At 69.5% G+C, this 56005-nt stretch carries 56 protein-coding genes (2 of these 56 running past the window's edge); 30 read left to right on the top strand and 26 right to left on the bottom strand.

What is annotated here, in order from left to right:
* The 6 genes in view from V4F39_RS16165 to V4F39_RS16140 are tightly spaced (at most 46 nt apart) and all read left to right on the top strand, a layout consistent with a single transcriptional unit that may run on beyond the window.
* Positions 1–167, top strand: partial view of a type IV pilin protein gene (locus V4F39_RS16165; protein WP_332290720.1) — the final stretch only. The gene continues 262 nt to the left of window position 1, outside the view; only the last 167 of its 429 coding nucleotides appear in the window; the start codon falls outside the window, past its left edge; its stop codon occupies positions 165–167.
* The gene (locus tag V4F39_RS16160) at positions 155–652 is read left to right on the top strand and encodes a GspH/FimT family pseudopilin (RefSeq protein ID WP_332290719.1); all 498 of its coding nucleotides are present in this window, start codon (positions 155–157) and stop codon (positions 650–652) included. Before V4F39_RS16165 ends, V4F39_RS16160 begins: the two co-directional genes overlap by 13 nt.
* Complete coding sequence (locus V4F39_RS16155) at positions 625–1092, top strand: type IV pilus modification PilV family protein (RefSeq protein ID WP_465251526.1); 468 nt, start codon at positions 625–627, stop codon at positions 1090–1092. The genes V4F39_RS16160 and V4F39_RS16155 overlap by 28 nt, the downstream gene beginning before the upstream one ends.
* Positions 1079–2158, top strand: a complete 1080-nt coding sequence (locus tag V4F39_RS16150; RefSeq protein WP_332290716.1) for a PilW family protein — start codon at positions 1079–1081, stop codon at positions 2156–2158. Before V4F39_RS16155 ends, V4F39_RS16150 begins: the two co-directional genes overlap by 14 nt.
* Before the next feature lie 2 nt (positions 2159–2160).
* Complete coding sequence (locus tag V4F39_RS16145) at positions 2161–2733, top strand: PilX N-terminal domain-containing pilus assembly protein (protein WP_332290714.1); 573 nt, start codon at positions 2161–2163, stop codon at positions 2731–2733.
* 46 nt (positions 2734–2779) lie between these two features.
* On the top strand, positions 2780–6031 hold the full coding sequence (locus tag V4F39_RS16140; protein WP_332290712.1) for a pilus assembly protein: 3252 nt from the start codon (positions 2780–2782) through the stop codon (positions 6029–6031).
* Positions 6032–6042: 11 nt separating this feature from the next.
* On the opposite strand, the gene V4F39_RS16135 is transcribed toward V4F39_RS16140, so the two are convergent.
* The 7 genes from V4F39_RS16135 to V4F39_RS16105 all read right to left on the bottom strand — a co-directional run bounded on the left by V4F39_RS16135 (position 6043) and on the right by V4F39_RS16105 (position 12985).
* A complete protein-coding gene (locus V4F39_RS16135) occupies positions 6043–6693 on the bottom strand; it encodes a histidine phosphatase family protein (protein WP_332290711.1) in 651 nt (216 codons plus the stop codon).
* Positions 6690–7322 (bottom strand): YbhB/YbcL family Raf kinase inhibitor-like protein, encoded by a 633-nt coding sequence (locus V4F39_RS16130; protein ID WP_332290710.1) that lies wholly within the window; start codon positions 7320–7322, stop codon positions 6690–6692. The genes V4F39_RS16135 and V4F39_RS16130 overlap by 4 nt, the downstream gene beginning before the upstream one ends.
* A gap of 26 nt (positions 7323–7348) precedes the next feature.
* Entirely contained in the window at positions 7349–7693 is a 345-nt protein-coding gene (locus V4F39_RS16125) for a DUF1840 domain-containing protein (protein ID WP_332290709.1), read from the bottom strand.
* Positions 7690–8946 carry a class I SAM-dependent methyltransferase gene (locus V4F39_RS16120; RefSeq protein ID WP_332290708.1) on the bottom strand — a complete coding sequence of 419 codons (1257 nt, stop codon included), beginning with the start codon at positions 8944–8946 and terminating at the stop codon, positions 7690–7692. The genes V4F39_RS16125 and V4F39_RS16120 overlap by 4 nt, the downstream gene beginning before the upstream one ends.
* Positions 8947–9052: 106 nt before the next feature.
* Complete coding sequence (locus tag V4F39_RS16115) at positions 9053–11152, bottom strand: putative bifunctional diguanylate cyclase/phosphodiesterase (RefSeq protein ID WP_332290707.1); 2100 nt, start codon at positions 11150–11152, stop codon at positions 9053–9055.
* On the bottom strand, positions 11149–12465 hold the full coding sequence (locus tag V4F39_RS16110; RefSeq protein WP_332290706.1) for a cyclic di-GMP phosphodiesterase: 1317 nt from the start codon (positions 12463–12465) through the stop codon (positions 11149–11151). Before V4F39_RS16110 ends, V4F39_RS16115 begins: the two co-directional genes overlap by 4 nt.
* A 76-nt stretch (positions 12466–12541) precedes the next feature.
* Positions 12542–12985 (bottom strand): Lrp/AsnC family transcriptional regulator, encoded by a 444-nt coding sequence (locus tag V4F39_RS16105; protein ID WP_332290705.1) that lies wholly within the window; start codon positions 12983–12985, stop codon positions 12542–12544.
* Positions 12986–13101: 116 nt separating this feature from the next.
* On the opposite strand from V4F39_RS16105, the gene V4F39_RS16100 reads away from it, so the two are divergent.
* The 8 genes from V4F39_RS16100 to V4F39_RS16065 all read left to right on the top strand — a co-directional run bounded on the left by V4F39_RS16100 (position 13102) and on the right by V4F39_RS16065 (position 20672).
* Positions 13102–14217: a saccharopine dehydrogenase family protein gene (locus V4F39_RS16100; RefSeq protein ID WP_332290704.1), complete on the top strand. Its 1116-nt coding sequence runs from the start codon at positions 13102–13104 to the stop codon at positions 14215–14217.
* Between the two features lie 128 nt (positions 14218–14345).
* Positions 14346–15047 carry a 3-oxoacid CoA-transferase subunit A gene (locus tag V4F39_RS16095; RefSeq protein WP_332290703.1) on the top strand — a complete coding sequence of 234 codons (702 nt, stop codon included), beginning with the start codon at positions 14346–14348 and terminating at the stop codon, positions 15045–15047.
* A gap of 11 nt (positions 15048–15058) precedes the next feature.
* Entirely contained in the window at positions 15059–16048 is a 990-nt protein-coding gene (locus V4F39_RS16090; protein WP_332290701.1) for a Bug family tripartite tricarboxylate transporter substrate binding protein, read from the top strand.
* A 23-nt stretch (positions 16049–16071) separates the two neighbouring features.
* Positions 16072–16716, top strand: a complete 645-nt coding sequence (locus tag V4F39_RS16085; protein ID WP_332290700.1) for a 3-oxoacid CoA-transferase subunit B — start codon at positions 16072–16074, stop codon at positions 16714–16716.
* 133 nt (positions 16717–16849) lie between these two features.
* Positions 16850–18055 carry a 3-oxoadipyl-CoA thiolase gene (gene pcaF / locus V4F39_RS16080; RefSeq protein ID WP_332290699.1) on the top strand — a complete coding sequence of 402 codons (1206 nt, stop codon included), beginning with the start codon at positions 16850–16852 and terminating at the stop codon, positions 18053–18055.
* A gap of 185 nt (positions 18056–18240) precedes the next feature.
* A complete protein-coding gene (locus tag V4F39_RS16075; protein WP_332290698.1) occupies positions 18241–19074 on the top strand; it encodes an IclR family transcriptional regulator domain-containing protein in 834 nt (277 codons plus the stop codon).
* Positions 19075–19116: 42 nt separating this feature from the next.
* Positions 19117–20298 (top strand): 4-hydroxybenzoate 3-monooxygenase, encoded by a 1182-nt coding sequence (gene pobA / locus V4F39_RS16070; RefSeq protein WP_332290697.1) that lies wholly within the window; start codon positions 19117–19119, stop codon positions 20296–20298.
* A 65-nt stretch (positions 20299–20363) separates the two neighbouring features.
* On the top strand, positions 20364–20672 hold the full coding sequence (locus V4F39_RS16065; RefSeq protein WP_332290696.1) for an antibiotic biosynthesis monooxygenase family protein: 309 nt from the start codon (positions 20364–20366) through the stop codon (positions 20670–20672).
* Between the two features lie 16 nt (positions 20673–20688).
* On the opposite strand, the gene V4F39_RS16060 is transcribed toward V4F39_RS16065, so the two are convergent.
* On the bottom strand, positions 20689–21555 hold the full coding sequence (locus tag V4F39_RS16060) for a ferritin family protein (protein WP_332290695.1): 867 nt from the start codon (positions 21553–21555) through the stop codon (positions 20689–20691).
* A 127-nt stretch (positions 21556–21682) separates the two neighbouring features.
* Here V4F39_RS16060 and V4F39_RS16055 point away from each other — a divergent pair, with 127 nt between their 5' ends.
* On the top strand, positions 21683–22264 hold the full coding sequence (locus tag V4F39_RS16055) for a glutathione peroxidase (RefSeq protein ID WP_332290694.1): 582 nt from the start codon (positions 21683–21685) through the stop codon (positions 22262–22264).
* 264 nt (positions 22265–22528) lie between these two features.
* Here the strand turns inward: V4F39_RS16055 and corA are convergent, their stop codons facing one another.
* Positions 22529–23491, bottom strand: coding sequence for a magnesium/cobalt transporter CorA (corA, locus tag V4F39_RS16050; protein WP_332290692.1), 963 nt, complete (start codon positions 23489–23491; stop codon positions 22529–22531).
* A gap of 426 nt (positions 23492–23917) precedes the next feature.
* Between corA and hpf the strand changes: the two genes are divergently transcribed.
* The 3 genes from hpf to hprK all read left to right on the top strand — a co-directional run bounded on the left by hpf (position 23918) and on the right by hprK (position 25887).
* Positions 23918–24256, top strand: coding sequence for a ribosome hibernation-promoting factor, HPF/YfiA family (gene hpf, locus V4F39_RS16045; protein ID WP_332290691.1), 339 nt, complete (start codon positions 23918–23920; stop codon positions 24254–24256).
* A 199-nt stretch (positions 24257–24455) separates the two neighbouring features.
* Entirely contained in the window at positions 24456–24926 is a 471-nt protein-coding gene (locus tag V4F39_RS16040; protein ID WP_332290689.1) for a PTS sugar transporter subunit IIA, read from the top strand.
* A gap of 4 nt (positions 24927–24930) precedes the next feature.
* Positions 24931–25887 carry an HPr(Ser) kinase/phosphatase gene (hprK, locus tag V4F39_RS16035; RefSeq protein WP_332290687.1) on the top strand — a complete coding sequence of 319 codons (957 nt, stop codon included), beginning with the start codon at positions 24931–24933 and terminating at the stop codon, positions 25885–25887.
* Between the two features lie 27 nt (positions 25888–25914).
* On the opposite strand, the gene fur is transcribed toward hprK, so the two are convergent.
* Positions 25915–26343, bottom strand: a complete 429-nt coding sequence (fur, locus tag V4F39_RS16030) for a ferric iron uptake transcriptional regulator (protein ID WP_332290686.1) — start codon at positions 26341–26343, stop codon at positions 25915–25917.
* Between the two features lie 65 nt (positions 26344–26408).
* Here fur and V4F39_RS16025 point away from each other — a divergent pair, with 65 nt between their 5' ends.
* From V4F39_RS16025 to holA, 7 genes are read left to right on the top strand one after another with little or no spacing between them, the layout of a single operon-like run.
* Entirely contained in the window at positions 26409–26948 is a 540-nt protein-coding gene (locus V4F39_RS16025; RefSeq protein WP_332290685.1) for an outer membrane protein assembly factor BamE, read from the top strand.
* Positions 26945–27760 (top strand): 4-hydroxy-tetrahydrodipicolinate reductase, encoded by an 816-nt coding sequence (gene dapB / locus V4F39_RS16020; RefSeq protein WP_332290684.1) that lies wholly within the window; start codon positions 26945–26947, stop codon positions 27758–27760. The genes V4F39_RS16025 and dapB overlap by 4 nt, the downstream gene beginning before the upstream one ends.
* Positions 27761–27770: 10 nt before the next feature.
* Positions 27771–28430: a MotA/TolQ/ExbB proton channel family protein gene (locus V4F39_RS16015; protein WP_332290683.1), complete on the top strand. Its 660-nt coding sequence runs from the start codon at positions 27771–27773 to the stop codon at positions 28428–28430.
* 11 nt (positions 28431–28441) lie between these two features.
* Positions 28442–28861 carry an ExbD/TolR family protein gene (locus V4F39_RS16010; RefSeq protein ID WP_332290682.1) on the top strand — a complete coding sequence of 140 codons (420 nt, stop codon included), beginning with the start codon at positions 28442–28444 and terminating at the stop codon, positions 28859–28861.
* A 25-nt stretch (positions 28862–28886) separates the two neighbouring features.
* Positions 28887–31514, top strand: coding sequence for a leucine--tRNA ligase (gene leuS, locus V4F39_RS16005; RefSeq protein WP_332290681.1), 2628 nt, complete (start codon positions 28887–28889; stop codon positions 31512–31514).
* A complete protein-coding gene (locus tag V4F39_RS16000; protein ID WP_332290680.1) occupies positions 31514–32017 on the top strand; it encodes an LPS-assembly lipoprotein LptE in 504 nt (167 codons plus the stop codon). Before leuS ends, V4F39_RS16000 begins: the two co-directional genes overlap by 1 nt.
* On the top strand, positions 32017–33102 hold the full coding sequence (holA, locus tag V4F39_RS15995) for a DNA polymerase III subunit delta (protein WP_332290679.1): 1086 nt from the start codon (positions 32017–32019) through the stop codon (positions 33100–33102). Before V4F39_RS16000 ends, holA begins: the two co-directional genes overlap by 1 nt.
* A 14-nt stretch (positions 33103–33116) precedes the next feature.
* Here holA and V4F39_RS15990 read toward each other — a convergent pair whose 3' ends face one another.
* The 6 genes from V4F39_RS15990 to V4F39_RS15965 are packed head-to-tail and all read right to left on the bottom strand — an operon-like array spanning position 33117 to position 38849.
* Entirely contained in the window at positions 33117–34040 is a 924-nt protein-coding gene (locus V4F39_RS15990) for a 2-hydroxyacid dehydrogenase (RefSeq protein WP_332290678.1), read from the bottom strand.
* Positions 34037–34531, bottom strand: a complete 495-nt coding sequence (locus V4F39_RS15985; RefSeq protein WP_332290677.1) for a CinA family protein — start codon at positions 34529–34531, stop codon at positions 34037–34039. Before V4F39_RS15985 ends, V4F39_RS15990 begins: the two co-directional genes overlap by 4 nt.
* Positions 34522–35088 (bottom strand): phosphatidylglycerophosphatase A family protein, encoded by a 567-nt coding sequence (locus V4F39_RS15980; RefSeq protein ID WP_332290676.1) that lies wholly within the window; start codon positions 35086–35088, stop codon positions 34522–34524. Before V4F39_RS15980 ends, V4F39_RS15985 begins: the two co-directional genes overlap by 10 nt.
* Entirely contained in the window at positions 35085–36038 is a 954-nt protein-coding gene (gene thiL / locus V4F39_RS15975) for a thiamine-phosphate kinase (protein ID WP_332290789.1), read from the bottom strand. Before thiL ends, V4F39_RS15980 begins: the two co-directional genes overlap by 4 nt.
* 14 nt (positions 36039–36052) lie before the next feature.
* Complete coding sequence (locus tag V4F39_RS15970; protein ID WP_332290675.1) at positions 36053–36733, bottom strand: response regulator transcription factor; 681 nt, start codon at positions 36731–36733, stop codon at positions 36053–36055.
* A 31-nt stretch (positions 36734–36764) separates the two neighbouring features.
* On the bottom strand, positions 36765–38849 hold the full coding sequence (locus tag V4F39_RS15965) for a two-component system sensor histidine kinase NtrB (RefSeq protein ID WP_332290674.1): 2085 nt from the start codon (positions 38847–38849) through the stop codon (positions 36765–36767).
* A 141-nt stretch (positions 38850–38990) separates the two neighbouring features.
* Between V4F39_RS15965 and V4F39_RS15960 the strand changes: the two genes are divergently transcribed.
* The 4 genes from V4F39_RS15960 to V4F39_RS15945 all read left to right on the top strand — a co-directional run bounded on the left by V4F39_RS15960 (position 38991) and on the right by V4F39_RS15945 (position 42502).
* Positions 38991–41285, top strand: a complete 2295-nt coding sequence (locus V4F39_RS15960) for an NADP-dependent malic enzyme (RefSeq protein WP_332290673.1) — start codon at positions 38991–38993, stop codon at positions 41283–41285.
* A gap of 208 nt (positions 41286–41493) precedes the next feature.
* The gene (locus V4F39_RS15955; protein WP_378235132.1) at positions 41494–41901 is read left to right on the top strand and encodes a guanyl-specific ribonuclease; all 408 of its coding nucleotides are present in this window, start codon (positions 41494–41496) and stop codon (positions 41899–41901) included.
* A 38-nt stretch (positions 41902–41939) separates the two neighbouring features.
* Positions 41940–42335 (top strand): barstar family protein, encoded by a 396-nt coding sequence (locus V4F39_RS15950; RefSeq protein WP_332290671.1) that lies wholly within the window; start codon positions 41940–41942, stop codon positions 42333–42335.
* Positions 42314–42502 (top strand): hypothetical protein, encoded by a 189-nt coding sequence (locus V4F39_RS15945; RefSeq protein ID WP_332290670.1) that lies wholly within the window; start codon positions 42314–42316, stop codon positions 42500–42502. Before V4F39_RS15950 ends, V4F39_RS15945 begins: the two co-directional genes overlap by 22 nt.
* 43 nt (positions 42503–42545) lie before the next feature.
* On the opposite strand, the gene rsmA is transcribed toward V4F39_RS15945, so the two are convergent.
* The 3 genes from rsmA to V4F39_RS15930 are packed head-to-tail and all read right to left on the bottom strand — an operon-like array spanning position 42546 to position 47011.
* Complete coding sequence (rsmA, locus tag V4F39_RS15940) at positions 42546–43304, bottom strand: 16S rRNA (adenine(1518)-N(6)/adenine(1519)-N(6))-dimethyltransferase RsmA (RefSeq protein WP_332290669.1); 759 nt, start codon at positions 43302–43304, stop codon at positions 42546–42548.
* Positions 43305–43317: 13 nt separating this feature from the next.
* Positions 43318–44628: a peptidylprolyl isomerase gene (locus tag V4F39_RS15935; protein ID WP_332290667.1), complete on the bottom strand. Its 1311-nt coding sequence runs from the start codon at positions 44626–44628 to the stop codon at positions 43318–43320.
* Positions 44629–44680: 52 nt separating this feature from the next.
* Entirely contained in the window at positions 44681–47011 is a 2331-nt protein-coding gene (locus tag V4F39_RS15930; RefSeq protein WP_332290666.1) for an LPS-assembly protein LptD, read from the bottom strand.
* A 184-nt stretch (positions 47012–47195) separates the two neighbouring features.
* On the opposite strand from V4F39_RS15930, the gene V4F39_RS15925 reads away from it, so the two are divergent.
* A complete protein-coding gene (locus V4F39_RS15925; protein ID WP_332290665.1) occupies positions 47196–48251 on the top strand; it encodes an aminoglycoside phosphotransferase family protein in 1056 nt (351 codons plus the stop codon).
* On the opposite strand, the gene V4F39_RS15920 is transcribed toward V4F39_RS15925, so the two are convergent.
* From V4F39_RS15920 to V4F39_RS15890, 7 genes are all read right to left on the bottom strand, one after another.
* On the bottom strand, positions 48213–49226 hold the full coding sequence (locus V4F39_RS15920; protein WP_332290664.1) for a LysR family transcriptional regulator: 1014 nt from the start codon (positions 49224–49226) through the stop codon (positions 48213–48215). The genes V4F39_RS15925 and V4F39_RS15920 overlap by 39 nt on opposite strands.
* Positions 49227–49297: 71 nt before the next feature.
* On the bottom strand, positions 49298–50338 hold the full coding sequence (locus V4F39_RS15915; protein ID WP_332290662.1) for a glycerophosphodiester phosphodiesterase family protein: 1041 nt from the start codon (positions 50336–50338) through the stop codon (positions 49298–49300).
* 98 nt (positions 50339–50436) lie between these two features.
* Complete coding sequence (locus V4F39_RS15910) at positions 50437–51462, bottom strand: DctP family TRAP transporter solute-binding subunit (RefSeq protein WP_332290661.1); 1026 nt, start codon at positions 51460–51462, stop codon at positions 50437–50439.
* Positions 51463–51507: 45 nt separating this feature from the next.
* The gene (locus tag V4F39_RS15905; protein WP_332290660.1) at positions 51508–52806 is read right to left on the bottom strand and encodes a TRAP transporter large permease; all 1299 of its coding nucleotides are present in this window, start codon (positions 52804–52806) and stop codon (positions 51508–51510) included.
* Positions 52803–53375 (bottom strand): TRAP transporter small permease, encoded by a 573-nt coding sequence (locus tag V4F39_RS15900; protein WP_332290657.1) that lies wholly within the window; start codon positions 53373–53375, stop codon positions 52803–52805. Before V4F39_RS15900 ends, V4F39_RS15905 begins: the two co-directional genes overlap by 4 nt.
* Positions 53376–53564: 189 nt before the next feature.
* Positions 53565–55040: a M20 family metallopeptidase gene (locus V4F39_RS15895; RefSeq protein ID WP_332290656.1), complete on the bottom strand. Its 1476-nt coding sequence runs from the start codon at positions 55038–55040 to the stop codon at positions 53565–53567.
* A 44-nt stretch (positions 55041–55084) separates the two neighbouring features.
* Positions 55085–56005, bottom strand: partial view of a diguanylate cyclase domain-containing protein gene (locus V4F39_RS15890; RefSeq protein WP_332290654.1) — the 3' portion only. 702 nt of this gene lie beyond the right edge of the window; the window shows 921 of its 1623 coding nt (coding positions 703–1623); its start codon lies beyond the right edge, outside the window; the stop codon is at positions 55085–55087.

Raw genomic sequence — 56005 nt, 5'->3', positions numbered from 1 at the left:
CCCTCACCACCGATCCCGCGGGCTTCGTCGCCACGGCCACTGGCAGCGGGGTGATGAAGGATTACGCCTACACGATCAACCAGAACGGCGACCGGGCCACCAAGTCACATCCGAAGGGCAGCAACAGCAGCTGCTGGACCACCAAGGGCTCGACATGCGACAGCTGAGCGCGGCCCCGCAGCGCGGCCTGACGCTGATCGAGCTGATGGTGACGATCACCATCGGTGGCATCCTGATGATGGCGGGCGCGCCGTACCTGGGCGACTACATCCAGAACTCGCGCCTGCGTGAGGCCGGCAACAGCGCCCTGTCGGCGGCGCTGTTCGCGCAGAGCGAAGCGATCAAGCGCAACGGCCGCGTGCGCATGTCGATCGAAGGCAGCAAGGTGGAGATCACCGACCGGGTGGGGTTGGCGTCCGATGCGGCCGGCACGGCGCTGCGCACGCTGACGCTGCCCGACGGGGTGAAGACCACGTCGAACGCCTCGGTCGATTTCGGCAGCGAAGGCCGCACCTGGCCGCTCGGCACCACGCTCACCTTCGGCTTCGCCAAGAGCGGCATCACCTGCTCCACGGAGATCCGCTGCCCCGCCCTCGTCATCGAGGCCGGCGGCGCGGTACGGCTATGCGTCGACAAGACCCACTGCAGCTGACCCGGACGCGGCGTCACGCGCGCGGCGTGACGATGCTGGAAGCGCTGGTCGCGATGGTCGTGCTCGTGTTCGGCCTGTTGGGCATGTCGCGCTTCCAGGCCAAGATCGTGCAGCAGGGCACCGACGCGCAACTGCGCATGGCGGCCATCCAGTTCGCCGACCGGCTGGCCAACTATGCGCTCGCCGGCGGCGTGGCCAACGCCGCCTGCTACACCGTACCGGCCGCCGGAACCTGCGCCAACGCGGCAGCGAAGAAGGTGGCCTCCGACTGGGCCGCCGAAGTCGCCGCGGCGCTGCCTGGCACGGTGACGGCCACGTCCGCCATCCTGAACGGCCGGCTGACCGTGACGATCGGCTGGACCGGCAAGGGCGTGGACGCCGCGGACGACAAGGAAGCACGCCAGCGGCGCGTGGAGGTGGTGACCGATGTGCGCTTCTGATCCACGGCGCCGGCAACGGGGGCTCTCGATCGTCGAGCTGATGATCGGGATCGTCATCTCGCTGCTCGTGGGGCTCGCCGCCAGCAACAGCGCGCTGGTCTTCTCGGCGATGCAACGCCAGGGGCTGAGCGCCGGCAGCGCCGTCGTCAGCGCCACCACGACGCTGTCCGCGCTCAAGGAAGACGCCGCGCAGGCCGGGCTGGGGTTCTTTGGCAACGGCCAGTACCTCTGCAACGCGCTGAACCTGCGGGTCGGCACCACCGACCACAGCCAGGCGCAGTTTTCGCCGCTGCGCGTGACGCGCAACAACGGCCAGGACCAGATCGACATCTTCTACGCCACCAACGTCGCCGGCGGCGCCAACGTGGCGCTGCAGACCCCCTCGGCCTTGAACTGGGCGGAGCTGCGCAGCTACCTGCCCGTCGACGCCGGCCAGGCCGTGCTGCTGGCGCCAGAGGCGCCGGGGGTGCCCTGCACGGTCCGCACCGTGACGGCGCAAGCCAGCTCGACCGAGACCACGCCGCAGCGGCTGACGTTCGATGCGGCCGGCGCGCACAACCAGGGCGCCGCCTTCGCGTCGCCGGCGCTGTTGCCCATCGGCTCGCGCGTGTCGCTGCTTGGCAGCATCGAATGGCACCGGTATGCGGTCGTCGACGGCAACCTGCAGTTGCAGCGGCCGATGGAAACCGGCGCCAACGCCAACGCGGTGCTGGTGCGCAATGTCGTGGCGCTGCGCGCGCAGCTGGGCGTGATGGCGACCGCCAACGGACCCACGACGGTCGATGCCTGGGTGCCCCCGACCACCAAGGCGCCCAGCGGCGCGGACTGGGGCAACCTCGCCGCCGCGGACATCGGCCAGGCGCGTGCGATTCGCATCACGCTGCTGACGCGCAGCCCGCAGCCAGAGAAACCCGAGCCGCGCGGCTGCACCGCCACGCCGACCGCGCCCCGCATCTGGGGCGAGGAGATCACCCCATCCAACGTGGGCAGCACGCCGTGGCAGTGCTACCGCTACCGCACCAGCGAGGTGGTGGTGCCGCTGCGCAACTGGATCATGGGGCTGTGACGATGAGGCACACCCTTCACCGCCGCCGCGCACCGCAGGCCGGCGTCACGCTGATCGTCGTGCTCGTGCTGCTCCTGGTCATGCTGCTGGGCGGGCTGTCGATGGCCCGCATGAGCGAGGTGAGCACCTTGGTCGCCGGCAACGTCACGTTCAAGGAGCGGGCGGTGCAGGCCTCGGAGGTCGGCATCAACACGGCCTTCGCAGCGATCGTCGCCCTGCCGAACGACAACGGCAACCAGGGCTCCTGGTACGCGGCGCGCCGCCAGGACGCCGACGAGGACGGCCTGCCGGCCGTGGACTGGGACAGCATGCCGCGCGTCACGGTGGGCAGCCACAACGAATTCGAAGTCCGCTACTTCGTCGACCGCCAATGCGACATCGAGAACGTGATTAACAGCAAGCGGGAGTGCCTGCTGCGCGAAGCGCCTCCCAACGGCAGCGCGAAGGTCTGCCAGGACGGCGACGGCGCGTGTGATCTGGACCCACCCGCCGGCCGGCAGTTCCGCATCACGGTGCGTGTCACCGGACCGAAGGACTTCCGGACCTTCGTGCAATCGCTGGTGACCAAGGGCTGACCGGCCGACGCACCGCCTGGCTTGCTCCTTGTGGAGTGCATTTCCCATGAAACACATCGTCCGCTTTGCCCTCTCCTGCCTGGCCTCGGCAGGCCTGCTCTTCGGGGCCGCGGCGTATGCGACCGACGTGTCCAAACGCCCGCTGAAGGTCGACATCAACGTGAAGCCGAACGTCATCTTCGGGATGGACGACTCGGGCTCGATGGACTGGGAGATCCTGCTGACGGCCTACAACGGCATCCTGAACTGGGACACCACGAACTACACGTACTGGAGCGGCGGCAAGTTCCTGACGAAGGGCTCGTACTACATGAGCTACCTGTTCCCCGTGGGCACCGGCACCGGGGGCGCGCAGTACGCCGACAGCAATTCGCTCGGCAAGGCGGTGCCGCCGTCGCCGCAGTTCGCGGCGCTGCGCTCGAGCAGCTACAACCCGCTTTACTACAACCCCAGCGTCACCTACGCCCCCTGGGCCGCCGCCTACCATGACGGCGCCACGCAGACCTATGGCGACGCCACGCCGACGGCCGCCAAGTCGCACCCGGCGCTGAGCGGCTCGCTGACGATGAACCTGACGGCGAACCAGACCGCCGACTTCTACTACCGGCCCGGCATGCGCAAGCCGGACGACAAGCTCGCCACCAGCTCCTCGTGGATCTCCACGACCTACTACCCGGCGACCTACTGGGTGGTCGATGCCGGCTGCACGGCGGTGGACAGCTGGTCGAGCAGTTGCATCAAGGCGCCCGACGGCACCAAGCTGCGCAAGATCGAGATCAAGTCGGGCAACACCTTTCCGTCGGGCCGCAGCTATGCCAATGAACTGCAGAACTTCGCCAACTGGTGGAGCTACTACCGCAAGCGCAAGCTGATGCTGGCCGGCGCCATGGGCACGGTGCTCGACGACCTGACGGGCATGCGGCTGGGCGTCGTCGGCTTCAACCGCCTGAACGACGTGACGATGTACGACGCCGATGCCGCCGACAGCGCCAGCAACCGGCGGCGCGTGGCGGGCGCGTTCTACACGAACGCCGCGGACGGCGGCACGCCGACCTCCGCGACGCTCAACCACATCGGCAAGCAGTACATGACGAACAACAACGTCATCCAGTACTCATGCCAGCGCAACAACGTCTTCCTGGTCACGGACGGTTTCGCCAACGACACCTACACGCCGCCGGCCTATGACGCGGCCAAGTTCGGCAGCGGCTTCCCGTACCAGACGACGACGGCCAGCTCGATCGCCGACGGCGCGCTCGCCTACTTCACGCTCAACCTGCGCAACGGCCGCACCACCTCGGGCGCGGGCAAGCCGCTGTCCGACGGACGCGTGCCGCTGACCAACCAGAACGTCAAGAACCCGGACACCAACACCAACCTGCACATGAACACCTACGCGATCACGCTGGGTGCGCGCGGGACGATCTGGCCGGGCATCACCGACCCCTTCGCGAACACCTTCAGCTGGCCGGCCCCGGTGGCCGAAACGGCCACGTCGATCGACGACATCTGGCACGCGACGATCAACGGGCGCGGCCAGATGTACGTGGCCGACAACCCGCAGCAGGCGGCGATCAACATCCGCAACGGGCTGACGGACATGATCAACCAGACCGGCGCGCAGTCGGCGATCGCGGTGAGCACGCTCAACCTGGCGCGCGGCGACCAGCGGGCCTACCTGGGCTCGTACACCACCGGCAGCTGGGGCGGCGACATCACGGCCAACATGCTCAACACCTCGACGGGTGCCGTGACCGACGTGATCTGGTCGGCATCGGCCCAGTTGGCGGCCCGCACCGAGGCACGGGTGATCAGCAGCTACAAGGCAGCCTTCACCGAAGCCGCCGTCGGGGCCCAGGTCAGCGCCACGTCGACGGGCCGTGCGGCGCTGTTCAACTACCTGCGCGGCGGCCGCACCGGCGAAGGCAGCACGTACCGCGCGCGCACCAGCGTCATCGGCGCGGTGACGGGCGCCAAGCCCTTGGTCTCGGCCTCCGACAAGGTCGTCTACGCCGCCACCGGCGAAGGCATGCTGCATGCGTTCGACACCGAAACCGGCAAGGAGCTCTGGGCCTACGTGCCCGGCCTGGTGCTTGGCGGCATGGCGCAGACGGCGGCGCGCAACTACTACTTCGAGACGCTGCTCGACGGCACGCCGAGCCTGGCCTCGTTGTCGTCGTCCCAGCGCATCCTGGTGGCGGGACGGGGTGCCGCAGGCGCCGGCTACTACGCACTCGATGTCAGCAACCCCCGCGAGGCGCTGAACGAGGACAGCCGGGGCAAGAAGGCGCTGTGGGAGATCGGCCACGGCGGCAGCTTCACGCTGGGCCAGTCGGTCGGCCGTCCGCTCGTCGTCAAGACCAAGACCTATGGCTGGGTCGTCCTGCTGACGCAGGGCTACAACGGCAGCAACGATGCCAGGGGCCGGCTCTATGTGGTGGATGCCCTGACGGGCGCGCTGCGCACGACGCTGACCGTGGCCGACGGCTCCTCGGGCGATCTCGGCCTGGCCCAGATCAGCGCGGCCAGCGAGGCGGACGGCACGGTCGCTCACGTGTACGGCGGCGACCTGCTGGGCAACCTGTGGCACTTCGACCTCGACAAGGGAACCGCCGTCCGGATGGCCAAGTTCACGCTCGGCGGCCAGGCGCAGCCCATCACGACGGCACCCGAGATCGTGATGATCAAGAAGCAGCGCGTGGTGCTCGTAGGCACCGGCAAGCTGCTCGGTGCCAGCGATTTCAACGCGACGTCGACGCAGAGTTTCTACGCCGTGAAGGACGACGGCGTCGAGATCGCGTCCGACAAGACACGTTCGACGCTGCTGGTGCGCACCATCACGACCGAAGGCAGCAAGCAGACGCTCACCGGCGCCGACCTCGACTGGGCGAAGCACAAGGGCTGGTATTTCGACCTGCCCAATGCCCTGCAGGTGACGGCGGACCCGACCGTCGCCTACGGTGCAGTGGCCTTCACCGGTAACAAGACCAACACGGCCGACTGCTGGGCCGCCTCGTCGCTCTTTGCCTTCGACTTCTCGACCGGCAAGAACGTCGGCAAGTCTGAATGGGCGATGGTGACGCTGAGCGAGCGCGACATCTCGTCGCAGGCGCTGATCTTCAACACTGACAAGGGCAGCGAGAGCGACGACGGGGACGACGGCGAGCCCAAGAAGGACAAGGACTGCATCAACACGCACCTGGGCAACAACGCGACGAACTGCCAGGAGTTCGAGCCCGACAGCGGCATCGCCAGCCGCAGGAACGCCTGGCGCCAGGTGCGCCAGGGCGATCGGTAGCCGTCGCCGCGTTACGGCGCGGCCGCGCCCGCGTCGCGGCCCGCCAGCTCCAGGTGGCCGGTATCGCTCCAGCCAATCAGCGTGAGCCCGCCTTCGCTATGCAGCAGCCGGTTCACGCTGGCGTTGCCGACCTGCCAGGTGCGGGGCGCGTCCAGCGCGATCCGCGTCGCTGCCCGGTACAGGCAATCCAGCGCGCCGCCATGCGACACGATGGCGATGCTCTGGCCGGCGTGGCGCAGCGCGATGCGCCGCACCGCCTCGACGATGCGCTGGTAGAAGGCTGAAAGCGTCTCGCCGCCCTCGGGGCCGAAGTCGGCGTCGCGCCGGCGCCAACGCAGCGCCTGGTCGGGCCAGCGCTGCTCGATCTCGTCGAAGCTGAGGCCCTCGAAACAGCCGAACTGGCGCTCACGCAGGGCGGCATCGCGCAGCACCGGGATCCCCCTGGGCCGTGCGAACGCCAGGGCGGTGTCGTAGGCGCGGCCGAGGTCGCTGGCGTAGACCGCATCGAGCGGCTCTTCGGCCAGGGCCACGGCGAGGCGCTCGGCCTGCCAGCGGCCGTTGGCGTTGAGGGCGATGTCGGTGTGGCCCTGGATGCGCGAGCCGACGTTCCAGTCGGTCTCGCCGTGGCGAATGGCGATCAGCCGGGTGGCTTGCTCGCTCACGCGCCGACCAGCCGACGGTTGAGGGTGTAGGTCCCCGAGTGCATCACTTCGCCCAGCACGTGCGGCGTCAGGGCCTGCCTGACCTGCGCGCCGGTGAACGCGCCCTCGACGCCGAGCCGCTCGACGGAAAGCGCATACAGCGTGAACACGTAGTGGTGCACGAGCGAATCGTTGAACGGCGGGAACGGGCCGTCGTAGCCGAAGTACTGTCCGGCCATGTCGGGATTGGCGGCGAACCAGCCGGTGTAGTCGTTCAGGCCGTGGCGGGCCCCGTGCAGCGTAGCGGGCCCGGGCTTGCCGCGCGGGGTGAAGCCATTGCTGAACTCCCCTTCGGCGATCTGGGTGAGCGAAGGCGGAAGGTCCACCAGCAGCCAATGGAAGAAATCGACACGCGGCAGGTCGGCGGGCACCTCGCGGTCGGCCTGGTTGACGTCATCGCCCCGGCTGGGCACGTCGAAGTCATGGCAGATCAGCACCAGCGAGCGGGTGCCGGTCGGCAGGTCGCTCCAGGCGAGGTGCGGGTTCACGTTGTCGGAAAAGCCCACGCCGCCGGCCGCGTCCAGGCGTCCGGCCGCGTACCGCGCGGGGATCCGGTCGCCATTGGCCCAGCTGTTACTCCACAGTTTCATGTCGCGCTCGCTCCCTTCGTTGCTTTTTAGACACCCCAGACCACGTCGGCGCCAGCGCGCTCGCTGCGCTCCAGCATGTCGATGAGCGGCCACACGCGCTGGCGCAGGGACACGGCGCCTTCGCGCCGCCCGGCGGCCGGTTCGTCGGCACCGTCCGCCTCCTCGCCCTCGGCAGCGGCAGCGGCGTCGCGCCGCTGCGCCTCTTCCTGCTCGACCGCCGCGCGCAAGGCCGCAATGGCAGGCTGCATCGCAGCCACCTCGATGATGCCCTTGGCAGCCGGCTCCCGGCCGAGCAGGCGCAGCACCTGGTCGCCGTTGGGGCCCATCATGATCACGTCGCTCGCCGCCTTCGACTTGAACTTGTAGATCATAGGTAGATGTACTCGCGGTTGAACGGAAATGCCGATTGTGCCCCGCGCATCACACCGGTCTCCATGTGCCCGTCGGGGCGCACCGCGAGCATCTGGTGCAGCGACAGCCAGCCGCGCTCGAAGCTCATCGCGCTGCCGGCCAGGTAGAGGCGGTACGCCCTGACGATGCGTTCCTCGGTGAGCCGGCGCGCCTGGGCCAGGTGCTCCTCCAGCCCGTCGGACCAAGCCCACAGCGTGCGGGCGTAGTGAGGGCGCAGGTTCTCTACGTCGACCATCTCCAGGCCGCTGTCCGCCAGCGCCCGCAGCACATGCGACACGTGCCGCAGCTCGCCGCCGGGGAAGATGTAGCGCTCGACAAAATCGCCGATGCCCGCACCGAGCTGGTGGTTGCGCGTGCCGCCCGCGGTGATGCCATGGTTCATCAGCAGGCCGCCCGGCCGCAGCAGCCGCCAGAGCTTGCTGAAATAGCCGGGCAGCTGCGCATGCCCCACGTGCTCGAACATGCCGACCGACGAAATCTTGTCGAACGGCTGGTCCTCGGGGAGCAGCCGGTAGTCCAGCAGCTGCATCTCCACCCGGCTGCCGAGCCCCCGTTCTTCGATCAGCCGGTTGACGTGCGCGTGCTGGTGGCGCGACAGCGTGATGCCGGTGGCCCTCACGCCGTAGTGCTCGGCGGCCCAGAGCAGCAAGCCGCCCCAACCCGCGCCGATGTCCAGGAAGCGCTCGCCGGGTTGCAGCATGAGCTTGCGGCAGATGTGGTCCAGCTTGGCTTCCTGCGCCTGCGCCAGCGTCAGGTCGGGCGTCCGGTAGTAGGCGCAGGAGTAGACGCGGCGCGGATCGAGCCACAGGCCGTAGAACTCGTCGGAGACGTCGTAGTGGAACTGGATCTGGCGCTCGTCGGCCTGCAGGCTATGGCGTGCGAGTGACTTGCCGCGTCGTACCACGCCGCGCCACCACGCCAGCGGCGCCGGCACCGACGACGCGCTGTGCGTGGGATCCGCGCTGAGCAGCTCGGCCGCGGCGGCCATCACATCGCGCGGCCGGCCCTCGATCTCGATGCGTCCGTTCACGTGGTCCTCGGCGACCAGGCCGATCTGCCCGGTGGCCAGATGGCGCAGCGGACCCAGCTCGTTGAGGCGCAGCGTGAGCGAGGCCTCGTCGGGGCCGAGGCGGCGGCCGCCGGGCAGGTGGACGGCCAGAGGCACGGGCAGACGGGCCAGCTTGGCTTCAACAACATTCTCAAGCGGGTTCATCGGAGTGCGGGTAATGGCTGCACGTCACCCGACTCTAAGAAAAATCCGCCCCTGGCGCAGCCAGCAGAGGTGGAAACCCGCATGGCGAGCCCCCCGCAGCCGAGCGTCAGGCGGCGGGCAGCGCCTTCTCGGGCTCGATGACCTCCCACAGCGCCTGGGCGTCGAGCGCCGGTGCGAACAGGAAGCCCTGGTAGGTATGGCAGCCGAGGCCGGCCAGGAAGCCGCGCTGCGCCTCCAGTTCGACGCCCTCGGCCACCACCCGCAAGCCCAGCGCATGCGCCATCTGCACGATGGCGCGCACGATGGCGGCGTCGCTTTCGTCGCCCGGCAGTCCGCGCACGAAGCGGCGGTCGATCTTCAGGGCGTCGAGCGGGAACCGCTTGAGGTAGGCGAGGCTGGAATAACCGGTGCCGAAGTCGTCGATCGCCAGTTGCACGCCGAGCGCTGCCAGGGCCTCGAGCCGCTCCAGCGCCTCGGCGGCATCGCGCACCAGGATCGACTCCGTCAGCTCCAGCTCCAGCAGCGCCGGTGGCAGGCGGTGCTCGGCCAGCAGGCGCGAGACCCGCGTGGCGAAGTCGGCCTGCTGGAACTGCAGCGCCGAGACGTTGACCGACACCGGCATCGCCCGCCCCGCGGCGTACCAGCTCGCGGCCTGCCGCACCGCCTGCGACAACACCCAGTCCCCGATCTGCACGATGAAACCGCTCGCCTCGGCGACGGGGATGAAGTCGGCCGGCGAGATGTCGCCATGGGTCGGGTCGCGCCAGCGGATGAGCGCCTCGGTGCCCACGACCCGGCCTGTCGACAGGTCCACCTGGGGCTGGTAGTGCAGCCGGAAGCCGTCGCGTGCCAGCACCTGCCGCATCGCGTGGTCCAGCCGCACGCGCTTGCGCACCTCGTCGTCCTGGGAGCCGGTGCGGTGGAAGCGGAAGCCCGCCCGGCCGTCCGCCTTCGCCGCCTGCATCGCAGTCTCCGCGCGGCGCAGCAGGTCGTGCGCCGTGTCGGCCGCCTCGGGGAAAAGCGCCACGCCGATGCTGCAGGTCAGCGTGAACTGCGCACCTTCGATCTCGTACGGCGCCTCGGTGGCCCGCAGGATGCGGCGCGCCGCATGCTCGGCGGCCTCGGCACCGGCATGGTGGATCAGCATCGCGAACTGGTCGCCGCCCACGCGCCCGACGACGTCGCCGTCGCGCAGGCAGGTGCGGATGCGGCTGCATACCTCGGCCAGCACGCGGTCGCCCATGCCCTGGCCGAGGCTGTCGTTGATCTGCTTGAACCGGTCGACGTCGAGCAGCAGCAAGGCAATGCGGCCGCGCTGCCGCTGCACTTCGATCAGCGCCGTGGCCACACGCTCGGTGAGCTGGCGCCGGTTCGGCACGCCGGTCAGCGGGTCGGTCGTCGCCAGCGTCTCGATGCGCTGGTCGGCCGCCAGCCGCTCGCTGAGGTCGCGGAACGACCAGACCCTGCCGAGTGGGCGGCCCCGGCTCCATTGCGTGAGCACCACGCGCTCGACGACCCGGCCGCTGCGCAGCTTGAAGCGGTCGGTGGCCGGGACCAGCACGCCGCGCTCGACGGCCTCGAGCTGGCGCAGGTAGGCCTCCGGCTCGGCGGCCGCGTCGAGCATCCAGGCGTAGATCGCCTCGTCGTCGCCGGTAGCGAGTGCTTCCGGCAGCTGCCACATCTGCGCGAAGCGCCGATTGAAGGCGCGGATCCGGCCCTGCAGGTCGGTGACGAGCAGGCCATCCGCGGTGGACTCCAGCGTGGCGCGCAGTTCAGCGATCAGCGTGTCGCGCTCCTCCAGTGCCTGCCGCTCGGGGGTCAGGTCGCGCAGCGACACGAGGTAGGCGTCCGGCGCGCCGGGGCCCTGCAGCCGGTGGATGCGGCGTTCCAGATGCAGGGTGCCGCCGCCGGGCCGCGGCACCAGCGTGCGGGACAGCAGCGCGGTATCGGCGCCCGGCTGCTGCGCGACGGCCCAGAAGGCCATGTCTTCGGGCGTGTCGAGCACGGCCTCGGCCGGTTGCTCCAGCACTTCGTCGCGGTGCCGCCCGAGCAGCGCCAACGCGGCATCGTTGACCGCCAGCACACGCAGCGAACGCCCATCGACCAGCCAGGTGGGCTCCCACAGCCCTTCGACCAGCGCCCGGCACTCGCCCGCGACGGCCGGCGCGGCGCTCTCGCGATGCCCGACGAGGGCCCGCAGGTTCACTCGGTCCGCCCCTCGTCGATCGCCCCATCCGCAGGCTCTGGAAACTCCTGCTCGGAGGGCGGCACGGGCTCGAAGTAGTAGGTGATGCGCTGGCGCGGCGACAGGTAGTCGAGTGCGGCCGGCGGCAGCTGGCTTGCCTTCAGGCTGCGCCGGATGCCCAGCGCCGGCTCGGCCTCCAGGTTGACCTGCATCGCCTCGTCGCGCGGCACCGCCTCGTCGTGGACGAGCACACGCGGCTTCAGCGGCCGCGAGGAGTTGACGGAGACGACGATCGCGTACCGCTCGTCGGTGAGCTGCACGATCGAGCCCGGGGGATAGATGCCCATCATGCGGATGAACGCATTGAGCATCGTGACGTCGAACTTGTGCTTGCCCTGGGCGAACATCAGTGAGAGCGCCTCGTGCGGCGTCAGCGCCTTGGCAGGCGACACGGGATTGCACAGGTTGTCGTAGCGGTTGACCAGCGAGACGATGCGCGCCGCCGTGGTCATGCGGTCGACGTTCAGCCGCTGCGGGAAGCCCGAGCCGTCCGCCTGCTCGTGGTGCTGGGCGATGACCAGCAGCGCGCCGGCTGACAAGCCCATCTTGCGGCCGAGCGTGACGCCGTGCGAGACGTGCTCGCGGTAGAGCTGCGTCTCGGCCATCGTGAAGTGCTCCTCCGCGTAGCGCACGCGTGACGGCAGTTCCACCTTGCCGATGTCGTGCAGCAGCGAACCGAGCCCCAGGTCGCGCATGTCGACCTCCGACAGGCCGAAGAGCTTGCCCATCAGCAGCGCGATCACGCTGACATTCAGCGAATGCGCAGTGGCGCGGTCCCCGGCGCTCTCGGTCAACAGGCGGATGCACAGCTCGCGGTTGCCCAGCATCTTGTCGACCAGCGCCTGGGCGAACGCCTCGCTGCGCTCGCGGGCGCCCTGCGGATCGGTCTGCACCATGGCGGTGGCCTGGCGCCAGGCCTTGCCGGCCTCGGCGTACTGGCGCTCGCACAGTTGCATCGCTTCGCGCTGCCTCGCCAGCGCGGCGCGGCGCAGGCGCCGCTGGGCCAGCTCAGGGGTGTCGGCGGCCGTTGCATCGGGCGCCGGAACCGCGGGATCCGGCGGCCGTTCGGCGGGCACGGCAGCGTCGCCGGCGATGTCGCTGCGCTCGGGGCTCCAGCGCACACGCGACAGGCCCAGCTGCCGGATGGTCGAGATCTGCTCGGTGTCGCTGATCCGGAAGCTGCTGAGCGGGAACGGGTGCGACATCCAGCCCAGGTCCAGGTGCACGAACATGCCAATGCGCAGTTCACTGACGTCGATGGTGGCTGCGGACATGGGACGACACACTTGACCTGATTGAAGGTCTTTTTCGGCCGCCCCCGTGACGACTTGATCGGGAAAGGTCTGCGGGTCATCGCTGGATGCGTGTCGAAAGCACGATCGCCGACGTCGTGCGCTCCACGCCGTCCAGGGCGCCAATGCGGTCGATCAGGGCGTCCAGTTCCCCGATGGACGACGCCGCGACGATCGCGATCAGGTCGTACGGGCCGCTCACCGACAGCAGCGTGCGCACCTCGGGGATGCGCCGCAGCGCCGCCGTGATCGCAGCGCCCTGCTTCGGCGCCGCGATCACCATCACATGCGCCCGCACCAGCGCGGACTCGGCCTCATCCGACACCACGACGGTGTAGCCGGCGATCACGCCCCGCCGCTCCATCCGCTGCAGGCGGCTCTGGACGGTGGTGCGGGCGACGCCCAGGCGCCGGGCCAGGTCGGCGGCCGGCAGCCGGGCGTTCTCGCGCAACAGCGACAGCAGCGCGCCGTCAATGTCGTCGAGTGGGTCGGGTCTTGTCATATCGTCCTCCATGGCTGGCGATTTGCCGCCGACGTGCTGGCATATCGTCATATCGGGGGCTGCATTTGGCAACGCCCTGGCGGACCATCGATCCATCGACCGCTCGGGAGACGACGATGAAGGACGTGCTTGTGATCGGCGCCGGCAAGATCGGCCAGACCATCGTGGACCTCCTTGCCCGCAGCGGCGACTACCGGGTCACGATCGCCGACCGCGCGCCGCCGGCGCTGGCCGCGCTGCCCCGCGACGCCGAAGTCCGGACGCTGACGCTTGATGCGACGGACGGTGCCGCGCTGCGATCCGCGCTGCAAGGGCGTTTCGCCGTGCTGAGCGCGGCGCCCTGGCAGCTGACCGTCCGGATCGCGGAGGCCGCCCGCGATGCGGGCGTGCACTACCTCGATCTCACCGAAGACGTGGCGAGCACGCGCCGGATCCGCGAACTTGCCGAAGGCGCCGCGCGCGCGTTCATTCCCCAATGCGGGCTGGCGCCGGGGTTCGTCTCGATCGCCGCCGCCGAACTGATGCGTCGGTTCGAGCGGCTCGACAGCGTGCGCCTGCGCGTGGGCGCGCTGCCGGCCTACCCGAGCAATGCGCTGAACTACAACCTGACCTGGAGCACCGACGGCGTCATCAACGAATACATCGAGCCGTGCGATGCCATCGTCGACGGCCGCCGCTGCACGGTGCCGGCGCTGGAGGAGCGCGAGGAGTTTTCGCTCGACGGCGTGCTCTACGAGGCGTTCAACACCTCGGGCGGGCTCGGCACGCTGTGCGAGACGCTGGCGGGCCGGGTGCGCACGCTCAACTACCGCACCATCCGATACCCGGGCCATGCCGCCATCATGAAGGCCTTGCTGCACGACCTGCGCCTGAAGGACCGGCGCGAAGTCCTCAAGGACATCCTCGAGAACGCGCTGCCCGCCACACTGCAGGATGTGGTGATCGTCTTCGTCACCGTCTCGGGCTGGCGCGGCGGCCGGCTGATGCAGGACACCTACGCCCGCAAGATCTACAGCGCCCCCTTCGGCGGCGAACAGCGCAGCGCCATCCAGATCACCACCGCTTCGAGCATCTGCGCGATGCTCGACCTGCTGGCGCAGGGCCGGCTGCCCATGGCGGGCTTCGTGCGGCAGGAAGACGTCGGGCTGGCGGATTTCCTGGCGAACCGCTTCGGCGGCGTCTACGCGGAACCGGCGGCCGCTGCCGCCCCTGCGCTGGCCCGGGCGGCCTGAAGAATCGACCGCCGGGCGCTTCATGATAGGGATGCCGCTCTTGCGCAGCGGCATTTGCCGCTTCTAAAATGTTCTTTAAAAGAACACACGTTCTTATATCGAACTTTTCTGCCCTAAGGAGACAACGCGTGATCAACAAGATTTCGCCCTCGGTGGAGGCTGCGCTGGCCGACGTACCCGATGGCGCCACGGTGATGATCGGCGGCTTCGGCACCGCCGGCCTGCCCAACGAACTGGTCGATGCGTTGATCGCGCAGGGCGCCAGGTACCTGACCATCGTCAACAACAACGCCGGCAACGGCGATACCGGCCTGGCGGCGCTGCTGGCCGCCAAGCGGGTGCGCAAGATCATCTGCTCGTTCCCGCGGCAGGCCGACAGCCACCACTTCGACGGCTTGTACCGTGCGGGGCAGATCGAGCTGGAACTGGTGCCGCAGGGCAACCTCGCCGAGCGCATCCGTGCCGCAGGCGCCGGCATCGGCGGCTTCTTCACGCCCACCGGCTACGGCACGCAGCTCGCCGAGGGCAAGGAAACCCGTGAGATCAACGGCCGCATGTACGTGCTGGAGTCCCCGATCCACGCCGACTTCGCCCTGATCAAGGCCGAGCGCGGCGACCGCTGGGGCAACCTCACCTACCGCATGACCGCACGCAACTTCGGGCCGGTGATGGCGATGGCCGCCAAGGTGACGGTGGCCACAGTGCACGAGATCGTCGAACTGGGCAGCCTCGACCCCGAGGCGGTGGTCACCCCCGGGATCTTCGTGCAGCGCGTGGTGAGGGTCGACCGCGTGGCCACCTCCGGCGGCGGCTTCAAGCAAGTGGCCTGAGGCACGGCACGATGAACACACGCCTCCTCCGACGCGATTGGCTCCAGGCCGCCGCAGGCGCCGCCGCCATGCTCGCCTGCCCCCTGGCCGCCCGAGCGCAGAACTTCCCCGCCAAGCCCGTGAAGATCATCGTGCCGTTCGCCCCCGGCGGCGGCAACGACGTGTTCGCCCGGCAACTGGCGACGCAGCTGGGCACGCTGCTGGGCGTGCAGGTGATCGTCGACAACCGCCCCGGCGCGGGCGGCACGGTCGGCACCGATGCGGCGGCCAAGTCGCCGGCCGACGGCTACACGCTGCTGCTCGGCCACACCGGCACCCTGGCGATCAACCCGGCGCTCTACCCCAAGCTGCCGTACGACGCCCGCAACAGCTTCGTGCCCGTCGCGCCGCTGTGCAGTGCGCCGCTGGTGCTGGTGGTGCCTGCGTCCAGCCCGATCAGGTCGCTGGCCGACCTGCTCGCGCGTGCCAAGGCCGAGCCCGGCAAGTTCGCCTTCGCCTCCAGCGGCAACGGCACCGGCGGCCATCTGGCAGGCGAACTGCTCGAGGAAGTGGCCGGCGTGAAGATGCTGCACGTGCCCTACAAGGGCACGGCGCCCGCATTGACCGACGTCCTGGGCGGCCAGGTCGACCTGATGTTCAGCGTGATCCCGCCGGCACTGCCGCACATCGACGCCGGCAAGCTGCGGGCGATCGGCATCACCGGCGCCAAGCGCAGCGCGCGGCTGCCCGACGTGCCGACCGTGGCCGAGAGCGGCCTGAAAGGCTATGAGAGTTCGCTGGCGTACGGCGTGATGGCGCCCAAGGGCACGCCCGAGCCGGTCCTGAGGGCGCTGGGCGCCGCGATCGCCAAGGCCGGCGAGACGACGGCGCTGCGCGATGCCTTCAAGGCCGAAGGCGCCGAGCCCCTGCCGGGCACCGCTGCCGAGTTCGCTGCGCTGATGCAGGCCGAATCCGCCAAGTGGGGCCAAATCATCAACAAAGCGGGCATCAAGCCCGAGTGATCAACGCGACAAGGAGACACCCCATGGCCAGCAAATGGACCCGCGACCAGATGGCGCGGCGCGTGGCGCAAGACATTCCCGACGGTGCCGTCGTCAACCTCGGCATCGGCCTGCCCACCGCGGTGGCCAACCACCTGCCCGAAGGGCGGGAGGTGGTGCTGCACAGCGAGAACGGCGTGATCGGCATGGGCCCGGCGCCCGCGGCGGGCGAAGAAGACTACGACCTGATCAACGCCGGCAAACAGCCGGTGACGCTGCTGCCCGGCGGCTGCTTCTTCCACCACGCCGACAGCTTCGCGATGATGCGCGGCGGCCACCTCGACGTCTGCGTGCTCGGTGCCTTCCAGGTGTCGGCGCGGGGCGACCTGGCGAACTGGCACACCGGCGCCAAGGACGCGATCCCGGCCGTCGGCGGCGCGATGGATCTGGCCATCGGCGCAAAGAAGACCTACGTGATGATGGAGCACACCACCAAGGCCGGCGACAGCAAGATCGTTCCGGAGTGCACCTATCCGCTGACCGGCATCGGATGCGTCAGCCGCATCTACACCGACCTTGCGGTGCTCGACATCACGCCCGACGGCGTCGCGGTGGTCGAGACGGTCGACGGCCTGTCGTTCGACGACCTGCAGAAGGTCACCGGCGTGCCGCTGTTGCGCGCAGGCTGAATAACGGCCCGCGGCGAGGCTCGCCCGCCGCCAATCGGCGAACAATCCGTACAGTTCATTGTTAGCAGATCGGCACGCGGCGTCGCCGCGGCCGGCGAGCGACCTACCAATCCTGCCCTTTTCCGGAGACGCCATGAGCACCCAAGCCTTCATCTGCGACGCCGTTCGCACCCCCTTCGGCCGCTACGGCGGCGCGCTGTCTTCCGTGCGCGCCGACGATCTCGGCGCCGTGCCGCTGCGCGCGCTGATCGCCCGCAACAAGGCCGTCGACTGGGCCCAGGTGGCCGACGTGCTCTACGGCTGCGCCAACCAGGCGGGCGAGGACAACCGCAACGTCGCGCGCATGAGCGCCCTGCTGGCAGGGCTGCCCCTCGACGTGCCGGGCGCCACCATCAACCGGCTGTGCGGCTCCGGCCTGGACGCGCTCGGTTCGGCGGCACGTGCGATCAAGGCGGGGGAGGCGGGCCTGATGATCGCCGGCGGCGTGGAAAGCATGAGCCGCGCGCCCTTCGTGATGCCCAAGGCGGAGAGCGCCTTCTCGCGCAGCAACGCCATCTACGACACGACCATCGGCTGGCGCTTCGTCAACAAGCTGATGAAGGAACAGTACGGCGTCGACTCGATGCCCGAGACCGCCGAGAACGTCGCCACCGACTACAAGATCGAGCGGGAGGCGCAGGACCGCATGGCGCTGGCCAGCCAGCTCAAGGCCGTTGCCGCGCAGAAGAGCGGCTTCTTCGACGCCGAGATCGTGCCGGTGACGATCCCGCAGAAGAAGGGCGATGCCGTCGTCGTCGGCAAGGACGAGCATCCGCGCGAGACCTCGCTCGAAGCGCTGGCCAAGCTGCGGGGCGTCGTGCGCCCGGACGGCACGGTGACCGCCGGCAATGCCTCGGGCGTCAACGACGGCGCGGTGGCGCTGCTGCTGGCCAGCGAGGCCGCGGCCGCCAAAAACGGGCTCACGCCGCGTGCGCGCATCGTGGGCATGGCGACAGCAGGCGTCCCGCCGCGCATCATGGGCATGGGCCCGGCGCCCGCCACGCGCAAGGTGCTCGAGCTCACGGGCCTGACGCTCGACCAGATCGACGTGATCGAACTGAACGAGGCCTTCGCCGCGCAAGGCCTCGCAGTGCTGCGCGACCTGGGCCTGAAGGACGACGACGCCCGCGTCAACCCCAACGGCGGCGCGATCGCGCTGGGCCACCCGCTCGGCGCCAGCGGGGCCCGCCTGGCCACCACGGCGGTGAACCAGCTGCACAGGAGCGGCGGCCGCTACGCGCTGTGCACGATGTGCATCGGCGTCGGCCAGGGCATCGCTGTGATCCTCGAACGCGTCTGATCCTTCGCGCTCTGCGACGAAGACCGGCCCGCGCGGCCGGTTTTTTTCGTCCAACGCGGCCAAGGTTGTGCGCACATCGCCCCGGTGCACCCCAAAGGCCTGGCCCGGCGGCATCCACCCTCCTAAAGTCGGAGCAAGAGGGACGAGACAACCCTTCCGGGCGATCAACGCACAGCCACTGCCCCATGAGCGACGACGACCTGCTGCCAGACGACGGGCCCGCCCGCGCGCACCTTGCGTCGCGGGCCAGCACCGCTGACGCGGCGCCCGCACAGCGCGACCTGGTCGCGGGGCTTGAAAAAGGCCTGCAGGTGATCGAAGCCTTCGACCAGGACCGGCCGCGCCTGACCATCGCCGAAGTAGCGCAACGCACCGGCCTCACCCGCGCGGCGGCCCGCCGTTACCTGATCACGCTGGCGCACTTGGGTTTTGTCAGCCAGGACCGCCGGCTGTTCGCCCTCACGCCCAAGGTGCTGCGCCTCGCGCAGAGCTACATGCATTCGGCCCGGCTGCCCCGCATCGTGCAGCCGGAACTGCACAAGCTGGCCTATGCGATGAAGGAGGCCTCGTCGGCCGGGACGCTGGACGGCAACGACGTGATCTGCATCGCCGCGACCAGCGCCGGGCGGGTGATCTCTTCCACGCTGCAGCCGGGCACCCGCGTGCCGGCGCACTGCACCTCCAACGGCCGCGTGCTGCTGGCGGCGTTGCCGCAGGCGGACGTCGACGCATGGATCGCACGACAGACGCTGCGCCCCTTCACGCCCCGCACCGTGGTGCTGGCCGAACGGCTGCGGATCGAGATCGCGCACGTGCGCGCGCAGGGTTATGCCTGCGTCGACCAGGAGCTCGAACTCGGCCTGCGCACGATCGCCGTGCCCTTGCGCAACTACCGCGGGGAAACCGTGGCCGCACTCAACATCAGCGTGCACGCCCAGCGCATGACGATGGACCAGCTCGTCGAGACCTGCCTGCCGCCGCTGCGCCAGTCGCAGGCGATGCTGCGGCAGCTGCTCTGACCGCCCCCTCTTTTTGACCCCTCACGAAAGACACTCCCCGCCATGGCCTCCACGCGCACCCAAGTCGCCATCGTCGGCGCCGGCCCCTCCGGCCTGCTGCTGGGTGCCCTGCTGGCGCGTGCCGGCGTCGATGCGGTGATCGTCGAGCAGCGCAGCGCCGACTACGTGCTCGGCCGCATCCGCGCAGGCGTGCTGGAGCAGGTGACGGTCGACCTGCTGGACGAAGCCGGCGTGAGCGGACGGCTGCACGCCGAGGGCCTGCCGCACGACGGCGTGAACCTCGCCTTCGACGGCGTCCTGCACCGCATCGACCTGAAGGCGTTGACCGGGAAGCATGTCGTCGTCTACGGACAGACCGAGGTCACGCGCGACCTGATGGAGGCGCGCGCGGCGGCCGGCCTGCGCACCGTGTACGAGGCGCAGGATGTCGCCGTCCACGGCTTCGACGGCGGGCAGCCGTTCGTCAGCTACACGCTGCGCGGGGAGCCGCATATGCTGCAGTGCGACTTCATCGCCGGCTGCGACGGCTACCACGGCGTGTGCCGCGCCAGCGTGCCGGCCGAGGCCCTGCAGACGCACGAGAAGGTCTACCCCTTCGGCTGGCTCGGCATCCTCGCCGACGTGCCGCCCGTGGCGCACGAGCTGATCTATGCACACAGCGAGCACGGCTTCGCCCTGTGCAGCATGCGCTCCGCCGCGCGCAGCCGCTACTACGTTCAGTGTGCGCTGGACGACCATGCCGAACGGTGGAGCGACGAGGCCTTCTGGGCGGAACTGAAGCGCCGCCTGCCTGCCGACGTGGCGGCACAGGTGCTGACCGGCCCTTCGATCGAGAAGAGCATCGCGCCGCTGCGCAGCTTCGTCGCCGAGCCGATGCGCTTCGGGCGCCTGTTCCTGGCAGGGGATGCCGCGCACATCGTGCCCCCCACCGGCGCCAAGGGCTTGAACCTCGCCGCCGGCGACGTGGGCCTGCTGTCGCGGGCACTGGCGGAGTTCTACGGTGGATCGAGCCGGGGTATCGACACCTACTCCGAACGGTGCCTGCAGCGGGTGTGGAAGGCCGAGCGCTTCTCGTGGTGGTTCACCTCGCTGATGCACCGCTTCCCCGACACCGGCAGCTTCGGCCAGCGCATGCAGCACGCCGAGCTCTCGTACCTGGTCTCGTCGGAAGCGGCGTCCAAGGCGCTCGCCGAGAACTATGTCGGCCTGCCGCTGGCATTCTGAGTGGCCGCGCCGCGTGCGGTATGGTCCGGGCTTCCCACCCTCTAGACCCTGTCAGGGCGCACACCATGATCCTGGAACATGCGGACATCACCATCCCACCCGGCCAGCAGGCCGCCTTCGACGAGGCGATCGTGCGCGGCGTCACGACCGTCATCAGCCAGGCCAAGGGCTTTCGCGGCTGGCGCGTGCAGCGCGGCATCGAATCGGCGGAGCGCTACGTGCTGACGATCTACTGGGACACGCTGGAGAACCACACGGTGGACTTCCGCGGGGGTCCGCTGTTTGCACAGTGGCGTGCGATCGTCGGCCCGTTCTTCGCGAAGCAGCCGGTGGTGGAGCACTTCTCGCTCGTCGGCGAAGCGCCGATGCACTGAAGCCGCTCGGCGGCCGTCAAACCGGCTGGGCGTCCGGGCCCTTGGCGGCCGCAGCCAGCGCCAACGTGAGGTCCTTGCGGTAGCGATTCAGCTCCTGGACGCTTGCAAAGCTGCGTTCGAACAGCAAGCTCAGGTTGTGCAGGATCCGTTCGCCGACCTTCTTTTCCCAGGTCGCGTCGAACTGGATCTGCTTGTCAAGCCACGCTTCGAGCCAGCTCGGGTCGGGCAGGCGGCTCTGCACCGTATCGCGCGGGAAGAGCTTCTCGTTGACGTGCAGGTTGGTCGGGTGCAGCGCCTGCGCCGTGCGCCGTGCGCTGGCCATCAGCACGCCCACCTTCGCAAAGGCCGCACGGGCCTCGTCGCCGAACTTGTGCAGCGCGCGCTTCATGTAGCGCAGGTAGGCCCCGCCGTGCCGGGCCTCGTCCCGGGCGAGCGTCTCGTAGATGGCGCGGATGACAGGCTCCGAATGCCATTCGGCCGCCCGGCGGTACCAGTGGTTCAGCCGCACCTCGCCGCAGAAATGGAGCATCAGCGTCTCCAGCGCCGGGGCCGGATCGAACTCGAATCGCACTTCGTGCAGTTCGGCCTCGGTCGGCACGAGGTCGGGACGGAAGCGGCGCAGGTACTCCATCAGCACCAGGGAATGCTTCTGCTCCTCGAAAAACCACACGCTCATGAACGCGGAGAAGTCGCTGTCGTCGCGGTTGTCGCGCAGGAACATCTCGGTGGCCGGCAGCGCCGCCCACTCGGTGATCGCGTTCATCTTGATCGTCTGCGCCTGCTCCTCGGTGAGCAAGTCGGGCTGGAACCGGTCCCAGGGGATGTCGGTGTCCATGTTCCAGCGCACGGCTTCCAGTTGTTTGAAGAGTTCAGGGTAGAGCATGGCAGTTCCTAGGGAGCCTTCGATTCTAGGCGGGCCCCTGTCCGCCCCCTGCGCCTGGCCCTTGCCAGCGAAGGGATTGGCGCATTGGACAGAATCGAAGCGCCTCCGACTGTTGCATCCGATTGACATGGCCTACCGAGATTTGTTCCATCGCCGGTTCCTGGCCCTGGCGTTCGCCGGCCTGCTGGCGCCTTCCGCCGCCCACGCCGGCTGCCCCGCCCTGCTCAACCACACCCTGCCCCGGCTCCAGGACGAGCGGCCGGTGGCGCTGTGCGCTTATGCCGGGCAGGTGGTGGTGGTGGTCAACACGGCGAGCTATTGCGGCTTCACGCCCCAGTACAAGTCGCTGGAGGCGCTGTACGACCGCTACAAGGCGCGCGGCCTGGTCGTGCTGGGCTTCCCGAGCAACGATTTCGGCGCCCAGGAGCCGGGCAGCAATGCCGATGTGGCGGCCTTCTGCGAGAACACCTTCGGCGTCAGGTTCCCGATGTTCGCGAAGTCCCAGGTCAGGCCAGGGCCTGCGGCGAACCCGCTCTATGTCCAACTGGCCGAGCGCAGCGGGAAGGCGCCGGGCTGGAACTTCCACAAGTACGTCATCGGCCGCGACGGGCAGTGGGCCTTCAGCGCCGACAGCAAGACCGATCCGCTCGACGCATCCTTCATCGCTGACATCGAACGCCTGCTGGCCAAGCCGGCGCCGCGTCCTTAGCGGCCCGGCGGCGACGGGGCGGGCGCCTTCGCAAAGCTTTGTTTCTATCGCGGCCATCGCGGAACTCGGCGGCGCGCAGGGCATCTGACCCAACAGATGCTGCATGCAGTGTCGAATGGTTTTCCTGCAGCGTGGCCTCCTGTCGAACAGGCTGCAATCCCGAAGCGTCTCTCCTCCTCCTCCCTCCCTCCCTCCTTCGCTTCGGGGCGCCACGCAGCAGTTTTGTCTACGCAACCGCGCCGGCCTCGTGCCGGCGCAGCTGTTTCAGCGCAGCCAGCCCTTGCGCCGGAAGTACAGGAAGGGTGCCGCCACGGACGCGGCCATCAAGCCCAGAGCGAACGGGTAGCCAAGCGCCCAGTCGATTTCGGGCATGAACTTGAAGTTCATCCCGTACACGCTGGCGATCAACGTGGGCGGCAGCAAGGCCACGCTCGCCACGGAAAAGATCTTGATGATCTTGTTCTGGTTGATGTTGATGAAGCCCACCGTGGCATCCATCAGGAAGTTGATCTTGTCGAACAGGAACGCCGTGTGCGAATCGAGCGAATCGATGTCGCGCAGGATCTGCCGCGCCTCCTCGAACTGCTCTGCATTGAGCATGCGGCTGCGCATCATGAAACTGAGCGCGCGGCGCGTGTCCATCACGTTGCGGCGGATGCGCCCGTTCAAGTCCTCCTCCTTCGCGACGGCCGCCAGCACCTCGCTCGCCGCGCGGTCGTCCACGTCCTGCTTGAGCACGCGGGAGCTGACCTTCTCCAACGCGTCGTAGATGCCCTCGAGCGCATCGGCGCTGTACTCGGCATCCGTGTCGTAGAGCTTCAGCAGGACGTCCTTCGCGTCCTCGATCAGCGCCGGCGTGCGGCGTGCGCGCAGGCGCAGGAGCCGGAACACCGGCAGGTCCTCGGCGTGCACCGAGAACAGCACGTTATCCTTGAGGATGAACGCCACCCGGACATTGCGCGGGGTGACGTCGTCGTCGATCAGGAAGTCGGAGCGGATGTGGAGTTCGCCGTTGTCTTCCTCGTAGAAGCGGGCCGACTCCTCCAGGTCGTCGTCCACGGCATCCTCGGGGATCGTCAAGCCGAAACGGCTGGCGATCCAGCCCTTCTCCTGCGGCGTGGGTGCATCGAGATCCACCCAGACCGGCCTCAAGTCGGCCAGCGCTTCGGCGCTCTCGATTTCTTCCTGGAACAGCCGCCCATTGGCGAGCCTGAAGACGTTCAGCATGCGTTGCTCCGGCGCTCCTGTGCGCCTTGCGGGGTGCGATGGGTCGGAAGCGTCCGCCTGCCCCGGCATGCCGGAGCGGCGGTCACCTAGGGTGACTCTGGTCCACGGATTTCTCCACGTCGGGTAAGCCAAAGATTATGGCCCAGCGCGACCTCACGTTCGGCAGCGAAGCGCTGCCCTCACGCACCACCGCCTGGGCGGCGTCACCGATCCGCGCTGCGCTTCACGCATCACGTCACAACTGCGTACGCCCACACCAGTTTCATCGGCTTGTCACGCTCCTGTTTCGGGGGCACACTGTTTTCGACCCTGCTACTGCCGCTTCCTTCCTGACGCACCCCACCTTCCTGCTCCGACCCCCGATCCGGGACCCGGATCGCCTTCTCTTTCCGCTTTCCCTCAACCCCTTCCCCAAAGGAGGATCTGATGAACCTGACGATCAGCGGACACCATCTCGAAGTCACGCCGGCTCTCCGTGAGTATGTGCTCACGAAGTTGGATCGGGTGACGCGTCATTTCGACCAGGTGGTCGACATCAACGTGCTGCTGACGGTGGAGAAGATGCGAGAGAAGGAGCGTCGCCAGAGGGCCGAGATCACGGTCCATGTGAAGGGACGCGACATCTTCGCGGAGCAGAGCCACGAAGATCTGTATGCGGCCATCGACCAGTTGGTCGACAAGCTGGACCGGCAGGTCTGCCGCCACAAGGACAAGGTGCAGGACCACCACCACGTGTCCGCGAAGCGGCTCGACGCAAACGTCTGATCTTGCGCGCGAGCGCCTCGGCGGAAGCGGCCTTCGGGCCGCTTTTCCGTTCACTCATGTGGCGGCGCAGCAAAAGAGCAACAGCGGCGGCAGGGGATGACTGCAACGGTAGCGTGGCAAGGACCGATTTCTATAATCAACGCCCTCTTTGCGAAAGTCCCTGCGGATGTCGCAGCCGCCGCAACGTCGGGGAAACACCATGAACCGTCTCGCCGCCATCCTGCCCGCCAGCAACGTTCTGGTGAATGTGGAAGCCACCAGCAAAAAGCGCGCGTTCGAGCAGGCTGGGTTGCTGTTCGAAAACCAGCACGCGATCGCGCGTGCCACGGTCAGCGACAACTTGTTCGCCAGGGAACGCCTGGGCTCCACCGGCCTGGGTCACGGGGTGGCCATTCCCCATGGACGCATCAAGGGCTTGAAGAATCCGTTGGCGGCAGTCATCCGCGTCCAGCACCCGATCCCGTTCGACGCACCCGACGACGAGCCCGTCGGCCTGCTGATCTTCCTGCTCGTGCCGGAGGCCGCCACGCAGCGCCACCTCGAAATCCTGTCGGAGATCGCGGAACTGCTCTCCGACCGGGAATTGCGCGAACGCCTGAAATCCGAGCCGGACGCCGCGGGCCTGCACAAGCTCATCGCCGACTGGGCCCCATTGAAGTCGGTCGCCTGACCGCGTGAAGCCCTCATCCATCAGCGCGGAGGCGCTGTTCGAGGAACACCGCGTCGCGCTGCATTGGGAATGGGTGGCGGGCCACGCCCACCCGGAACGCCGCTTCGACGACGCGGCCGTGCGCGATGCCCGGTCGGCGGCCGACCTGGTCGGCTACCTCAACTACATCCACCCGTACCGCGTCCAGATCGTCGGCCGGCGTGAAGTCGCCTACCTCAGCCAGAGCGCCGACGAGGTGCTGGAGCGGCGGATCTCCCGGATCGTGACGCTGGAACCGCCGGTGATCATCGTCGCCGACGACCAGGTGCCGCCCGACCGGCTGACGGCCATGTGCGACCGGGCGGAGATCCCGCTGTTCGTCACCGCGGAATCCGCCGGCCACGTGATCGACGTGGTGCGCGGCTACCTGGGGCAGCTCTTCGCCGAGCGCACCACGCGGCACGGCGTCTTCATGGACATCCTCGGCCTGGGCGTGCTGCTGACCGGTGAATCCGGCCTCGGCAAGAGCGAACTGGGCCTGGAACTCATCTCGCACGGGCACGGACTGGTGGCAGACGATGCCGTCGACCTCTACCGTGTGTCGCAAACCGCCATCGAAGGGCGTTGTCCCGAGCTGCTGATCAACCTGCTCGAGGTCCGCGGCATCGGCCTGCTCGACATCAAGGCGATCTTCGGCGAGACCGCGGTGCGGCGGAAGATGCGCCTGAAGCTCATCGTCCACCTGGTGCGCAAGGAAACGATGGAGCGCGAATTCGAGCGGCTGCCCTACGAACCGATGCACGAGGAGATCCTCGGCGTGCCGGTGCGCAAGGTGATCATCGCGGTGGATGCAGGGCGCAACCTGGCGGTGCTCGTCGAGGCGGCGGTGCGCAACACGATCCTGCAGCTGCGCGGCATCGACACCTACCAGGAATTCATCCAGCGCCACCAGAAGGCCATGGATCAAGGCGGCGAGCCCTGATCCCGGGCGCGGCGCGCCCGCAGCCTGTCAGGACGGACGGTGCGGGCACTGCGGCTTGACGCACGCCGCATAGAGCGCCAGCGAGTGGTCGTGCAACTCGAAGCCGCGGCTCTGGGCCACCGCGCGCTGCCGCTTCTCGATCTCGGGATCGTAGAACTCCTCCACGCGGCCACAGGTGAGGCACACGAGGTGGTCATGGTGCTGACCCTCGTTCAGCTCGAACACCGACTTGCCCGACTCGAAGTGGCTGCGCGACAGCAGCCCGGCCTGCTCGAACTGCATGAGCACGCGGTACACCGTGGCCAGCCCGATGTCCGCACCCTCCGCGAGCAGGGCCTTGAACACATCTTCGGCAGTCATGTGCCGATGCTCCCCGCGTTGGAACACCTCGAGGATCTTGATGCGCGGCAGCGTCGCCTTCAGGCCGCTGCTCTTGAGTTCGTCTACGTGGTTCATGGCCGACCCCTTGGTTTTGGGGACCTTAGAATCCGAGCATGATAGCCAGCCCGCACCGGCACAACATGTTTCGACTTGAATACCTCGGCCTCGCGGCAGCGCTGCTGGCCACTGCCGGCTGCAGTTCGTGGCAGGAATCGCTGCGCACCTCCGACAGTGTCCTGGGCGTCATCACGCCTTACCGGGTCGAGGTGGTGCAAGGCAACGTCGTGACCAAGGAGCAGATCGCCCTGGTCAAGCCCGGCATGAACCGCGCACAGGTGCGCAACGTGCTCGGCTCGCCGCTGCTGGCCGACATCTTCCACGCGGACCGCTGGGACTACATCTTCACCATCAAGCGCCAGGGCACGGAGCCCCAGCGGCGCAGCGTGGTGCTTCAGTTCGAGGGCGACCTGCTCAAGACCGTGGAGGCCCCCGACCTGCCGGGCGAACAGGAGTTCGTCGCCTCGATCAGCCCGATCAAGACCGGAAAGCAGCCCAAGCTGGAGTTGACGGAAGAGCAGCGCAAGGCGCTGCCGGCACCGTCCAGGCCCGAAGCGGCGCCCTCGGCACCCGAGCCCGCGGGCGCGACACGCAGCTATCCGCCGCTGGAGGCCGCCAAGTGAGCGGCTCGCCCACGTTGAAGGTGGCCATTGCGGGGGCGTCCGGCCGCATGGGCCGGATGCTGATCGAAGCCGTTCAGGCGGCTGACGATTGTGTGCTGGCGGGTGCGCTGGACGTGCCGGGCAGCCCCGCCCTCGGCCATGACGCCACGGCCTTCCTGGGCCGCGCGAGCGGTGTCGCCATCACGGCCGACCTCGGCGCAGGCCTCGCCGGCGCCGAGGTGCTGATCGACTTCACCCGGCCCGAAGGCACCTTGGCGCACCTGGCGGCCTGCCGCGATCACGGCGTGCGCGCCGTGATCGGCACCACCGGCTTCACCGACGAGCAGAAGGCCGAGATCGCCGAGCATGCGCGGCACATCCCGATCGTCCTGGCGCCCAACATGAGCGTCGGCGTCAACGTGGTGCTGAAGCTGCTGGACATGGCCGCCCGCGCGCTCAGCGAGGGGTACGACATCGAGATCATCGAGGCGCACCACCGCCACAAGGTCGACGCCCCCAGCGGCACCGCGCTCAAGATGGGCGAGGTGGTCGCGAACGCGCTGGGGCGCGACCTGAAGGCCTGCGCCGTGTACGGCCGCGAAGGTGTCACCGGCGAACGCGACCCCAGCACGATCGGCTTCGCCACGGTGCGGGGCGGCGACATCGTCGGCGATCACACGGTGCTGTTCGCGGGCACCGGCGAGCGCATCGAGATCACGCACAAAAGCGCCAGCCGGGTGACCTACGCACAGGGCAGCCTGCGCGCCGCCCGTTTCCTCGCCGACAAGCCGCACGGCCTGTTCGGCATGGACGACGTGCTCGGCCTGGCCTGACGCCGCCCGCATGGACAGCGGCTTCGGCGCGTTCTGGCACGCCAGCGATGGCGTGGGCCGCAGCGTGGCGGCCCTGCTGCTGCTGATGTCGGTCAGCGCCTGGGTGGTGATTCTGTGGAAAGGCTGGGTGTTGCGCCGCGCGGCGCGCGACATCGAGCGTGCCGTCTCGGCGTTCTGGGCCGCACCGGCACTCGATATCGGCCGCGAGCGCCTGGCCGCGCTCGACCGCGAAGGCCTGCTGGTGCCGCTCGTCGACGCCGCCACCGCCCCGTCGCAGCCCGGCACGCTGGCCACCGATGCGCACCTCGCCTCTCAACTGACGCGGCGCCTGCGCGACGCGCTGCACCGCGGCCTCGCCCACCTGCAGTTCGGCCAGGTGCTGCTGGCGTCCGTCGGCAGCACCGCCCCGTTCGTTGGCCTCTTCGGCACGGTCTGGGGGATCTACCACGCGCTGGCGGCCATCGCCGCGGAAGGCGGCATCACGATCGAGAAGATCGCCGGCCCGGTGGGCGAGGCCCTGGTAATGACGGCGGCGGGCCTGGCCGTGGCCATCCCCGCCGTGCTGGGCTACAACGTCTTCGGCAAACGGGTCAGCGCCTGCGAGGCCGAGCTCGAGGGCTTCGCCCACGACCTGCGCGAGATGATGCTCGCCCGCGCGTCCGAGTCCTGAGCCGCCACGCCATGGCATTCGGCCGCCTCGAACGCAACCCCGGCGCGCGGCCGATGAGCGACATCAACATGACACCGCTGATCGACGTGATGCTGGTGCTGCTGGTGATCTTCATGATCACCGCGCCGCTGATGACCAGCAGCCTTAAGCTCGAGCTGCCCAAGAGCGACGCCGGCACGCCAGGACAAGCGCCCGCCTTCGTGACGCTGGCCATCGACGAGCACGGCCGCCTGTTCCTCGACGAACAACCCCTGGCGAAGGACGAACTCGCCGCGCGCCTGGCCGCGGCGGCGCAGGGCAACCCGCAGCTCGAAGTGCAGTTGCGCGCCGATCGCCGCGTGCCCTACGGCGACGTGGCGACGCTGATCGGGCAGGTGCAGAAGGCCGGCCTGTCGCGCATCGGTTTCGTGACCGAGCCCGCCTCTCCCTGACGGGGGCCTCCCTACAATCGACGGCATGAACGACAAGTACATGCCCGCCGAGGTCGAGGGAGCCGCGCAAGCGCACTGGAACGCCCGCGACGCCTACCGCGTCACCGAAGACGCCAGCAAGCCCAAGTTCTACGCCTGCTCGATGCTGCCCTACCCCAGCGGCAAGCTGCACATGGGGCATGTGCGCAACTACACCATCAACGACATGCTCACCCGCCAGCTGCGGATGAAGGGCATGAACGTGCTGATGCCGATGGGCTGGGACGCCTTCGGCCTGCCGGCCGAGAACGCCGCGATCAAGAACCAGGTGCCGCCGGCGCAGTGGACCTATTCGAACATCGCCTACATGAAGAAGCAGATGCAGGCGATGGGGCTGGCCATCGACTGGAGCCGCGAAGTCGCGACCTGCTCGCCCGCGTACTACAAGTGGAACCAGTGGCTGTTCCTGAAGATGCTGGAGGCCGGCATCGCCGAACGCCGCACGCAGGTCGTCAACTGGGACCCGGTCGACCAGACCGTGCTGGCCAACGAGCAGGTGGTCGACGGCAAGGGCTGGCGCTCGGGCGCGCCGGTCGAGAAGCGCGAGATCCCCGGCTACTACCTGAACATCACCCAGTACGCGGCCGAACTGCTCGACCACGTGCAGCACCACCTGCCCGGCTGGCCCGAGCGCGTGAAGCTGATGCAGGAGAACTGGATCGGCAAGAGCGAAGGCGTGCGCTTCGCCTTCCCGCACGAGATCCGCGACGCGAACGGCGCGCTCATCCAGGACGGCCGCCTCTACGTGTTCACCACGCGCGCCGACACCATCATGGGCGTCACCTTCTGCGCCGTCGCGCCCGAGCACCCGCTCGCCACGCACGCCGCGCAAGGCAACCCGGCACTGGCCGCGTTCATCGAACAGGCCCAGCAGGGCGGCACCACCGAGGCGGAACTCGCCACCAAGGACAAGGAAGGCATGCCCACCGGCCTCTTCGTGCAGCACCCGCTGACGGGGGAACGGATCGAGGTGTGGGTCGGCAACTACGTGCTGATGAGCTACGGCGACGGCGCCGTGATGGGTGTGCCCGCGCACGATGAGCGGGACTTCGCGTTCGCCAAGAAGTACGGCCTGCCCATCATCCAGGTGGTGACGGTCGACGGCGAGCAGTATTCGTACGACGCCTGGGCCGAGTGGTACGGCGACAAGCAGCGCGGCGTCGTCATCAACTCCGGCAACTACAGCGGCCTGGGCTACCAGGACGCGGTGGACGCCATCGCGCACGACCTGGCCGCCAAGGGCCTGGGTGAGAAGAAGACCACCTGGCGCCTGCGCGACTGGGGCATCAGCCGCCAGCGCTACTGGGGCACGCCGATCCCGATCATCCACTGCGCCGACTGCGGCCCGGTGCCGGTGCCCGAGAAGGACCTGCCGGTCGTGCTGCCCGAGGAGCTGATCCCCGACGGCAGCGGCAACCCGCTGAACAAGTGCGAGGCTTTCCTGAACGTCGGCTGCCCCCGATGCGGCCAGCCCGCGCGGCGCGAGACCGACACGATGGACACCTTCGTCGATTCGTCGTGGTACTTCATGCGCTACTGCGACCCGTCCAACGACGAGAAGATGGTCGCCGAGGGCACGCAGTACTGGATGCCGATGGACCAGTACATCGGTGGCATCGAGCACGCCATCCTGCACCTGCTGTACGCCCGCTTCTGGACGAAGGTGATGCGCGATCTCGGCCTGGTGAAGGTCGACGAGCCGTTCAAGCGCCTGCTCACGCAGGGCATGGTGCTGAACCACATCTACAGCCGCCGCACCGACAAGGGCGGCATCGAATACTTCTGGCCGCACGAGGTCGAGAACGTGTTCGACGCGGGCGGCAAGATCGTCGGCGCCAAGCTGAAAAGCGATGGCTCGGCGGTGGAGTACGGCGGCGTCGGCACGATGTCGAAGTCGAAGAACAACGGGGTCGATCCGCAGGAGCTGATCGACCGCTACGGCGCCGACACCGCGCGGCTCTTCGTGATGTTCGCGTCGCCGCCCGAGCAGACGCTGGAATGGAACGATGCCGGCGTGGAAGGCGCGCACCGCTTCCTGAAGCGCGTGTGGGGCTTCGGCGCGAAGAACGCCGCCGCGATCGCCGCCGCGGGCGACGTGGCCGCCGGCACGCTGTCGGCGGGCGCCAAGGCGCTGCGCCGCGAGGTGCACACGGTGCTCAAGCAGATCAGCTACGACTACGAGCGCATGCAGTACAACACCGTCGTCTCCGGCGCGATGAAGCTGCTGAACGCGCTGGAAGACTTCAAGGCAGCGCCGGGCGACGAGCCCGTGCTGCGCGAAGGCTTTTCGGTGCTGCTGCGCGGCCTCTACCCCGCCTGCCCGCACATCACGCACGGCCTGTGGCAGCAGCTCGGCTACGCCGATCGCCTGGGCGAGTTGCTCGACGCGCCCTGGCCCGAGGTCGATGACGCCGCGCTGGTGCAGGACAGCATCGAGCTGATGCTGCAGGTCAACGGCAAGCTGCGCGGCTCGATCACCGTGCCGGCGGGCGCCGACAAGGCGGCGATCGAGGCCGCCGCGCTGGCCAGCCCTGATTTCGCCAAGTTCGCCGAGGGCAAGGGCGCAAAGAAGGTGATCGTGGTGCCGGGCCGTCTGGTCAACGTGGTCGTCTGATGCGCCGGCTCCATCGCCGTGCATGGCTGGCCGGGCTGGGCGCCTCGGCGCTGGCCGCGGGCTGCGGCTTCCAGCTGCAGCGCCCGCCGGTGCTGCCCTTCCGCAGCATCGCGTTCACGGGCTTCTCGGCCCGTTCGCCGCTGGCGGCCGAGCTGCGCAGCCGCGTCGGCGAGACCCGCATCAGCGAGATCCCGGCGCAGGCCGAGGTGATCCTGCATGCGCTGTCCGACCGGCGCGAACGCAGCGTGGTGGCCACCACCGCGGCCGGCCAGGTGCGCGAGGTGCAGCTGCGCGTGCGCCTGAACTTCCGCGTGACGGCGCCGGGCGGCCGCGTGCTGCTGCCGCCCTCCGAGCTGCTGCTCACGCGCGACATGACCTATAACGAAACCGCCGCCCTGGCCAAGGAGCAGGAAGAGGCCCAGCTCTACCGGGCGATGGAAAGCGACATCGCGCAGCAGATCATGCGGCGCCTGGCCGCCTTGCAGCCGGACGCGGGCCGCTGATGCAAGTCCGCCCCGACCAGCTCGCCGGCCACCTGGCCAAGGGCCTGAAGCGCCTCTACACCGTGCACGGCGACGAGCCGCTGCTGGCGCAGGAGGCGGCCGACGCCGTGCGCGCCGCCGCACGGGCCGCCGGCTACAGCGAACGCAAGGTCTTCACCGTCAGCGGTGCGCATTTCGACTGGAGCGGCCTGCTGGGCAGCGCGCAGGCGATGAGCCTGTTCGCGGACCGACAGCTGATCGAGATCCGCATTCCCGGCGGCAAGCCCGGCAAGGAGGGCTCGGAAGCGCTGCAGCGCTACTGCGAGGCCCTGTCGGACGACGTGCTCACGCTGGTGCACCTGCCGCGGCTGGACGGCACACAACTCAAGAGCGCCTGGTACACCGCGCTCGACGGCGCCGGCGTCACGCTGCGTGTCGACCCGGTGGAACGCCGCGACCTGCCGACCTGGATCGCCCGCCGCCTGGCCGCGCAGGGCCAGACGGTGGCGGACGGCGACGAAGGCCAGCGCACGCTGGCCTTCGTCGCCGATCGCGTGGAGGGCAACCTGCTCGCGGCGCACCAGGAGCTGCAGAAGCTCGGGCTGCTCTATCCGGCCGGCACGCTCAGCTATGCGGAGGTGGAAGCGGCCGTGCTCAACGTGGCGCGCTACGACGTCTTCAAGCTCGGCGAAGCGGTGCTCGCCGGCCACGTGCCGCGCGCGCTGCGCATGCTCGACGGCCTGCGCGCCGAGGGCGAGGCGGCCGTGCTCGTGCACTGGACGCTGGCCGAGGACATCCGAGCCCTCAAGCGCGTGCACGACGCGATGGCCGACGGCAAGCCGCTCCCCATGGCGCTGCGCGAGCAGCGGGTCTGGGGGGTCAAGGAGCGCCTCTTCGAGCGGGTGCTGCCCGCGCTGACCGGCAACGACCTCGCGCTGCTGGTGGAGGCCGCGAGCATCTGCGACGGCATCGTCAAGGGCCTCAAGCACCCCGACTGGCCCACCGATGCCTGGGACGCGCTGCGCCGCCTGGCGCTCATGCTGATGCAGCGTGTCATGCCGCTGCCGCGTGGCGCGTCGGCCTGCGGCCTGCGGCTGGTGCTGTAGCGGGCGGCGCCCGTTCAGTACCCGCGCGTGCGGTCCACCAGGTGCTGCAGCGGCAGGCCGTCGCGCAGCGCGCGCAGGTTGGCGGCGGCCACGCGTGCGGCGCTGCGCGGATCGGTCTGCGCCGCCACATGCGGCAGCACCGTGATGCGCGGGTGCGACCAGAACGGATGCACCGGCGGCAGCGGCTCAGCAGCGAAGACGTCGAGCACCGCGTGCCCGATGTGCCCCGAGTCCAGGGCCGCCAGCAGGTCGGCTTCCACGAGATGTCCGCCGCGCGCCAGGTTCACGATGCCCGCGCCGCGCGGCAAGGCCGCAAACAGCGGTGCGCCCAACATACCCGCCGTCTGCGGCGTCAACGGCAACAGGTTGATCACCACGTCGCTGCGCGCCAGCAGCGGGGCGAGCGCCTGCGGCCCGTCGGCCCGGCGCCAGCCGGCGGCGCGGTAGCCCTGCTGCTGCAGCCGGCGCAGCGTGGCCTGCCCCATCTGGCCCGTGCCGAGTACGGTGGCCCGGACCTCGTCGGCCCGGCGCTGCGGGTGCTGCTGCCACAGGCCGCCGGCCTGCTGGCGGGCATACGCGAAGAAGCCGCGGTGCAGCGACAGCGTGGCCCACAGCGCGGTCTCCGCCATCGCCTCGTTCATCGCCGGATCGACCATGCGCGCGACCGGCACGTCCTCGGGCAGCGTGGGGTCGCCCAGCAGCCGGTCGACCCCGGCCCACAGCGACTGGATCAGCCGCAGCCGGGGCAGCCCCTGCAGCCGGCCGGGCGCCGGGTTGGCGACCACGGCCGCCTCGATCATGGCGGCCGGGAACGGCGCATCGTCCCACCACCACCGCGCCTCGGGCAGCGCCGCGGACAGCGCGGCCGACCATGCCGCACGCTCGTCAGTGCCGAGGTTGCCCGCCAGCAGCACGTCCATCGGGGCGGCCCGTTTCATCCGGCCTGCGCGGCCTGCAGCAGCCGCTGCAGGGCCGCGTGGACCGTCTGCGCCCGCACGGAGCGGCGGTCGCCGCCCAGTTGCAGCAAGGTGGCCTCCACGCCGCCGCCGGCGCGCCCGACGGCCAGCCAAACCGTGCCGACGGGCTTGCCCGGCACGGCACCGCCCGGCCCGGCGATGCCGGTGACGGCCACTGACAGCTCGGCATGCGCATGCGCCAAGGCGCCGAGCGCCATCGCACAGGCCACCGGCTCGCTCACCGCACCGTGGGTGGCGATCAGGGCCGGCGCGACGCCGAGCATCTCGGCCTTGGCCTCGTTGCTGTAGGTGACGAACCCGCGCTCGAACCAATCGCTCGAGCCGGCCACCGCGGTGCACGCCGCGGCGATCAGCCCGCCGGTGCAGCTTTCCGCGGCAGCGATGCGCCAGCCGCGGCCGCGCAAGGCCTGCGCCAAAGACACCACCAGGGGCTCGACCTCGCTCACATCCATGACGACAGGACCTTCCACAAGGCGATGGTCAGCAGCGTGCACAGCGCCGCCACCAGGTCATCGAAGAGGATGCCGAAACCCGCGCGCCAGCCGGGCGCCGTGCCCGCTGCGGTCTTGAAGCGGCGGTCGGCCCAGCGCACCGGGCCGGGCTTGACGGCATCGAAGAACCTGAACAGCACGAAGGCCACCGCCTGGCCGGCGAGGCCCGTGGGCGTGATCAGCCACAGCACTGCCCAGAACGCCACCACCTCGTCCCACACGATGGCGCCGGGATCGGCCGTGCGCAGGTCGCGCGCCGTGCGGGTGCAGGCCCACCAGCCCACCAGAAGGCTGCCGGCCAGCACCCCCGCCCACTGCCGGTCGGTGAGCCAGAAGTCCAGCACGATGAACGCCAGCCACCCCCACAGCGTGCCCACCGTGCCGGGCGCCCAGGGCGACAGCCCGCTGCCGAAGCCGAGCGCGATCCACGCATGCGGGCGCGGCAGCATGAAGCGGGCGGTGGCCCGCTGCGGCGGGGCGGGTTCGCGCATCGCGACGTCGACGACGTCGTCGTTCATGACTTGAAATGATCGAAGGAAGCCCACTGCGGCACCACGGGCCCTCCCTCGGCGTCGACCACCCGCAGCCCCGGCTCGGCCTCCATGAGGCCGATGCGGGTGACCGCCACCCCCGCCGCGCGGCCCGCGGCCCGCACCGCGTCGTCGGCCCCGGCCGGTGCGGTGAAGACCAATTCATAGTCGTCGCCGCCCGCCAGCGTGCATTCGAGCTGCACCGAGGCCGGCTGCGCGCGCAGGATCTCGCTGCGCGGCACGTCATGCGCGGCGAGCCGGGCACCGACGCGGGAGCGGCGCAGGATGTGGCCCAGGTCGCCGAGCAGGCCGTCGCTGACGTCCGCCGCGCTGGTCGCCAGCCCACGCAGCGCCTCGCCCAGCGCCACGCGCGGCTGCGGCTGCTCCATCGCGCGCCGCACCGTGTCGAAGGCATCGCCGTCCAGCGACCGCTGGCCGCGGAACACCTCCAGCGCCAGCCGGGCGTCGCCCAGCGTGCCGCTCACCCACAAGGCGTCGCCCGGGCGCGCGCCGGAGCGCAGCAGCGCCTGGCCGGGCGGCACTTCGCCGAACACGGTGATGCCGATGTTGAGCGGGCCGGCCGTGGTGTCGCCGCCCACCAGTTCGATCCGGTGGGCGTCCGCCAGCGCGAACAGCCCGCGGGAGAAGCCGGCGAGGAAGGCCTCGTCGACCCGCGGCAGCGCCAGTGCCAGCGTGAACGCCAGCGGCGCCGCGCCACAGGCGGCGAGGTCGGACAGGTTCACCGCGAGCGCCTTGTGGCCCAGGCGTTCCGGCGGCACCGTGGACAGGAAGTGCCGGCCCTCGACCAGCGTGTCCGTCGAGATGGCGAGTTGCATCCCGGGCGACGGCGCGACGATCGCGCAATCGTCGCCGATGCCCAGCACCGCCCGCCCGCGCGGACGCTCGAAGTACTTCGCGATGAGGTCGAACTCGCCCAGCGCCATGCAATGCGTCAGCGTGCGGCCGGCGTGTCGAGGGAGGCGTCGCGCAGCAGGTTGGCGAGCTCGACGGCGGACTTCACGTCCATCTTCTCGAAGACCCGGGCACGGTGGACCTCCACGGTGCGCACGCTGATGTTCAGCGCGTCGGCGATCAGCTTGTTGGGGCGGCCGTCGATCACCAGCCGCATCACCTCGCGCTCGCGCTCGGTGAGGTCGGCCAGTGCCTTGCGCAGGCTGTCATGGGCCTGGCGCCGCAGGATGGCCGCGGCGCTGAGTTCGAGCGCCCGCTCGATCCGGTCGACCAGTGCGTTGTCGGAGAAGGGCTTCTCGACGAAGTCGTAGGCCCCCTGCTTGACGGCGGCCACCGCGGTGGGCACGTCGCCGTGGCCGGTCAGGAACACGACCGGGATCGCCGCCAGCCGGCCCGACTCCGTCAGGCGCTCGAACAAAGCCAGGCCGCTTTCCCCCGGCATGCGCACGTCCAGCAACAGGCAGGAGGGCGCCACCGGCCACGCCCCCCCGTGCTGCTGCCACTGCGCCTCCAGGAAGGCATCAAAAGCCTCCGCGCTGCCGAAGCCCTCGGACAACAGCCGCCGCGACCGCAGCAACCACGCGAGCGCATCGCGCACGACGTCTTCGTCGTCGACGAGGTAGACCATCGGCAAGCCGAGGGAGGCGGGCAGAGAGGACATCGGCGATCACGCAGCGCGGGTTGCCGCGATGCTACCCCGGCCGGGCCACCGCCTTCGCACCGGACACCTCGGCGTCGCCGCGGTTGCGCGAAGGATCGGTGGCGGGCAGCGTGAAAACGAACTCCGTGCCTTTCGTGGATCCGCCGTCCGCACCGCCGTGCACATGGAAGTCGAGCGCGCCCCCGTGCTGCTCGATCACGGTGCGGCACAGGCTCAGGCCCAGGCCCATGCCTTCGCTGCGCGTGGTGAAGAAGGGCGTGAACAGGCGCTCGGCCACTTCGGGCGCGATGCCCGGCCCGGCGTCCAGCACGCTGAAGCTGACCCACTTGGGGTGGGTCTGCCGCACCCGCAGCGTCAGCACGCGCGCGGCCAGCGGCGTCGCGGTCTCCATCGCCTGGATGCCGTTGCGCGTCAGATTCAGCAGGACCTGCTCGACCATCGTGCGATCCGCCAGCACGCGCGGCGGCGGCGACGGGATGTCGAGTTCGATGCGCGCCCCGCTCTTGCGCGCCTGCAGACGCACCAGCGGCATCACGGCATCGATCAGCTGCGACGCGGAGATGGCCTCGCGCGCCTGCTCGCGGCGGCGGACGAAATCGTGCACGCTCTTGATCACGCGGCCGGCGCGCTCGGCCTGCTCGGCGATGCGTGTCAGGCCCTGCTTCAGCAGGCCCACCGTGTCGTCGTCGGGGGTCTCGATCAGGTTGAGCGAACCCGTGGCATAACTCGCAATGGCGGCCAGCGGCTGGTTCAGCTCGTGGCTCAGCAGCGAGGCCATCTCGCCGACCGTGGCGAGCCGGGCCGTCGCCTGCAGGCGGTCCTGCTGCTGGCGCGACAGCTCCTCGACGCGGCGCTGCGCGCTCATGTCGAGCACGGCGCTCATCCAGCCCTTTTGCTTGCCGACGCTGTCGACCAGCGGCGCCTCGTAGATGACGACGGGGAAGCGCTCGCCGTTCTTGCGCATGAACTCCGTCTCGAAGCCCTGCTGGATGTCGCCGCGGTCGCGCACCGACGACAGCCGCTGGCTCTGCCGGACGCGGTACTCCTCCACCCGCTCGGTCGGCCAGTAGGCGGGCGGATTGGAATCCATCAGCTCCTCGGCCCCGAAGCCGACCATCGCGCAGAACGCCGGGTTGACATAGGTGATGCGGCCTTCGAGATCCCGCGCCCGCAGGCCGGTGATCAGCGAATCCTCCATCGCCTTGCGGAAGGCGAGCGCCTCGCCGAGCGCCGATTCGGCCCGTGCGCGCTTGCGGACGTCGCGCAGCAGCAGCAAGACCACCGCGAACAGCGCCAGCGAGAGGCCGAGCACCAACGCAGTCGCCAGGTTCGGAATCAGCCTCGGGCTGCCCTCGGCACTGTCCACCCGCAGCACCAGCGAGGCGCCGGGCAGGTCGATGACGCGCTGCGCCTGGTACACGCCGGCCCCTCGCGGCACGCCGGCACGCGCCAGCCGCGTGCCATCGCCTTCGATGAAGGACAGCTCGTGGCCGCGGGACTGCTCGGGCGACATCGACTCCTCCAGGAGCACGGACAAGGCCAGCGTCGCCACCAGGTACAGCGGCTCGCGCACGCCGGTGGACACCGGGATGCACACATCGAGCACCTCGAGGCCCGTGCCGGCCGGCTGCGGGACGAAGTAGGTCCGGGAGAACATCGGCGTGCCGGTGCGGCGGGCCCCCGTGCAGGCCAGTTCGGCCTCCACCCCCATCGCCGTGCGCGGCAACTGGCTGAACACCGGCGCGCGGTAGGGGGTGTCGACCGCGTCGTCGATGCCGAACGAGGCATTGCGGCGCTCGATGCGCAGCAGCGCGTGGCGGGCGCGCAGCAATTCGCCGGCGTCGATGCGCCACTGGGCCGGCGCGGGCTCGTGCCAGAGCAGCGCCTGCAGGCTCTGGAGGCCGCGCTGCACGTCGCGCCGCAGCTCGCTCGCCACCTGGCCGGCGAAATCCTCGACACGCTCCTGGGCGCGCACGTTCTCGTAGTTGAGCGTGAGCAGCACCAGCAGCGTCTGGGCCACCAGCAGCAGCGCCACGAGGGTCGACCACAGCAACGCGCGGCGCACCTTGCGGGGCGGGCGCCGCCATGGCCTGCGCGAAATGCTGGTGGATGTCATGGTCCGGGCCAGTATGGTTCAAGGCCCGCGCAAAGCTGCTACGCAGTTTTGCGCATCAATCCGGGCCGCCCCTCGCGCGACACTGCGCGTCCATGGGGGCAAAATCGCTGCCCCTTTCGCCGCAACCACGGACAACAAGCCATGCCCAGCCAGGAAGAAAAGCGCGCAGAACTGCGCCGTGCCGCGCTTGAGTACCACGAGTTCCCGACGCCCGGCAAGATCGCTGTCACGCCGACGAAGCAGCTTGTCAACCAGCACGACCTGGCGCTGGCCTACTCCCCCGGCGTCGCCGCAGCGTGCGAGGAGATCGTGGCCGACCCGGCCAACGCCTTCCGCTACACCTCGCGCGGCAACCTGGTGGCCGTGGTCACCAACGGCACGGCGGTGCTCGGCCTCGGCAACATCGGCCCGCTGGCGGCCAAGCCGGTGATGGAAGGCAAGGGGGTGCTGTTCAAGAAGTTCGCCGGCATCGACGTCTTCGACATCGAGCTTGCCTGCGACAGCCTGGACAAGCTGGTCGACGCCATCGCGGCGCTGGAACCCACCTTCGGCGGCATCAACCTCGAGGACATCAAGGCACCCGACTGCTTCTACGTCGAGCGCCAGCTGCGCGAGCGCATGAAGATCCCCGTCTTCCACGACGACCAGCACGGCACGGCCATCGTCGTGGGCGCCGCGCTGCTCAACGGGCTGAAGGTGGCGGGCAAGAAGCTCGACGAGGTCAAGCTCGTCACCTCCGGCGCCGGCGCCGCGGCGCTGGCCTGCCTGACCCTGCTGGTCAAGCTGGGCGTGCCCCGCAAGAACATCTGGGTGACCGACCTGGCGGGCGTCGTCTACCAGGGCCGCACCGAGCTGATGGACCCCGACAAGGCCGAGTTCGCGCAGGACACCCCCTTGCGCACGCTCGCCGAGGTGGTCGCCGGCGCCGACGTGTTCCTGGGGCTGTCGGCGGCCGGCGTGCTGAAGCCGGCGATGGTGCAGTCGATGGCGGCCAACCCGGTGATCTTCGCGCTGGCCAACCCGACGCCCGAGATCCTGCCGGAGGAAGTCAAGGCCGTGCGCGACGACGCCATCATGGCCACGGGCCGCAGCGACTATCCGAACCAGGTCAACAACGTCCTGTGCTTCCCCTACATCTTCCGCGGCGCCCTGGACTGCGGGGCGACGACGATCACCACCGAGATGGAGATCGCCACCGTCCACGCCATCGCCGAGCTGGCGCAGGCGGAGCAGAGCGAGGTAGTGGCCGCCGCCTATGCCGGTGCGACGCTGAGCTTCGGGCGCGAGTACCTGATCCCGAAGCCGTTCGATCCGCGGCTGATGATGAAGATCGCCTGCGCCGTCGCCCGCGCCGCCGAGGAATCCGGCGTGGCCTCGCGGCCCATCGCCGACTACGACGCCTACGTCGAGAAGCTGCAGGCCTTCGTCTACGCCTCCGGGACGACGATGCGCCCGATCTTCAACGTGGCCAAGCGCGCGCAGCACAAGCGCGTGGCCTACGCCGAGGGCGAGGAGGAACGTGTGCTGCGGGCGGTGCAGGTGGTCGTCGACGAGGGCCTGGCGCGGCCCACGCTCATCGGGCGTCCCGCGGTGATCGCGCAGCGTGTCGAGAAGTTCGGGCTGCGCCTAGCGGCCGGCCGCGACTACGACATCGTGAACACCGACCACGACGAGCGTTATACCGGCTACTGGCAGTCCTACCACCAGATGATGGAACGCAAGGGGGTCACCAAGCAGCTCGCGAAGATCGAGATGCGGCGGCGCCTGACGCTCATCGGCTCGATGCTGCTGCATGACGGCGAGGTCGACGGCCTGATCTGCGGCACCTGGGGCACGACGACCCACCACCTGGTCTACATCGACCAGGTCATCGGCCGGCGCCCGGGCGTGAACACCTACGCCTGCATGAACAGCCTGATCCTCCCGGGCCGCCAGGTGTTCCTGGTCGACACCCATGTCAACTACGACCCGACGGCCGAGCAGCTGGCAGAGATCACCGTGCTGGCCGCCGAGGAACTGCGCCGCTTCGGCGTGGTGCCGAAGGCGGCGCTGCTGTCGCACTCCAACTTCGGCTCCAGCAACCAGCCCTCGGCCGTCAAGATGCGCGAGACGCTGGCCCTGGTGCAGGCGCAGGCGCCCTGGCTCGAGATCGATGGCGAGATGCACGGCGACACCGCGCTGGACCCTGCCCACCGCGCGACGGTGATGCCGCGCAGTTCGCTGGTGGGTGAAGCCAACCTGCTGGTGCTGCCCAACATCGACGCTGCCAACATCGCGTACAACCTGCTGAAGACGGCCGCGGGCGGCGGCATCGCGATCGGGCCGGTGTTGCTCGGCGCGGCCAAACCGGTGCACATCCTGACGCCATCCGCCACCGTGCGCCGCATCGTGAACATGACGGCGTTGACGGTGGCCGATGCCAACGCAGCGCGCTGACCCGCACTGGAATGTAAATCGCTTGACAGTTTGATCGCCTGCAAGGATCACTGCCAAATCAGCCTACCCCGAAACAGTTAGTACCCACTCATATCCTCAGGCCGCTGCCCGAAAACATGGCAGCGGCTTGAGCTTTTGCACCCGAGTCGGTACCATTTCGCTTTCAGGTTTCAGGGTTAACCCCGTGACTCAGGCCCAGCGGTCTTCTTTGGTGCAGTCTCTACGTAAGTTGGGGCTCACGCTTGGGACCGCAGCGCTCCTTGCTTGCGCAGCTCCGGTCGCACAGGCCAGGCCCGCGCAGGAAGGGGCGGTCGGGATCGGTGGCGACAGTGTCGTGGCCTGGTCCCAATTGCCTGCCGAAGCCCGGGCCACGGAGCGGCTCATCCGAGTGGGTGGACCTTTTCCGTACCAGAAGGACGGCAGCGTATTCGGTAACCGGGAACGTCTGCTGCCCCGCCAGTCCAGAGGCTTTTACCGCGAATACACGGTGAAGACGCCGGGCGTCCGCCACCGCGGCGCGCGGCGCATCGTGTGCGGTGGACGCCAGCCCACGCAACCGGAAGCCTGTTACTACACCCAAGATCACTACGCGAGCTTCAGCCGTATCGTGCAGTGAACACTGTTTCTTCCCTTGAACCCAGGAGGATCGCGACCATGCTCTTGCAGACCGTCCGTCCGAACATCGTTCAGGCCATCCGCGCATACCGCGTCGATGACCTCATGAAGTCCGCCCAGGAGGTCGGGCAGCATTTTCTGTACGCGAACTTGGCAAATGCCCAGTCGAAGCAGGAAGTGCTGGAGGCGATTGCCGAGTCCTTTCTCTTCCCCGCGCACTTCGGCAAGAATCTGGACGCGCTCTACGATTGCATGACGGACCTGGTGCACAAGTCCGGCGCGCAGCCTGGCTTCGTGGTGGTGCTGGAGCAGTTGCCCGACAACCCTCGGTTCGACCGCGAAGCCCGCGAGCAGCTGCTCGATGTTTTCCGCGACGCAGCCGACTTCTGGGCAGACAGAAAGATCGCCTTCCGATGTTTCTATTCTTTTCAGTAGCCCGCTCCCAAGAAAACGGGTCATGGGAGCGGGCTGCTGAAACGGCCCCTGAAACCACTGCCAAGCCGAAGAGCACCTCCAAGGCGGCAGCGAACAGCACCTTCGGCATGAACATGCCGATGATGAGCAGCGCGTTCGACACAGCGATGTGGCTCAACGCCGCATGAGTTGAAGCGCCGGGCGACCGGCGCCTTCAGCCCCCCGCCGCGGTCAGCCGACTGCGGCCGCCAGCGCCACGAATTCGGCCACCGGCACCTCCTCAGCACGCCGCTGCAGGTCGAAAGCGCCGGTGAAACCGCGCTCGTCCAGCCAACGCCCGAGCGTGTTGCGCAGCACCTTTCGGCGCTGCGAAAACGCCACCGCGACCAGTTCCTCCAGGCGCGCGAAGTCCACGGCGGCAGGCTTGGCGTGCGGCAGCATGCGGACCACGGCCGACTCCACACGCGGCGGCGGCTCGAATGCCTCTGGCGGCACGTCGATCACCGACTCCATGGCGTAGCGCCACTGCAGCATCACCGACAGCCGGCCATACGCCTTGCTGCCCGGCCCGGCGACCATGCGGTCCACCACCTCCTTCTGCAGCATGAAATGCTGGTCCTGCACGGCGGACGCGAACCCGAGCAGATGGAACAGGATGGGCGTGGAGATGTTGTAGGGCAGGTTGCCCACCACCCGCAACGGCTGCCCCCGCTCCGCACCGAGCGCCGCAAAATCGACCTTCAGCACGTCCGACTCGATGACGGTCAACCCGTCCTGGCGGCGCAGCCGGGCAGCCAGGTCCCGGTCGAGCTCGATCACGGTCAGCGCTGCGCAGCGCTCGCGCAGCGGCAGCGTGAGGGCGCCCAGCCCGGGGCCGATCTCGATCAGCGCTTCGCCGGGCCGGGGATCGATGGCACCGACGATCGCATCGATGACGATGTCGTCGGACAGGAAATGCTGGCCGAAGCGCTTGCGCGCGATGTGCTTCACGCCGGCTCGCCGCTCAAGGCTGCTGCGGCGCTTCGCGCAGCTCGACGTAGGCGCGCGCGCGCAGTTCGCGCACCCACTCCTCGTAGGCGCCATCGAACTTCTGCTCACGCAGCGCGTTGCGGGCCTGCTCGCGCAGCTGCTTCATCTCGACGTCGACCACGCGGCGCCCGACGACCTGGATCAGGTGCACGCCGAAACGCGAGGTCACGGCGGGCGACAGCGCTCCCGGCGACAACCGGTTCATCGCCTCCTCGAACTCGGGCACGAAGTTGCCGGGGGACACCCAGCCGAGGTCGCCGCCCTGCGGGGCGCTGCCGTCTTCAGAGTACTGCCGCGCCAACGCCTCGAACGTGGCGGTGCCCGCTTCGATCTCGCGCCGGAAGCCTTCGATCCGCCGCACGGTGGCTTCGGCCGGCACCTGCGCCGAGGGCCTCAGCAGGATGTGCCGCGCGTGGGTCTGCGTGACCTGGAAGGCGCCGCCTTCCTTGCGGTCGACCACCTTCAGGACATGGAAGCCGGCGCCGGTGCGCAGCAGGGCGGGCGCCACCTCGCCCGCCTTCAGCCCGTTCACCGCCTGCACGAACACGTCGGGCAGGCGGTCCGCCGCGCGCAGGCCGATCTCGCCGCCCCGCTCGCGGTTGGCGTCTTCCGACAGCTCCCGCGCGACCGTGGCAAAGGCCTCGCCGGCCTGCACGCGGGCCATCGCCGCCTGGGCCCGCGCCCTGCGTTCGGCCACCACGGCGTCGTCCGCCCCCTCCGGCACGGTGACCAGGATCTGCGCGATGTTCAGCTCGGGCTGCGCCGCGGCCGTGCTGCGCTGCTGCTCGATGAAGGCGTCGATCTCGCTGTCGGTGATGCGGATGCGGGACTGCACCTCGCGCTCGCGCACCCGCTCGATCATGATCTGGTCGCGCAGGTTGTTGCGGAACCGCGAGTAGTCGATGCCCTCGCGGCGCAGGCGCTCGCGCAGCTGGGCCTGCGTGATCTGGTTCTGCGCGGCCACGCCGGCCACCGCGCGGTCGAGCTCGGGCTCCTCGACGCGGATGCCGCTGTCGCGCGCGAAGCCGAGGATCGCGCGCTCCTCGATCAGCATCTCCAGCACCTGGCGCCGCAGTTCGGCGTCCTCGGGCAGCCGCTGCCCGCCGCGGGCAGCATCCTCGCGCACGCGTGCCAGCCGCTGCTCCACCTCGAAGGCCGTCACCAGCTCCTGGTTGACGATGGCGGCGATGTGGTCCGCCGAACGGACCGCGACGCGGCCCGGCGCGGGCTGCGCCGACACGGCCGTGACGATGCCGCAGGCCAGGGTCAGGGCGACGGCCCTCAAGAACAAAGCTGATTTCATCGAGCGGGAAGGCGGTTCATGCCGGTCGGCAGGGTCAGTCTGGTGCGGCGACTGCAGCGTCGTACGCCGCATCGGGGTCGTCGCGCAGCAGGCGGTAGCCGGGCACATTGTCCTTCAAGACCTTGAGCGGGTTGGAACCGAGACGTGACAGGCCGACCAGCTCCAGTTGCAGCAGCAGGCGCGTCGTGGCTTCGCTGCGGCCGGTGGACAGGCGTTCCGCGACGATGCGGCCGATCCAGCAGCCGGCGTCGTACTCGACCCCGACGATCGAATCGGTGATGCGGCTGTCGCGCAGGCTGTAGTTGAGCCGGCCGACGCCGTAGAGGGTGCCGCTGCAGGCGCCCGCCCCCGAGCGCGCGGCCGCCGCGGCATCGCGCCGGTACAGCGGCCATTGCCAGCCCAATTCCAGCTGCTCGCTCAGGCCGCGCGCAAGGCGGTAGCTCGTGCTGATGGTGCGGAACGGCCCCGGCGAGTAGCGGGCCGACAGCAGCGAGCGCACGGTGCGGCGGCTGTCCGGGTCGTACTGCACGGCCCCGTCGAAACTCCATCGCGGCGACAGGGCCGCCGTGCCGAACACCAGCAGGTCCGACAGCCGCTGCGTGGAAACCGCCTCGTCCTGCGCGGCGTCGATGTTGGGCGTGCCGTCGGGATTGGCCACCAGCCGCTGGTCACGGAACCGCACCCGCTGCGCCATGCCCAGCCGCAGCCGCTCGGCCCCGGTGGCCGCGTCGATCAGCCGCGTGGTGACGCCGGCCGTCAGCATGTTGGCGTCGGATACGCGGTCGATGCCCGAGAAGTCGTTGTCGCTGTAGACCGAGACGGCGTTGAAGTCCTTGCCGTAGGCGTCGAAGTTGGGCGTGTCGCGCTGGTCTCGGTACGGCGTGTTGACGTAGAACAGCCGCGGCTCCAGCGTCTGGCGCGTGGCCTTGCCGAACCATTGCGCCTCGCGCTCGAACACCATGCCCGCGTCGAGGCTGAAGGTCGGGATCGTGCGGGAGACGTCGTAGCGGCCCGTCGCCGAACGGTCGACCTGGTACTGGGCCGTGTTCACCGCCAGTTTGGGCACCACCCACCAACCCGGGGCGCGCCAGGGCCGGCTGATGCTGCCGAGCGCATGCACGCGCGTGCCGGTGGGCAGCAGCGTGTCTTGTCCGTCCGTGGGCCGCGTGAAGTGGTTGACCTCGGTCTCGAAGGCCGTCTCGAAGCCGCCGGCCAGCGCGCGGCTGCCGCGCAGGCCGAGCTGCGGGCTGCGCTGGTACGGCGCGACGATGCGCGCATCGTCCTGCTGCAGCACCTGCCAGGCCTGCACACGGCCGTAGACCGTGGCGTCGAGGCCGTTCCAGTCGAAGCGCCGGTCGGCGCGCAGGTCGGTGGCCAGCAGCCGCGGCGTCCACGACCGCGACTGCTGGGAGAAGTCCTTCCAGTACTCGTCGTCGGACACACGCAGGCCTTCGAGCCGGTAGTGGATGCCCTGCGACGCGTCGCCCTCGTGGAACAGGCGGAAAGCGTGCCGGGACGCGCCAGTGACGCGGTCATGCGGCAGCAGGTGCAGGTCCAGCACGCCTTCGTAGCGCGGCTCCAGGTAGCGGAACTGCGCATCGGCCGACAGGCCGCGACGCGTCATGATGGTCGGCGTGATGGTCGCATCGCGGTTGGGCGCGATGTTCCAGTAGTACGGCACGCCGACTTCCACGCCGCTCTTGTTGTCGAGGTTCAGCGAGGGCGGCAGCCAGCCGGACTTGCGCTGGTCGCTCAAGGGAAAGCTCATCACCGGCGCGCCCAGGATGGGCACGCCGTAGAAGCGCAGCACCGCACCCTCCGCGACGCCCTCGTTGGCCTCGCGGTCGAGGCGGATGCGCTTGCTCTCGAGCAGCCACGCCGGCCCGCCGCCGCCGTCGACGCCGCAGGACGAGTACGTGGCGCCCCACAGCTGCGAGCGCTGGTCGTCGATGAAGTCGATGCGGTCGGCCTGTCCGCCCGCGCCCGTGGCGGCGAAGAAGTATTCCGGCTGCAGGAAATAGCCCTCGAAGCGCTGCAGCTGCAGTTGCAGTTCGGGGCCGGTGAAGCGGTTGCCTTCGTGCGTGATGCGCACCGAGCCCTCGGCCTTGGCCAGGTCGCTGACGCTGTCGTAGCTCAGGCGGTCGGCGCGGATCGTGATCGGGCCGCGCTGCAGCTCGGCGTTGCCTTCGGCCTGCGCCTCGAGGTCGGGCCGGCCGCTGATGCGGTCGGCCTGCAGCAGCACGGGCGTGGCGCCCGGTGCGGAGGCCGCGGCGGCCGGTGCCGAAGCGGCCGCTGCCGGCGCGGCAGGCTGCGCCGCCACCTGCGCGCAGCACAGCGCCGCGGCGGCGGCCAGCGGCGTCGGCATGCGCACAGGAAACCAGCGGAAACGGGATGGCGACAGGGACAGGCGCGACAAGACCAACTCGAACAAGCGTCAGCAGGGACGGCCGGGACCAGCGCCGCGGGCGGCCCCGGGGCGGGGCGGCACGCGGCCGCATCGGCGACACCGGGGCGATTTGTAGAATCGATTATCCATGAGGGTCCCCACGATGCCCCCCCCTACCGCGCCCGGTATCGCCTGGGCCGATGCAGCCCGCGAGGCTGCCTTCCACCAGTGGCTCGCGCCGCTGGTCGCCCAGCACCGCCTCGACCCCGCCAGCCTGCGTGCGGCATCGGCCGATGCGAGCTTCCGCCGCTATTTCCGCATCGACGGCCCGGGCGGCCGCAGCCTCGTCGTGATGGATGCGCCGCCGCCGCAGGAGGACGTGCGCCCCTTCGTGCGGATCGCCGGGCTGATCGACGCCGCCGGGCTGCACGGGCCGCAGGTGCTCGCCGCGGACGAGTCCCAGGGCTTCCTGCTGCTGTCCGACCTGGGCCGCACGCTGTACCTCGATGCGCTGCGCGAGGCCACGCCCGCCCAGGCCGACAGGTTGATGCGCGACGCCATCAAGGCGCTGGTGCACTGGCAGGTGCACGTCGACGCGAGCGGGCTGCCGCCCTTCGACGACGCGATGCTGCAACGCGAGATGGCGCTGTTCCCCGAATGGTGCGTGCAGCGCGAGTTCGGCGTCACCTGGACGGACAAGCAGCAGGAGCAGTGGCGCCAGATCGCCCGCCGCCTCGCCGACAGCGCGCTGGCGCAGCCCACGGTCGCCGTGCATCGCGACTGGATGCCGCGCAACCTGATGGTGGCCGACCCCAACCCCGGCATCCTCGACTTCCAGGACGCCGTGCGCGGCCCGCTCAGCTACGACGTCGCCTCGATGCTGCGCGACGCCTTCCTGTCGTGGGAAGAGGAGCGCGAGATCGACTGGGCCGCACGCTACTGGGAACAGGCCCGCCAGGCCGGGCTGCCGGTGCCGGAGGACTTCGGCGAGTTCTGGCGCGGCCTCGAGTGGATGGGCCTGCAGCGCCACCTGAAGGTGCTGGGCATCTTCTGCCGCCTGAAGCACCGCGACGGCAAGCCGACGTACGCGCAAGACCTGCCCCGCTTCTTCGCCTACGCCACCAAGGTGGCGCTTCGCTACCGCGAGCTGACCCCGCTGCTGCCTCTGATCGAGCCGCTGTCAGGCATGCGCGGCGAGGTCGCCTACTCGCTGCGCTGACGCGGCGCCCTCGCAGTCCAGCGTCGGGCAGCCCGCGGCCTCGAGCCAGGGGTCGCGGTCCTCGCCGCCGAAGGTCTCGACCAGGAAGTCGAGCAGCACACGCGTGCGCGCCGGCACATGCTTGCGCGAGGGCATGCAGGCCCACAGCGTCAGCGTGAAGAGCTGCCACTCGGGCAGCACCCGCTCCAGCGCCCGCTCCACAAGCGCATCGCCGGCGATGAACGATGGCAGCCCGGTGATGCCCAAGCCGGCGAGCGCACCGGCGTAGTTGACGTCGGTGTTCAGCGACACCATCGGCGACGGCCCCGGCCGCACGATCGACACCGCCTCGTGGTTGGCCTCGCCTTCGGCCCAGATGCCGCGGTAGAAGGTCAGCCCGTTCTGCAGCTCCGACACCGGCGGGATCAGGCTCTTGTGGCCGACCAGCTCGCGCGGATGCTGCGGCCGGCCGTGGCGGTCGAGGTATTCCGGCGCGGCACACAGCACCACCTCGCTGCGCGCGAGCCGGCGCGCGACGAACTCGCCGTCGAGCGGGCCGCGCCGCCACAGGATGGTGATGTCCTGCGAATCGTCGATGTCGTCGACAGGCCCGAAGGCGTTGAGCTCGACCGTGACGTTCGGGTACCGCTCATGGAACTTGGGCAGCACCTGCACCACGCGGTGCACCGCGAAGGCCGGCGGCACGCGCAGGCGCACCACGCCGCGCGCCTCGCGCTGGGCGCTGCTGGCCAGCGCCTCCGCCTCCTCCACGTCGGCGAGGATCGTGCGCGAGCGTTCGAGGTACTGCTCGCCGATCTCGGTCAGCGCGATGCGCCGCGTCGTGCGGTTGATCAGGCGCGTGCCGAGGTGCGCCTCCAACTCGGCGACGATGCGCGTGACCATCGCCGGCGCCACGTCGAGCGAACGCGCGGCGCCGGCAAAGCTGCCTTCGTCGATGACGCGCACGAAGGTGCGCATGGCTTTGAATTGGTCCATGCGCGATTGTTGACGCGAGCGCAATGAGCCGACAGCGGCAGGGGGCATCGCCCGTGCCGCCGCCGCGGCGCTCAGGCGGCCTGGCGCCGGCGGGCGAACACCGCCAGGCCCGCGATGCCCAGGCCGAACATCGCCCAGGTGCCCGGCTCCGGCACCGCCGCGGCCAGGAACTCGGTGCGGGCGTCGATCGCGATGTCGGTGAAGTTGCTGAACACGCCGTCGATGCCGTAGACGAAGAAGTCGAGGTACTGCTGCTTGGCCGTGCCGTCGAACTTGCTGAACGTGTAGCCGTGCACCTTCAGGTTCACGCCGTGGGCGGCCTCGATGAAGCTCTGGCCCATGCCGGCGCTGGTGATGGAGACGCCGACGCCGTCCGCATAGGCGGCGATGTTGGCCAGGCCCAGCGTGTTGATCGCGCTCGCGCTGCCCAGCACGACCAGGTTGAAGTCGTAGCCCAGTTCGGTCTGGCGGGCATGCACGTTCTGGATCGACGACGCGTGGAACGACTGGATGAAGACCTTGTCGCCCGTCTTGTAGCCGTTGGCCACCAGTGTGTCGAACACCTTGGCCTCGATCTCGGCGCCCGCGGTCTTCATCTCGGGGTAGATGCCGATCTCGCGGCCCGTCAGCGCGCTTTGCTGCTTCGCGAAGTCGATCACTTCCTGGAAGGTCGGGATCTTGTACGGCGTGGCCGACGACGGGTTGAAGCCGGGGTAGGTCTCCTGCGCCAGGCCGCCCGAGGGGTTGACCGTCAGGGTCTTCAGTTCGGCCAGCGTGTAGTCGGACGTGCGGTAGTTGCCGTTGCGCGCACCCAGCACCTGCTCGACGTTGGTCGTGCGGGCCAGCGAGGTGTCGTGCATCGCGACCAGGTGGCCGTCCTTCGTGAGCTGCAGGTCGGGTTCGATGTAGTCGGCGCCCATCCGGATCGCCAGCTCGTAGCCGCCGAGCGTGTGCTCCGGCAGGTAGCCGCTGGCGCCGCGGTGGGCGATGACGAGCGGCGCCTTGCCGTCGAGCGTGTTCAGCGCAGCCTGTGCGGCGGGTGCGGCCAGGCCGGCCAGCGCGGAGGCCAGGGCCAGCGCGGCCAGGTGGGCGGGGGTGGAAATGCGGTTCATCAAGACTCCTGGTCGTGTTGTGGTTCTCCGCGCGGGGGCACCCGCGCGGAGCTTCCACGACTGTGGCGGCCGACGATGACGCGGCCGTGAAAGCCGGATTACTTCTTCCGCGCGGCGATGGCCTGCTCGGCCTTGTCGACCAGCGGCGCGCCGACCGTCTTCTTCCACTTCTCGTACACCGGCCGGGTGGCCGCGACGAAGGCCTCGCGCTCGGCCGGGGCGAGGCGGGTGATGGTGACGCCGTTCGCGCCGATCTCCTTGAGCAGCGTGGGCTCCGCCTCAGCCAGGCCCTTGCGCGCGATCTCGATCTCCTGCTTGCCGGCATCGACGGCGGCCTGCCGCACGATCTCGCGGTCCGCCGGCGTCCAGCTCTGCCAGACGTCGCGGTTGACGACGAAGATCAGCGGGTCGGCCACGTAACCCCACATCGTCACGTGCTTCTGCGCGACGGTGTGCAGCTTGGCCGCGGTGAAGATCGACATCGGGTTCTCCTGACCGTCGACCGCGCCGCTGGCCAGCGCCGGCTGGGCGTCGGCCCAGCTCATCTGCGTCGGGTTCGCGCCGAGCGCGGTGAAGGTCTCGAGGAACAGCGGCGAGCCGACGACGCGGATCTTCAGGCCCTTCAGGTCCTCGGGCCGCTTGATGTCGCGCTTGGAGTTGCTGAGCTCGCGGTAGCCGTTCTCGCCCCAGGCCAGCGGCACCACGCCAGCCTTCTCGATCAGGCCGAAGATGTCCTTGCCCACCGGGCCCTGCGTGATGGCGTCCATCGCCGCGTAGTCCGGCAGCAGGAAGGGCAGCGAGAAGAGGTTCAGTTCCTTGATCTGCGGCGACCAGTTGATGGTGCTGCCGATCGCCATGTCGATCACGCCCTGGCGGATCGCGGTGAACTCGCGCGTCTGGTCGCCCTGCACGAGCGAGGTGCCCGGGTACAGCTTGATGTTGATGCGCCCGTTGGTGCGCTGCTTGACGAGATCAGCCCAGATCTCGCCGCCCTTGCCCCACGGGAACGCCGGACCCAGCACGGTGGAGAGCTTGTACTCGGCCTTGTAGGTCTGCGCGTGCGCCGCGGCGCCCATCAGCGAAAGGGCCGCCCCGATGGCAGCGAACAGCATGCGACGTTTCATCGACTTGTCTCCAGGGTTGTCGGGTGGACGGGAACGGGAAAGGCTTCAGTAGCCCAGCACGCGCGGCAGCCAGAGCGCGAGCTGCGGGAACACGATGACGAGCACCATCACCACCGCCATCGCCAGCAGCAGCCAGGTGACCCACGGGAGGGTCTGCTCCATGCGCACGCGCGCGATGCGGCACGACACCATCAGGTTGACGGCCATCGGCGGCGTGAACTGGCCGAGCGCGACCTTCAGCGTCAGGATCACGCCGAACCACACCAGGTCCCACTGGTAGTGGTTGGCGATCGGCAGCAGCAGCGGCACGAAGATCAGGAAGATCGACACGCCGTCCAGGAACATGCCGGCGACGATCATCACGAAGATCAGCAGCGAGAGCACGCCGTACTCGCCCAGGCCGGAATGGACGATGGCCTGCGTCACCGGGTCGATGATCGACAGCGTGGACAGCGAGTACGCGAAGATCCCCGCCAGCGACACCACCATCAGGATCACCGCCGACAGCTCGGCCCCCTCGCGCAGGATCGGGAACAGGTCGCGCACGGTGATCGTGCGGTACACCACCATTCCGACGAAGAGGCCGTACATCACGGCCACCACCGCGGCCTCGGTGGGCGTGAACCAGCCCAGGCGCATGCCGCCGAGGATCAGCACCGGCGCGGCCAGGCCCCACGAGGCCTCGATGAGGCTCTTCCAGAAGGCGGGTCGCGGCATGTGCGACTCGAGCGCCCCCATCTTGTGGCGGCGCGCCAGCCACACCGCGGGCACCACCAGCGCGATGCCCGCCAGCACGCCGGGCACCATGCCGGCCGCGAACAGCGCCGGCACCGAGGCGCCGGGCACCATCACCGAATAGACGATGAAGGCGATGGAAGGCGGGATCAGGATGTCGGTCGCCGCGGCGGCGCCCACCACGCTGGCCGAGTAGGACGGCGGGTAGCCCGCGCGGTTCATCGCCGCGATCATCACCGCGCCCACCGCGGCGGCGTTGGCCGGGCCCGAGCCGGAGATGCCGCCGAGGAACATCGCCACCGCGATGGCCACCAGCGGCAGCATGCCCGGGCCGCGCCCGACGATCGCCACCGCGAAGTTGACGAGGCGCTGCGCGACGCCGGAACGGTCGAAGATCGAGCCCACCAGCACGAACATCGGGATCGCCAGCAGCGGGTACTTGGCCAGGCCGGCATAGAAGTTCTGCGGCACGGCCAGCAGGCCGTACATCATGGTGTCGGTGTTGGCCAAGCCGATCGCGATCGAGCCGCCCAGAGCCAGCGCGACGCCGATCGGCACGCCCAGCAGCATCAGCGCGATGAAGACGACGAAGAGCAGCGTCGCGATCATCGCCCGCCCTCCCCGGCACCCGGCCCGGCGTCGCCCGCGAGGCGCTGGCGCAGGAACACGCCCAGCGCCCGCCCGGCGATCGCCAGCGACAGCACCGGCAGCCAGATCGAGAACCACCACTTGGGCAGGCCGATGGCCGGCGTGGTCTCCTCGTAGCGGTACTCGTCCCACACCAGCCGCACGCTGAGCACGGCGAGGAAGAGGAAGAACACCGCGCTGCACAACGCGCCAAAGCGCATCAGCCGGCGGCGGCGCTGTGCGCTGCCCACATCGAGGAAGTACTCGATCTTGATGTGCCGGTCACGCGCAACCGCGGCGCAGCCGCCGACCAGCGTCAACACGATCATCAGGAAGATGGAGATTTCCTCCGTCCAGGCGAAAGACTGGTCGGTGAGGTAGCGCACGAGCACGTTGGCAAAGGTGATCAGGCACAGCGCGCCCATGATCAGCACCGCCAGCCAGTCCTCGAGGGCCAGCGGCACCTTGGGCGGCGCCAGGCTGGCTTCGTCCTGCAGCCCCAGGGCATCGGCCACCTCGGCAACACGGGTGGGGTCCGTCTCGTGGCTCATGGCGATCCCCTCGGCCGAAAGGCAGGCGGGCTGGCGGGGGAGCGGCCTGGCTCACGGGCCGCAGGCTTGCTGCGCCCGAACGGTGTTGTCTCCATCGGGATGGCGATCGTTGGGGGTTTGCCGGCCAGTGTATCGGCCGCCACCCCAACTCCGGGCCAGGCGATCAGCCTGCGCGCCGAGGTGCAGACGTCAAGGACAGGCCGCCATCACCTGCGCCACCGCCGCCGTGAGCTTCTTGCCGTAGGGCACATGCAGGAACTCGTTGGGCCCGTGGGCGTTGCTCTTCGGGCCGAGCACGCCGCACACCATCATTTGCGCCTTCGGGAAGCCCTGCTGCAGCATGCTCATCAGCGGGATGGTGCCGCCCTGCCCGATGAAGCCGACCGGCGCGCCGAAGTGGGCCTGGGAGGCCGTGTCCAGCGCCTCCAGCAGCCACGGCGACAGCTCCGGCGCGTTCCAGCCGTTGGCCCCGTAGGCGCCGGCGCGGCCGTCGGGCTGGAAGGTGACCTTCGCGTTGTAGGGCGCGTTGTCCTCGAGCAGCGCCTTCAGCTTCAGCGCCGCCTCGTTGCCATCGACCAGCGGCGGCAGCCGCAGGCTGAGCTTGAACGCGGTGTACGGCCGCAGCACGTTGCCGGCGTTCTTCAGTTCCGGGAAGCCGTCGACGCCAACGACCGACAGCGTCGGACGCCAGGTGCGGTTCAGCAGCGCCTGCACCGGCTCCTGCGTGGTGGGCAGCGTGGCGCCGCCGTCGGCACCGCAGGCCCACGGGAAGCGCCTCCACACCTCGTCCTTCAGGATCGCGGCCGTGGCCTGGGCCTGCTCGATGCGGGAAGCAGGGATCTCGCAGTGGAAGCTCTGAGGCAGCAGCTCGCCGGTGCGGCTGTCTTCGAGCCGGTCGAGCACCTGGCGCAGGATGCGGAAGCTGCTGGGCACCAGGCCGCTGGCGTCGCCCGAGTGCACGCCCTCGGTCAGCACCTCCACCTTCAGGACGCCGCTGACCATGCCGCGCAGGCTGGTCGTGAGCCACAGCTGGTCGTAGTTGCCGGCGCCGGAATCGAGGCATACCACCAGTCCGACGTCGCCCAGCCGCGGGCGCAGCAGGTCGAGGTAGGCCGGCAAGTCGAAGGAGCCGCTCTCTTCGCACGCCTCGATCAGGCCCACGCAGCGCGGGCGCGGAATGCCCTGCCGGTCGAGCGCCATGATGGCCGTGAGCGAGGCATACACCGCGTAGCCGTCGTCGGCGCCGCCGCGGCCGTAAAGCAGGCCGTCCTCGTACTTGGGCGTCCAAGGGCCGAGGTCGCTGCGCCAGCCGGTGAACTCGGGCTGCTTGTCGAGGTGGCCGTAGAGCACGACGGTGTCGGTGCTGCCGGGCTTGGTGGCCGGCACCTCGAAGAAGATCACCGGCGTGCGGCCCTCGAGGCGGATGACCTCCAGCGTCAGCCCTGCCACCTGGCGCGATTCGACCCACGCGGCCGCCTCGCGCACCACCTGGTCGACGTGGCCGTGCTGCTGCCAGTCGGCGTCGAACATCGGGCTCTTGGCCGGGATGCCGATGTAGCGCGTGAGTGCCGGCACGATCTCCTCATCCCAGGCGCGGGCGGCGAACGCGCCGATGGCGGCGCTGTCGTCGGGCTGCAGCGGCAGGTCGGGATCGCGGGCGTTCATGGCGGCTTCCTCCGGCGATGGAATCTGCCGAGTTTAGGCCGGCCTCACACCGGCCAGGCCATCGCGAAGGCGTTCTTGCCGGTGCGCTTGACCTCGTACATGGCTGCATCGGCCGCCTGCACGATCTGCGCGCGCACGCTGCCATGCAAGGGCGCGCAGGCCATGCCGATGCTGGCGCCCACACGCACCACCTGGCCGCCGGCCAGGACGATGGGCTCGCACAGCGCGCGCTGGATCGCCCGCGCGGTCTGCGACAGCGCATCCTCGCCCGGCCCCACGCGCTCCATCACCACCGCGAATTCGTCGCCCCCCAGCCGGCCGATGACGTCGGCGCTGCGGCGCACGGACTGCTTCATGCGCGCGGCACAGGTCCTCAGCACCTCGTCGCCCGCCTCATGGCCGAGCGCATCGTTGACCTGCTTGAAGCCGTCGAGGTCGATGAAGATCAGCCCCAGCGGCTGCGCCGCGGCCGACAGCAGCCGGTCCAGGTGCAGGTCGAAACCCGCGCGGTTCTTGAGCCCGGTCAGCGCGTCGTGCTCGGCCTGGTGGCGCACACGATGCTCGGCACGCCTGCGTTCCGTCACGTCGTACATCACCGCCTCGATCAGCGGCTCGGGCGCGTCGGCCGGCTGCACGCCTTCCGCCGCCCCTGTCTGCACCGAGATCAGGCAGTGCACCCAGCGCAGCGCGTCCCCGGGCTGCCGCAGCTCGAGGTCCGCCGACACCGTGCGCCCGCTGTCCATGGCCTCGCGGATCATCGCCTGCGCACGCTCGGGCTGCGCGAACACCTGGTGCACGAAGTCGGCCTCGCGCAGCCCGCGCATGCTCTGCAGCGGCAGGCCGATGACACGCAGCGCCGTCGGGTTGCTGTTGATCAGCCGGCCGTCGGGCGACAGCACGAAGATGCCGGCGCTGGTCGAGTCGAAGATCTGTCGGTACTGCGCCTCCATCGCCTCGATCTCCTC

Source organism: Aquincola agrisoli, assembly GCF_036621135.1.
Taxonomy (GTDB): domain Bacteria; phylum Pseudomonadota; class Gammaproteobacteria; order Burkholderiales; family Burkholderiaceae_C; genus Aquincola; species Aquincola agrisoli.
This window is presented reverse-complemented; position numbering and strand designations above follow the sequence as displayed.

Coding starts and splice junctions, on each gene's coding strand:
- V4F39_RS15970 (WP_332290675.1), bottom strand. CDS start 36,733: ATGTCCTCTCTGCCCGCCTCCCTCGGCTTGCCGATGGTCTACCTCGTC.
- V4F39_RS15900 (WP_332290657.1), bottom strand. CDS start 53,375: ATGAGCCACGAGACGGACCCCACCCGTGTTGCCGAGGTGGCCGATGCC.
- corA (WP_332290692.1), bottom strand. CDS start 23,491: ATGCTGAACGTCTTCAGGCTCGCCAATGGGCGGCTGTTCCAGGAAGAA.
- V4F39_RS16010 (WP_332290682.1), top strand. CDS start 28,442: ATGGCATTCGGCCGCCTCGAACGCAACCCCGGCGCGCGGCCGATGAGC.
- holA (WP_332290679.1), top strand. CDS start 32,017: ATGCAAGTCCGCCCCGACCAGCTCGCCGGCCACCTGGCCAAGGGCCTG.
- V4F39_RS16155 (WP_465251526.1), top strand. CDS start 625: ATGCGTCGACAAGACCCACTGCAGCTGACCCGGACGCGGCGTCACGCG.
- V4F39_RS16100 (WP_332290704.1), top strand. CDS start 13,102: ATGAAGGACGTGCTTGTGATCGGCGCCGGCAAGATCGGCCAGACCATC.
- V4F39_RS16145 (WP_332290714.1), top strand. CDS start 2,161: ATGAGGCACACCCTTCACCGCCGCCGCGCACCGCAGGCCGGCGTCACG.
- V4F39_RS15945 (WP_332290670.1), top strand. CDS start 42,314: ATGTTTCTATTCTTTTCAGTAGCCCGCTCCCAAGAAAACGGGTCATGG.
- V4F39_RS15910 (WP_332290661.1), bottom strand. CDS start 51,462: ATGAAACGTCGCATGCTGTTCGCTGCCATCGGGGCGGCCCTTTCGCTG.
- fur (WP_332290686.1), bottom strand. CDS start 26,343: ATGAACCACGTAGACGAACTCAAGAGCAGCGGCCTGAAGGCGACGCTG.
- V4F39_RS15960 (WP_332290673.1), top strand. CDS start 38,991: ATGCCCAGCCAGGAAGAAAAGCGCGCAGAACTGCGCCGTGCCGCGCTT.
- V4F39_RS16085 (WP_332290700.1), top strand. CDS start 16,072: ATGGCCAGCAAATGGACCCGCGACCAGATGGCGCGGCGCGTGGCGCAA.
- V4F39_RS16130 (WP_332290710.1), bottom strand. CDS start 7,322: ATGAAACTGTGGAGTAACAGCTGGGCCAATGGCGACCGGATCCCCGCG.
- V4F39_RS15990 (WP_332290678.1), bottom strand. CDS start 34,040: ATGAAACGGGCCGCCCCGATGGACGTGCTGCTGGCGGGCAACCTCGGC.
- V4F39_RS15920 (WP_332290664.1), bottom strand. CDS start 49,226: ATGGACCAATTCAAAGCCATGCGCACCTTCGTGCGCGTCATCGACGAA.
- V4F39_RS16140 (WP_332290712.1), top strand. CDS start 2,780: ATGAAACACATCGTCCGCTTTGCCCTCTCCTGCCTGGCCTCGGCAGGC.
- V4F39_RS16060 (WP_332290695.1), bottom strand. CDS start 21,555: ATGCTCTACCCTGAACTCTTCAAACAACTGGAAGCCGTGCGCTGGAAC.
- V4F39_RS16105 (WP_332290705.1), bottom strand. CDS start 12,985: ATGACAAGACCCGACCCACTCGACGACATTGACGGCGCGCTGCTGTCG.
- V4F39_RS16075 (WP_332290698.1), top strand. CDS start 18,241: ATGAGCGACGACGACCTGCTGCCAGACGACGGGCCCGCCCGCGCGCAC.
- V4F39_RS15905 (WP_332290660.1), bottom strand. CDS start 52,806: ATGATCGCGACGCTGCTCTTCGTCGTCTTCATCGCGCTGATGCTGCTG.
- leuS (WP_332290681.1), top strand. CDS start 28,887: ATGAACGACAAGTACATGCCCGCCGAGGTCGAGGGAGCCGCGCAAGCG.
- V4F39_RS16150 (WP_332290716.1), top strand. CDS start 1,079: ATGTGCGCTTCTGATCCACGGCGCCGGCAACGGGGGCTCTCGATCGTC.
- hpf (WP_332290691.1), top strand. CDS start 23,918: ATGAACCTGACGATCAGCGGACACCATCTCGAAGTCACGCCGGCTCTC.
- pobA (WP_332290697.1), top strand. CDS start 19,117: ATGGCCTCCACGCGCACCCAAGTCGCCATCGTCGGCGCCGGCCCCTCC.
- V4F39_RS15930 (WP_332290666.1), bottom strand. CDS start 47,011: ATGCCGACGCCGCTGGCCGCCGCCGCGGCGCTGTGCTGCGCGCAGGTG.
- V4F39_RS16160 (WP_332290719.1), top strand. CDS start 155: ATGCGACAGCTGAGCGCGGCCCCGCAGCGCGGCCTGACGCTGATCGAG.
- V4F39_RS16025 (WP_332290685.1), top strand. CDS start 26,409: ATGTTTCGACTTGAATACCTCGGCCTCGCGGCAGCGCTGCTGGCCACT.
- V4F39_RS16125 (WP_332290709.1), bottom strand. CDS start 7,693: ATGATCTACAAGTTCAAGTCGAAGGCGGCGAGCGACGTGATCATGATG.
- V4F39_RS15950 (WP_332290671.1), top strand. CDS start 41,940: ATGCTCTTGCAGACCGTCCGTCCGAACATCGTTCAGGCCATCCGCGCA.
- V4F39_RS15965 (WP_332290674.1), bottom strand. CDS start 38,849: ATGACATCCACCAGCATTTCGCGCAGGCCATGGCGGCGCCCGCCCCGC.
- pcaF (WP_332290699.1), top strand. CDS start 16,850: ATGAGCACCCAAGCCTTCATCTGCGACGCCGTTCGCACCCCCTTCGGC.
- V4F39_RS16040 (WP_332290689.1), top strand. CDS start 24,456: ATGAACCGTCTCGCCGCCATCCTGCCCGCCAGCAACGTTCTGGTGAAT.
- V4F39_RS15895 (WP_332290656.1), bottom strand. CDS start 55,040: ATGAACGCCCGCGATCCCGACCTGCCGCTGCAGCCCGACGACAGCGCC.
- V4F39_RS16000 (WP_332290680.1), top strand. CDS start 31,514: ATGCGCCGGCTCCATCGCCGTGCATGGCTGGCCGGGCTGGGCGCCTCG.
- V4F39_RS15985 (WP_332290677.1), bottom strand. CDS start 34,531: ATGGATGTGAGCGAGGTCGAGCCCCTGGTGGTGTCTTTGGCGCAGGCC.
- V4F39_RS16065 (WP_332290696.1), top strand. CDS start 20,364: ATGATCCTGGAACATGCGGACATCACCATCCCACCCGGCCAGCAGGCC.
- V4F39_RS16090 (WP_332290701.1), top strand. CDS start 15,059: ATGAACACACGCCTCCTCCGACGCGATTGGCTCCAGGCCGCCGCAGGC.
- V4F39_RS16055 (WP_332290694.1), top strand. CDS start 21,683: ATGGCCTACCGAGATTTGTTCCATCGCCGGTTCCTGGCCCTGGCGTTC.
- V4F39_RS16120 (WP_332290708.1), bottom strand. CDS start 8,946: ATGAACCCGCTTGAGAATGTTGTTGAAGCCAAGCTGGCCCGTCTGCCC.
- V4F39_RS15915 (WP_332290662.1), bottom strand. CDS start 50,338: ATGAACCGCATTTCCACCCCCGCCCACCTGGCCGCGCTGGCCCTGGCC.
- V4F39_RS16110 (WP_332290706.1), bottom strand. CDS start 12,465: ATGTCCGCAGCCACCATCGACGTCAGTGAACTGCGCATTGGCATGTTC.
- V4F39_RS16015 (WP_332290683.1), top strand. CDS start 27,771: ATGGACAGCGGCTTCGGCGCGTTCTGGCACGCCAGCGATGGCGTGGGC.
- V4F39_RS15980 (WP_332290676.1), bottom strand. CDS start 35,088: ATGAACGACGACGTCGTCGACGTCGCGATGCGCGAACCCGCCCCGCCG.
- V4F39_RS15925 (WP_332290665.1), top strand. CDS start 47,196: ATGCCCCCCCCTACCGCGCCCGGTATCGCCTGGGCCGATGCAGCCCGC.